63 protein-coding genes, 1 pseudogene and 1 riboswitch (2 of these 65 running past the window's edge) are annotated in these 57,671 nt (G+C 36.4%); of the genes and pseudogenes, 7 read left to right on the top strand and 57 right to left on the bottom strand.

Annotated elements, in window-relative coordinates; all coding sequences use genetic code 11:
* The 3 genes in view from LZP85_RS07305 to LZP85_RS07295 are tightly spaced (at most 53 nt apart) and all read right to left on the bottom strand, a layout consistent with a single transcriptional unit that may run on beyond the window.
* Positions 1 to 301, bottom strand: the 5' end (the start) of a protein-coding gene (locus LZP85_RS07305) for a Gfo/Idh/MocA family protein (protein ID WP_025910544.1). 725 nt of this gene lie to the left of the window's left edge; the window shows 301 of its 1,026 coding nt (coding positions 1-301); the start codon lies at positions 299 to 301; the stop codon falls past the left edge of the window.
* A gap of 22 nt (positions 302 to 323) precedes the next feature.
* Entirely contained in the window at positions 324 to 1,049 is a 726-nt protein-coding gene (locus LZP85_RS07300; RefSeq protein WP_025910546.1) for a ThuA domain-containing protein, read from the bottom strand.
* A 53-nt stretch (positions 1,050 to 1,102) separates the two neighbouring features.
* The gene (locus LZP85_RS07295) at positions 1,103 to 2,137 is read right to left on the bottom strand and encodes a LacI family DNA-binding transcriptional regulator (RefSeq protein WP_206833446.1); all 1,035 of its coding nucleotides are present in this window, start codon (positions 2,135 to 2,137) and stop codon (positions 1,103 to 1,105) included.
* Between the two features lie 324 nt (positions 2,138 to 2,461).
* Between LZP85_RS07295 and LZP85_RS07290 the strand changes: the two genes are divergently transcribed.
* Complete coding sequence (locus LZP85_RS07290; RefSeq protein WP_119543329.1) at positions 2,462 to 3,037, top strand: cell wall hydrolase; 576 nt, start codon at positions 2,462 to 2,464, stop codon at positions 3,035 to 3,037.
* A gap of 38 nt (positions 3,038 to 3,075) precedes the next feature.
* Here LZP85_RS07290 and LZP85_RS07285 read toward each other — a convergent pair whose 3' ends face one another.
* The 4 genes from LZP85_RS07285 to LZP85_RS07270 all read right to left on the bottom strand — a co-directional run bounded on the left by LZP85_RS07285 (position 3,076) and on the right by LZP85_RS07270 (position 7,284).
* Positions 3,076 to 4,410 carry a sodium-dependent transporter gene (locus tag LZP85_RS07285; RefSeq protein ID WP_226639849.1) on the bottom strand — a complete coding sequence of 445 codons (1,335 nt, stop codon included), beginning with the start codon at positions 4,408 to 4,410 and terminating at the stop codon, positions 3,076 to 3,078.
* 137 nt (positions 4,411 to 4,547) lie between these two features.
* Positions 4,548 to 4,727 (bottom strand): hypothetical protein, encoded by a 180-nt coding sequence (locus tag LZP85_RS07280; protein ID WP_025908856.1) that lies wholly within the window; start codon positions 4,725 to 4,727, stop codon positions 4,548 to 4,550.
* Positions 4,728 to 4,988: 261 nt separating this feature from the next.
* Positions 4,989 to 5,732 (bottom strand): TspO/MBR family protein, encoded by a 744-nt coding sequence (locus LZP85_RS07275; RefSeq protein WP_119543330.1) that lies wholly within the window; start codon positions 5,730 to 5,732, stop codon positions 4,989 to 4,991.
* A 175-nt stretch (positions 5,733 to 5,907) separates the two neighbouring features.
* Positions 5,908 to 7,284, bottom strand: a complete 1,377-nt coding sequence (locus LZP85_RS07270) for a sodium/glutamate symporter (protein ID WP_025910620.1) — start codon at positions 7,282 to 7,284, stop codon at positions 5,908 to 5,910.
* Positions 7,285 to 7,679: 395 nt separating this feature from the next.
* Positions 7,680 to 7,778, top strand: a riboswitch (TPP riboswitch).
* A 111-nt stretch (positions 7,779 to 7,889) separates the two neighbouring features.
* On the opposite strand from LZP85_RS07270, the gene tenA reads away from it, so the two are divergent.
* Positions 7,890 to 8,579 carry a thiaminase II gene (tenA, locus tag LZP85_RS07265; protein WP_119543331.1) on the top strand — a complete coding sequence of 230 codons (690 nt, stop codon included), beginning with the start codon at positions 7,890 to 7,892 and terminating at the stop codon, positions 8,577 to 8,579.
* 39 nt (positions 8,580 to 8,618) lie between these two features.
* Here the strand turns inward: tenA and LZP85_RS07260 are convergent, their stop codons facing one another.
* From LZP85_RS07260 to LZP85_RS07250, 3 genes are read right to left on the bottom strand one after another with little or no spacing between them, the layout of a single operon-like run.
* A complete protein-coding gene (locus LZP85_RS07260; protein WP_119543336.1) occupies positions 8,619 to 10,019 on the bottom strand; it encodes an aldehyde dehydrogenase in 1,401 nt (466 codons plus the stop codon).
* A 16-nt stretch (positions 10,020 to 10,035) separates the two neighbouring features.
* A complete protein-coding gene (locus tag LZP85_RS07255; RefSeq protein ID WP_100347654.1) occupies positions 10,036 to 10,338 on the bottom strand; it encodes an ArsR/SmtB family transcription factor in 303 nt (100 codons plus the stop codon).
* A gap of 15 nt (positions 10,339 to 10,353) precedes the next feature.
* Entirely contained in the window at positions 10,354 to 11,133 is a 780-nt protein-coding gene (locus LZP85_RS07250; RefSeq protein ID WP_206782430.1) for an SDR family NAD(P)-dependent oxidoreductase, read from the bottom strand.
* A 267-nt stretch (positions 11,134 to 11,400) separates the two neighbouring features.
* On the opposite strand from LZP85_RS07250, the gene LZP85_RS07245 reads away from it, so the two are divergent.
* The gene (locus LZP85_RS07245) at positions 11,401 to 12,603 is read left to right on the top strand and encodes a MerR family transcriptional regulator (protein WP_119543333.1); all 1,203 of its coding nucleotides are present in this window, start codon (positions 11,401 to 11,403) and stop codon (positions 12,601 to 12,603) included.
* Between the two features lie 33 nt (positions 12,604 to 12,636).
* On the opposite strand, the gene LZP85_RS07240 is transcribed toward LZP85_RS07245, so the two are convergent.
* From LZP85_RS07240 to LZP85_RS07195, 10 genes are all read right to left on the bottom strand, one after another.
* Positions 12,637 to 13,605 (bottom strand): nucleoside hydrolase, encoded by a 969-nt coding sequence (locus tag LZP85_RS07240; protein WP_119543334.1) that lies wholly within the window; start codon positions 13,603 to 13,605, stop codon positions 12,637 to 12,639.
* A gap of 15 nt (positions 13,606 to 13,620) precedes the next feature.
* Positions 13,621 to 14,532 carry an FAD-dependent oxidoreductase gene (locus tag LZP85_RS07235; protein WP_226639847.1) on the bottom strand — a complete coding sequence of 304 codons (912 nt, stop codon included), beginning with the start codon at positions 14,530 to 14,532 and terminating at the stop codon, positions 13,621 to 13,623.
* Complete coding sequence (locus tag LZP85_RS07230) at positions 14,465 to 15,046, bottom strand: superoxide dismutase family protein (RefSeq protein ID WP_206782433.1); 582 nt, start codon at positions 15,044 to 15,046, stop codon at positions 14,465 to 14,467. Before LZP85_RS07230 ends, LZP85_RS07235 begins: the two co-directional genes overlap by 68 nt.
* A gap of 286 nt (positions 15,047 to 15,332) precedes the next feature.
* Positions 15,333 to 15,809 (bottom strand): YusW family protein, encoded by a 477-nt coding sequence (locus LZP85_RS07225; protein WP_226639845.1) that lies wholly within the window; start codon positions 15,807 to 15,809, stop codon positions 15,333 to 15,335.
* A 74-nt stretch (positions 15,810 to 15,883) separates the two neighbouring features.
* Entirely contained in the window at positions 15,884 to 17,266 is a 1,383-nt protein-coding gene (locus LZP85_RS07220; protein WP_078989848.1) for an aspartate kinase, read from the bottom strand.
* A 184-nt stretch (positions 17,267 to 17,450) separates the two neighbouring features.
* Positions 17,451 to 19,322: a PTS fructose transporter subunit IIABC gene (locus LZP85_RS07215; RefSeq protein WP_144594011.1), complete on the bottom strand. Its 1,872-nt coding sequence runs from the start codon at positions 19,320 to 19,322 to the stop codon at positions 17,451 to 17,453.
* A 12-nt stretch (positions 19,323 to 19,334) separates the two neighbouring features.
* The gene (gene pfkB / locus LZP85_RS07210; protein ID WP_206833440.1) at positions 19,335 to 20,249 is read right to left on the bottom strand and encodes a 1-phosphofructokinase; all 915 of its coding nucleotides are present in this window, start codon (positions 20,247 to 20,249) and stop codon (positions 19,335 to 19,337) included.
* Entirely contained in the window at positions 20,246 to 20,998 is a 753-nt protein-coding gene (locus LZP85_RS07205) for a DeoR/GlpR family DNA-binding transcription regulator (protein ID WP_025910762.1), read from the bottom strand. The genes pfkB and LZP85_RS07205 overlap by 4 nt, the downstream gene beginning before the upstream one ends.
* 341 nt (positions 20,999 to 21,339) lie before the next feature.
* Positions 21,340 to 21,480: a hypothetical protein gene (locus LZP85_RS07200; RefSeq protein WP_165932490.1), complete on the bottom strand. Its 141-nt coding sequence runs from the start codon at positions 21,478 to 21,480 to the stop codon at positions 21,340 to 21,342.
* 152 nt (positions 21,481 to 21,632) lie between these two features.
* Entirely contained in the window at positions 21,633 to 21,965 is a 333-nt protein-coding gene (locus LZP85_RS07195) for a YolD-like family protein (protein ID WP_157803591.1), read from the bottom strand.
* A 259-nt stretch (positions 21,966 to 22,224) separates the two neighbouring features.
* On the opposite strand from LZP85_RS07195, the gene LZP85_RS07190 reads away from it, so the two are divergent.
* Positions 22,225 to 23,064 carry a YitT family protein gene (locus LZP85_RS07190; RefSeq protein WP_061785509.1) on the top strand — a complete coding sequence of 280 codons (840 nt, stop codon included), beginning with the start codon at positions 22,225 to 22,227 and terminating at the stop codon, positions 23,062 to 23,064.
* A 36-nt stretch (positions 23,065 to 23,100) separates the two neighbouring features.
* On the opposite strand, the gene LZP85_RS07185 is transcribed toward LZP85_RS07190, so the two are convergent.
* Both LZP85_RS07185 and LZP85_RS07180 read right to left on the bottom strand, forming a co-directional pair.
* The gene (locus LZP85_RS07185; protein ID WP_206833439.1) at positions 23,101 to 23,841 is read right to left on the bottom strand and encodes an ABC transporter permease; all 741 of its coding nucleotides are present in this window, start codon (positions 23,839 to 23,841) and stop codon (positions 23,101 to 23,103) included.
* Positions 23,842 to 24,297: an ABC-2 family transporter permease gene (locus tag LZP85_RS07180; protein WP_226639844.1), complete on the bottom strand. Its 456-nt coding sequence runs from the start codon at positions 24,295 to 24,297 to the stop codon at positions 23,842 to 23,844. It lies immediately after the preceding gene.
* 58 nt (positions 24,298 to 24,355) lie between these two features.
* Between LZP85_RS07180 and LZP85_RS07175 the strand changes: the two genes are divergently transcribed.
* Positions 24,356 to 25,192, top strand: coding sequence for a hypothetical protein (locus tag LZP85_RS07175; RefSeq protein WP_206782440.1), 837 nt, complete (start codon positions 24,356 to 24,358; stop codon positions 25,190 to 25,192).
* Positions 25,193 to 25,364: 172 nt separating this feature from the next.
* Here the strand turns inward: LZP85_RS07175 and LZP85_RS07170 are convergent, their stop codons facing one another.
* From LZP85_RS07170 to LZP85_RS07060, 23 genes and pseudogenes are all read right to left on the bottom strand, one after another.
* Positions 25,365 to 25,694: a transposase gene (locus tag LZP85_RS07170; RefSeq protein ID WP_206782441.1), complete on the bottom strand. Its 330-nt coding sequence runs from the start codon at positions 25,692 to 25,694 to the stop codon at positions 25,365 to 25,367.
* Positions 25,695 to 25,794: 100 nt separating this feature from the next.
* Positions 25,795 to 26,607 carry a dioxygenase family protein gene (locus LZP85_RS07165; protein WP_206782442.1) on the bottom strand — a complete coding sequence of 271 codons (813 nt, stop codon included), beginning with the start codon at positions 26,605 to 26,607 and terminating at the stop codon, positions 25,795 to 25,797.
* Between the two features lie 34 nt (positions 26,608 to 26,641).
* Positions 26,642 to 27,835 carry a thiolase family protein gene (locus LZP85_RS07160; RefSeq protein WP_138117094.1) on the bottom strand — a complete coding sequence of 398 codons (1,194 nt, stop codon included), beginning with the start codon at positions 27,833 to 27,835 and terminating at the stop codon, positions 26,642 to 26,644.
* Positions 27,836 to 27,857: 22 nt separating this feature from the next.
* The gene (locus LZP85_RS07155) at positions 27,858 to 28,187 is read right to left on the bottom strand and encodes a DUF3870 domain-containing protein (protein ID WP_138117095.1); all 330 of its coding nucleotides are present in this window, start codon (positions 28,185 to 28,187) and stop codon (positions 27,858 to 27,860) included.
* 68 nt (positions 28,188 to 28,255) lie between these two features.
* The gene (locus LZP85_RS07150) at positions 28,256 to 29,389 is read right to left on the bottom strand and encodes a muconate cycloisomerase family protein (protein ID WP_138117096.1); all 1,134 of its coding nucleotides are present in this window, start codon (positions 29,387 to 29,389) and stop codon (positions 28,256 to 28,258) included.
* The gene (locus tag LZP85_RS07145) at positions 29,386 to 30,042 is read right to left on the bottom strand and encodes a 3-oxoacid CoA-transferase subunit B (RefSeq protein WP_129542559.1); all 657 of its coding nucleotides are present in this window, start codon (positions 30,040 to 30,042) and stop codon (positions 29,386 to 29,388) included. The genes LZP85_RS07150 and LZP85_RS07145 overlap by 4 nt, the downstream gene beginning before the upstream one ends.
* On the bottom strand, positions 30,032 to 30,721 hold the full coding sequence (locus LZP85_RS07140) for a CoA transferase subunit A (RefSeq protein ID WP_206782443.1): 690 nt from the start codon (positions 30,719 to 30,721) through the stop codon (positions 30,032 to 30,034). Before LZP85_RS07140 ends, LZP85_RS07145 begins: the two co-directional genes overlap by 11 nt.
* A gap of 27 nt (positions 30,722 to 30,748) precedes the next feature.
* Positions 30,749 to 31,465: a carboxymuconolactone decarboxylase family protein gene (locus LZP85_RS07135; protein ID WP_206782444.1), complete on the bottom strand. Its 717-nt coding sequence runs from the start codon at positions 31,463 to 31,465 to the stop codon at positions 30,749 to 30,751.
* 15 nt (positions 31,466 to 31,480) lie between these two features.
* Positions 31,481 to 32,173 carry a cyclase family protein gene (locus LZP85_RS07130; RefSeq protein ID WP_206782445.1) on the bottom strand — a complete coding sequence of 231 codons (693 nt, stop codon included), beginning with the start codon at positions 32,171 to 32,173 and terminating at the stop codon, positions 31,481 to 31,483.
* Between the two features lie 234 nt (positions 32,174 to 32,407).
* Entirely contained in the window at positions 32,408 to 33,244 is an 837-nt protein-coding gene (locus tag LZP85_RS07125; RefSeq protein ID WP_226639886.1) for an alpha/beta fold hydrolase, read from the bottom strand.
* Between the two features lie 552 nt (positions 33,245 to 33,796).
* Entirely contained in the window at positions 33,797 to 34,612 is an 816-nt protein-coding gene (locus LZP85_RS07120; RefSeq protein WP_234562123.1) for a dioxygenase family protein, read from the bottom strand.
* 217 nt (positions 34,613 to 34,829) lie between these two features.
* Positions 34,830 to 35,378: an FAD synthetase gene (locus tag LZP85_RS07115; protein WP_016765994.1), complete on the bottom strand. Its 549-nt coding sequence runs from the start codon at positions 35,376 to 35,378 to the stop codon at positions 34,830 to 34,832.
* Between the two features lie 110 nt (positions 35,379 to 35,488).
* On the bottom strand, positions 35,489 to 37,036 hold the full coding sequence (locus LZP85_RS07110; protein ID WP_206782448.1) for a 4-hydroxyphenylacetate 3-hydroxylase family protein: 1,548 nt from the start codon (positions 37,034 to 37,036) through the stop codon (positions 35,489 to 35,491).
* A gap of 247 nt (positions 37,037 to 37,283) precedes the next feature.
* Positions 37,284 to 37,739: a GNAT family N-acetyltransferase gene (locus tag LZP85_RS07105; RefSeq protein WP_206782449.1), complete on the bottom strand. Its 456-nt coding sequence runs from the start codon at positions 37,737 to 37,739 to the stop codon at positions 37,284 to 37,286.
* A gap of 47 nt (positions 37,740 to 37,786) precedes the next feature.
* The gene (locus LZP85_RS07100) at positions 37,787 to 39,601 is read right to left on the bottom strand and encodes a XylR N-terminal domain-containing protein (RefSeq protein ID WP_206782450.1); all 1,815 of its coding nucleotides are present in this window, start codon (positions 39,599 to 39,601) and stop codon (positions 37,787 to 37,789) included.
* A gap of 36 nt (positions 39,602 to 39,637) precedes the next feature.
* Complete coding sequence (locus tag LZP85_RS07095) at positions 39,638 to 40,099, bottom strand: flavin reductase family protein (protein WP_016765998.1); 462 nt, start codon at positions 40,097 to 40,099, stop codon at positions 39,638 to 39,640.
* A gap of 226 nt (positions 40,100 to 40,325) precedes the next feature.
* Positions 40,326 to 40,760: a hypothetical protein gene (locus tag LZP85_RS07090; protein ID WP_226639824.1), complete on the bottom strand. Its 435-nt coding sequence runs from the start codon at positions 40,758 to 40,760 to the stop codon at positions 40,326 to 40,328.
* A gap of 73 nt (positions 40,761 to 40,833) precedes the next feature.
* Complete coding sequence (locus tag LZP85_RS07085; protein ID WP_206782452.1) at positions 40,834 to 41,214, bottom strand: DUF6262 family protein; 381 nt, start codon at positions 41,212 to 41,214, stop codon at positions 40,834 to 40,836.
* Positions 41,207 to 41,824 (bottom strand): annotated as a pseudogene (locus LZP85_RS07080) (tyrosine-type recombinase/integrase); the annotation flags it as partial. The pseudogene LZP85_RS07080 and the gene LZP85_RS07085, both read right to left, overlap by 8 nt.
* 262 nt (positions 41,825 to 42,086) lie before the next feature.
* Entirely contained in the window at positions 42,087 to 42,770 is a 684-nt protein-coding gene (locus LZP85_RS07075; protein WP_119542841.1) for a DUF421 domain-containing protein, read from the bottom strand.
* Between the two features lie 262 nt (positions 42,771 to 43,032).
* Positions 43,033 to 44,028: a ketoacyl-ACP synthase III gene (locus LZP85_RS07070; RefSeq protein WP_206782453.1), complete on the bottom strand. Its 996-nt coding sequence runs from the start codon at positions 44,026 to 44,028 to the stop codon at positions 43,033 to 43,035.
* 153 nt (positions 44,029 to 44,181) lie between these two features.
* The gene (locus tag LZP85_RS07065; protein ID WP_206782454.1) at positions 44,182 to 44,340 is read right to left on the bottom strand and encodes a Fur-regulated basic protein FbpA; all 159 of its coding nucleotides are present in this window, start codon (positions 44,338 to 44,340) and stop codon (positions 44,182 to 44,184) included.
* 28 nt (positions 44,341 to 44,368) lie between these two features.
* On the bottom strand, positions 44,369 to 44,530 hold the full coding sequence (locus tag LZP85_RS07060; protein ID WP_206782455.1) for a YezD family protein: 162 nt from the start codon (positions 44,528 to 44,530) through the stop codon (positions 44,369 to 44,371).
* A 346-nt stretch (positions 44,531 to 44,876) separates the two neighbouring features.
* Between LZP85_RS07060 and LZP85_RS07055 the strand changes: the two genes are divergently transcribed.
* Entirely contained in the window at positions 44,877 to 45,281 is a 405-nt protein-coding gene (locus LZP85_RS07055) for a GNAT family N-acetyltransferase (RefSeq protein ID WP_224840190.1), read from the top strand.
* Between the two features lie 26 nt (positions 45,282 to 45,307).
* On the opposite strand, the gene LZP85_RS07050 is transcribed toward LZP85_RS07055, so the two are convergent.
* The 8 genes from LZP85_RS07050 to LZP85_RS07015 form a co-directional block, all read right to left on the bottom strand.
* Positions 45,308 to 46,672 (bottom strand): sensor histidine kinase, encoded by a 1,365-nt coding sequence (locus LZP85_RS07050; protein WP_226639825.1) that lies wholly within the window; start codon positions 46,670 to 46,672, stop codon positions 45,308 to 45,310.
* Between the two features lies 1 nt (position 46,673).
* The gene (locus LZP85_RS07045) at positions 46,674 to 47,351 is read right to left on the bottom strand and encodes a response regulator transcription factor (RefSeq protein ID WP_078989856.1); all 678 of its coding nucleotides are present in this window, start codon (positions 47,349 to 47,351) and stop codon (positions 46,674 to 46,676) included.
* Between the two features lie 84 nt (positions 47,352 to 47,435).
* A complete protein-coding gene (galU, locus tag LZP85_RS07040; RefSeq protein WP_061786397.1) occupies positions 47,436 to 48,320 on the bottom strand; it encodes a UTP--glucose-1-phosphate uridylyltransferase GalU in 885 nt (294 codons plus the stop codon).
* Positions 48,310 to 48,723, bottom strand: coding sequence for a GtrA family protein (locus LZP85_RS07035; RefSeq protein WP_025908873.1), 414 nt, complete (start codon positions 48,721 to 48,723; stop codon positions 48,310 to 48,312). Before LZP85_RS07035 ends, galU begins: the two co-directional genes overlap by 11 nt.
* Positions 48,716 to 49,678 (bottom strand): glycosyltransferase family 2 protein, encoded by a 963-nt coding sequence (locus LZP85_RS07030; protein ID WP_061786398.1) that lies wholly within the window; start codon positions 49,676 to 49,678, stop codon positions 48,716 to 48,718. Before LZP85_RS07030 ends, LZP85_RS07035 begins: the two co-directional genes overlap by 8 nt.
* On the bottom strand, positions 49,679 to 51,883 hold the full coding sequence (locus LZP85_RS07025; RefSeq protein WP_226639826.1) for an ArnT family glycosyltransferase: 2,205 nt from the start codon (positions 51,881 to 51,883) through the stop codon (positions 49,679 to 49,681).
* Positions 51,884 to 52,007: 124 nt separating this feature from the next.
* On the bottom strand, positions 52,008 to 52,904 hold the full coding sequence (locus LZP85_RS07020) for a manganese catalase family protein (RefSeq protein ID WP_119543062.1): 897 nt from the start codon (positions 52,902 to 52,904) through the stop codon (positions 52,008 to 52,010).
* A gap of 152 nt (positions 52,905 to 53,056) precedes the next feature.
* Positions 53,057 to 53,293, bottom strand: a complete 237-nt coding sequence (locus LZP85_RS07015; RefSeq protein WP_182840828.1) for a YuzF family protein — start codon at positions 53,291 to 53,293, stop codon at positions 53,057 to 53,059.
* Between the two features lie 148 nt (positions 53,294 to 53,441).
* On the opposite strand from LZP85_RS07015, the gene LZP85_RS07010 reads away from it, so the two are divergent.
* Positions 53,442 to 53,708, top strand: coding sequence for a hypothetical protein (locus LZP85_RS07010; protein ID WP_061786400.1), 267 nt, complete (start codon positions 53,442 to 53,444; stop codon positions 53,706 to 53,708).
* A 2-nt stretch (positions 53,709 to 53,710) separates the two neighbouring features.
* On the opposite strand, the gene LZP85_RS07005 is transcribed toward LZP85_RS07010, so the two are convergent.
* From LZP85_RS07005 to aldA, 4 genes are all read right to left on the bottom strand, one after another.
* Positions 53,711 to 54,322, bottom strand: a complete 612-nt coding sequence (locus LZP85_RS07005; protein ID WP_224840368.1) for a DUF3298 and DUF4163 domain-containing protein — start codon at positions 54,320 to 54,322, stop codon at positions 53,711 to 53,713.
* Between the two features lie 108 nt (positions 54,323 to 54,430).
* A complete protein-coding gene (gene folD, locus LZP85_RS07000) occupies positions 54,431 to 55,285 on the bottom strand; it encodes a bifunctional methylenetetrahydrofolate dehydrogenase/methenyltetrahydrofolate cyclohydrolase FolD (RefSeq protein ID WP_025908880.1) in 855 nt (284 codons plus the stop codon).
* Positions 55,286 to 55,462: 177 nt separating this feature from the next.
* Positions 55,463 to 56,539, bottom strand: a complete 1,077-nt coding sequence (locus tag LZP85_RS06995; protein ID WP_226639829.1) for an AI-2E family transporter — start codon at positions 56,537 to 56,539, stop codon at positions 55,463 to 55,465.
* 374 nt (positions 56,540 to 56,913) lie between these two features.
* Positions 56,914 to 57,671, bottom strand: partial view of an aldehyde dehydrogenase gene (gene aldA, locus LZP85_RS06990; protein WP_061786582.1) — the 3' portion only. The gene runs 694 nt beyond the window's last position; only the last 758 of its 1,452 coding nucleotides appear in the window; the start codon falls outside the window, past its right edge — the gene reads right to left on this strand; the stop codon is at positions 56,914 to 56,916.

Below are 57,671 nucleotides of genomic sequence, written 5' to 3'. Positions count from 1 at the left end.
ACGTTGCCATTGGCTTTTCGCACAAAACATGTACTCCGCTGTTTAATGCTACAACCGAGATAGGAGCATGCAGGTAGTTCGGTGTACAAACGCTAACTGCATCTACCGTTCCACTTGCTAACAGCTCTTCATAACTTGTATAAGCCTTTACGCCGTATTCACTTGCTACTTTATTGACACGCTCTTCGTTAATATCGCAAACTGCTACTAGCTCTACATCTTTGTTCATTTTATATTCTGGTAGATGGCGATACTGAGCAATACTTCCACAACCGATAACCGCTACTTTTAATTTCTCCATTATTCTTCTCCCCTTTAATTCTTTAGTTTTTCACCGTAATTTTTTCAAGTGGCTGAGCGTTTCCGTATACTGGACGCTTGCGATCAACAGGCTTCGCCCAATTTACAGCGTTTACAATTACACGTTGGATATCTTTATGGTGGTAAGTTGGGTATGTTTCATGTCCTGGTCGGAAGTAAAATACCTTCCCATTTCCACGCTTATACGTGCATCCACTGCGGAAGACTTCTCCGCCTTCAAACCAACTTGTGAAAACAAGTTCATCTGGAGCTGGGATATCAAAGTGCTCTCCATACATTTCTTCACGCTCAAGTTCAATAAATTCTGAAATACCTTCTGCAATTGGGTGAGAAGGATCTATAACCCATAAACGCTCTTTTTCATCTGCTTCACGCCATTTTAAATCACAGCTTGTTCCCATTAATGTTTTAAAGATTTTTGAAAAATGCCCCGAATGTAAGACGATTAGTCCCATACCATCCAACACGCGTTGCTGTACTTTTTGGACAATCTCATCAGATACTTCTTCATGAGCTAAATGTCCCCACCATACAAGCACATCAGTATTTTCAAGAACTTCATCAGTTAATCCATGCTCAGGCTCATCCAGCGTAGCTGTTGCAGTTGCATAGCCAGCTTCTTGTAAAAATGAAGCGATGGCGCCGTGAATTCCTTCCGGATAAACTTCTCTTACAACTGGATTTTTTTGTTCGTGACGATTCTCATTCCATACCGTTACTTTTGTCATTTTTATATCCCCTTTGTCATCATTAACTTTTAGTGAACCGATTAACCTACCACTTACCCTTTCTTTTTAGCCGTGGACTCTCGATGAATAAGCTCCGTCGACAGTCGAATATGCTGAAGTGCGGTAGTGTCATTTTCAATTGCTTGAATGATTGCTGTGGCAGCCACCGATCCTTTATTAAATACATCTTGACGTACCGTAGTTAAGCTAGGTGTAGCATAACTACTAAACGTTAAATCATCAAATCCCACAATTGAATAGTCTTCTGGTATGCGCTTACCTTCTTCTTGTAGCGCTTTCATTATTCCTAATGCTAGCGTATCAGATGAAGCAAAGAATGCAGACATAGAATGTGGACGTGATAATAACTCTTTTCCCATCCTGTATCCATTTTCAAATGAACTATCTAACGCTTCGAATACATGTGATTTGCACGGCTTGATTCCCGCTGCTTTGAGCGCTTTTTCGTAGCCAATAAACCGCTTATAGTCGATGGGGCTATTTGTCATTCGGTGCGCAATGAAACCAATCGCACTGTGCCCTAGATCAATTAAATGTTTCGTAGCCTGGTAGCCACCTTCCTCGTCGTTCATCGTAATATGATTGAAATAACGCTCGTACTTATCGTATGTATCCACTAACACGATAGGCTTGGATAACGCTTTCATCTCTTCGTATAAACGATTTGGAAATACCCCTAAAAATAAGAGGCCATCTACGTTTCGCTTCCGAATCCATTTCATACATTCACTTGGGCTTTGCACACCTGAAATGAGTAAATCATATCCATTTTTACGAAGTACGTATTCGATTCCACTAATCATTTCACTTTGATAGTGATTATCTTTAAAAATCGTAACAAGGGAATCGTTCACTAACGGAAACATAACCGCAATGACATTTGATTTCCGCTTTGATAAGCTTACTGCGGTTAGATTTGGTTCATATTCAAGCTCTTTAACCGCTTTCAAAATTCGCTGCTTTGTTTCATCTGATACTTTGTTAATACCATTTAACACATAAGATACAGCTGCGGGAGAAACTCCTGCGTGCTTTGCAACATCTCGAATCGTTATTTTCCCATTCATATACCCACTCCAGTTAAACGGTTAACTAGTTACACGCTCATTATAAGTCACCTTAAATTTCAAGTCAATCCTCTTTTTAAAAAATAAGAATGGTTCTTTACACTTAGCAGACCTTTACGTACAGTTACTCTTCTTCTTTATCTCACTCTATTAAAGTGAAAAGCTGACTGTTCGTTAAGGATGTGTACATTTATTACGATTATTGTTAAATTTATTTAATATCTTCCTAGACTGGTATGTTTTCATTAATGACAAGACACCTCATATGCTGTTACTCTTTAGAACGTGCACGCTAAGACACTACACATCGGAGGTTATAAAACTATGTGGAAAAAGTTAGCTATTATTGGTGCTTTAACAGTACCTATGCTCGGATTAGGGCATTCAGCAAGCGCAGCGGAAACAACGCATCGCGTAGACAGCGGCGAGTCCCTTTATAAAATTGGGATGGAATATGGTGTCTCTATTAAAGATTTAAAAGCTGAAAACAACAAAGAAACTGACGCACTTGCAATCAATGAAACACTAAAAATCCCAAGCTCAATTAGCAGTACAGACAAAGATCTATTAGCTCGCATTATACATGCAGAAGCAAAAGGAGAGCCTTACGCTGGAAAGGTTGCCGTTGCGACTGTTATCTTAAACCGTGTCGATGATGATGCGTTCCCAAATTCTATTCGTGAAGTCATTTACCAAAAAGGCCAGTTTGAACCTGTAAGCAATGGTGAAATTAACAAGCCAGCTGATGCTGAAGCGAAAAAAGCAGTAAACGAAGCGTTAGCATTACATGGGGGAGGTAGCGGTTCTCTCTTCTTCTTTAACCCTTCAAAAACAGATAATCAATGGTTACGTCAAAAAGAAGTCACTACTACAATCGGTGATCATGTTTTTGCAAAATAACAAATGAAAAAAGCACTCCTTTTGGAGTGCTTTTTTACCTAGTAGGCACTAGCTAAATTAAATAAAACCACAATAATAATGAATGGCAAAATATATTTAACTAGGATAAACCACGTTGAAAATAACCTTTCAAATTTTGGGCTTCCCGTTTTAAATTCTTCAAACACGTGCTCTTTTTTCATTTTCCATGTAATAAAAATAGCGATTAAAAGACTTCCAATGGGAAGCATTAAGTTACTTACAAAGAAATCTGCTGTATCAAAGATGTTTCTACCAAACACCGTGATGTGCTTTAAGACACCAAATGACAGCGCTGAAGGCAACCCAACAAGAAAGACAATAGCTCCTGCTAACACTGCAGATTTTGGACGCTTCTCCTGCTTTTCTTTTGTAAGAGCCGCCACAATAATTTCTAAAAGTGAAAAAGATGAAGTTAACGTTGCAAATAAAAATAACAGCAAAAATAGTGCTAAAAATACAGGGCCGAATGGTACTTGCTCAAACACTTGTGGCAATACAACAAAAAGCAATCCTGGCCCTTCTGTTGGTTCCATGCCTAATGCAAATACGGCAGGAAAAATAGCTAACCCAGCGAGAAGTGATACAACCAGATTTAAAACAGAGATGGAACCGGCAGATTTTGTTAAGCTTATATCTTTTCCTAAATAAGAACTATAAGTAACCATGCAAGATAAACCTACGCATAGAGAAAAGAAAGACTGCCCTAATGCGTACAAAACAGATGTACCTGTAATGGCACTAAAATCAGGCTTCAAAAAGAACTCTATACCTTCCATTGCCCCATCTAGCGTTAACGAGCGAACAACGATAATTAAAAAACAAATAAATAACAAAGGCATCATATATTTGTTTGTACGCTCAATCCCTTTTTGAACTCCTCTTGATACAACATATACATTAATAATCAAAAATAAAGCCTGAGCTCCAATTACTAGATAAGGCTCTGCAATAACCGTATTAAAAAGTGCACCATACTCTTTTCCAGTAAGTAGTCCACTAAGACTCATAATGGTATAAAGAATAATCCATCCGCCTACAACGCTGTAAAAAGACAACAAGACCAGACAGCTGATAACGCCTACTCGTCCAATCCAAACCCAAGCTGTGTTGGGGGCAATTGCTTTATATGCACTAATCGCTTCTTTTCCAGTATGCCTACCAATAATAAATTCCGCTAACAACAACGGTAACCCGATAAAGAGCGTAAACAGTACAAACAATAAAAAGAATGCTCCTCCACCGCTTGTCCCAGTCACATAGGGAAATTTCCAAATGGCACCAAGACCGATCGCAGCACCTGCAGATGCTAATACGAATCCTAAACGTGAAGACCACTGATTTGCTTTACTCATATAACCAAATTCTCTCCTCTTCTATACTCATCTGAATAGTACTTTATCATATATTGAAGAGAAAATCATTCTCTATTGCATTTTTTCAAGAAAAACACTGCTTGTTTCATTTTTTTACAATAACTTTTTTGTTCTAGCTATTCGCGAAAAGAAGACTCGTCACCGTCATATGCTTCTTGATTCGAAATAATTTCAATATGCAAATGTCCTGCTTTTTCTAATCGAAGGACCTCTCTTTCCGCTTCTGCATAATCTTTACATGTAATTTGACTGTACTCCATGTTTTCTTTATCTGTATAAGCTACTAAATACGTCATTTTTAAGCTCCTCTTTTACTTTATTACTTATGATATAGCCTTGAATGAATCCCTTTAAACATCCAAGACTATTTTTTTCTTCTTCACATATTTATATATAAAATCCGTTTGGTGTAAAGGAGGGTACAGAATGGCCTTTATTTTATCTTTTATTCCCATTGTTGTCCCTTTTGGCATATTGATTTGCTTAATCGGTTTCACATCTTCTTTATTAGAGGATCGTAACGAAAAAAAGAAACCCTAGCAATCGCTAGGATTTCTTCACTTTCGATAATTATGAATGAGCTGAACAATGATATTAAGTGCCAATATTACGACTACAACCCAAACTGTTGTTACAATCCCTGAGTATGCGCTTTGCTTAACAGAAATTGCAATAAAAGCCCATATGAATACGAGTGAGTATGCGATATCTCTGTTTTTTCTTGTAAACAAAACGCCTAATATTCCGCCCACTACAAGCATAATGATTGCCCACGTCTGTTCACCTAAACCAAACAGCGTTTCGATTCCATTAGCTTGGAATACAACAAAGACATTAACAATTGTTGCTACGGATACCCAGCCAATATAAATAGAAATCGGCAGCCTCATAAACCATGTTGTCATTCTGGAATTTTGAATGATGGAGTAAATAATCATTAGCGTTACTAAGAATAGAACGATGACGAGTAAAGCAAGAGTAAAGTAACGATATTGAAAGATAAAAATCCATGCACTATTTAGTAAACAACTAATGAAGAACCAAATACCAATTTTCGCATAGATTTCTTTTTGATCTTCTCTCGCAATAAATTGACGAATAATCCAGATAATTAGAAGCGTATAAATTAGGCCCCATATCGCAAACGCATAGCCTGCTGGCGTAAACAGTGTTGGTACGCTATCAGATACTTCACCTGTAGTTTGACCACCTATTGGTAAAGCGTTCGCTAAATAGTTTACGATTAACACAAGAACTAAACCAATCGCATTTAAGATACTATAAAAACGAAAATTTGCCATACTATTTCTCCTTTCCTGTAGATGTAAATATAGTTGTTCTAGCTAAAAAGATAAAATAGTAGCTTCTCTTCATTAATACCTCGTCTGACCTAAATTTATGCACTCGTTAACAATTTTTCTTAGAATAGGCCTTTTGACTCCTAAAAAAATAACAACTCAGCCTTAGGCTGAGTTGTTATTTTGAGTTTGCTTCTATACTTCTTGATTGACTGGATGATTTCTTTTCGTTTTTAACCCATCCTCTTAACATGGCAAATAAATAAATAGCTATGCTTGCTCCAATTGTAATAAGCACAAACAACCAATGCTGGCTCGTTGCAATCATTAATGGAGCAAATGTAATAAGGAGAATCTCTACCGGCGCAATCGGTATATATGCCAACGCGTAATCATCGAGTGTTTTACTTTTGCTTTCAGGATCCGCGATACGCAATAGTGCGATTCCCATTGCCGTTGTTCCTGTAATCCATCCCCAAGTGAAAATTCCTCGTTCAAACCAAATTGGACCAAAGAACTTGCCAGAAAGAACTCGGAATACAAACCATGCAAACAACAGACCGAATAATAATAACAGTGCAAAAGGTACAATATAGCTTGCTACCGCTGATAAACTAATAGAAGCAATACCAAACGCAACTAAGAAGTCTGTTGCACTTCCACTAATTCTGTTCATTACATCTGCATTAATATACTGATCGCTATTCGTTTTCTTCATAATACCTTTAATAGCTAAACCTACAAGAAAAGCTAGTGAAAAAGCCGGTATTGTTACTGAAGGCAACAACGTTTGACCTAGCTCACTTAAATAGTAGCCACCTAATGCGATAATTGTCACTAAAGCCACATGTAAGACAAGTGGATCAACAGCAATCGATGATACCGTATCCATTTTTGTAGAAGTGCGCTTTTCAGGGGGGATTAATCCTGTTCTTAATTCTCGTGGTAAGTCTTCAAATCTTGCAAGATAATTTGTTTCACCTTTTTTCGAATAATATTTAATGAACGCCAACCCTACTACGATTGAGCAAATAACACCAATTGTTGCTGATGTCATCGCTAGCGATAACCCTTCTTCCCATCCTTGCTTTGCAAACGCGTCTCCGACAGCAGCCGCTGTTCCATGTCCACCGATAAATCCTGCTGCTAATAACAAGCCAAATCCTAAGTTTAAATCTCCCCAAACGTTATTTAATAGCAGCAATGAAAATAGTAAACCGACGCCCCACATTGCTAGCATAATCATTTGAGAATACGACCACATACTACCTACGCGACCCGCTATTTCTTTAAACTTTACACTTTGAGTTGCAATTGGAATTGCACCAAAAATAACCGCGATTAGAATACCTGGATAAGTTCCAATTTGATCAGTGAATGGAATGAGGCCAATACCGTTTGGCCCTAATGCTAAACCCAATATTCCGGCAATAATACTCGCAGGTAAAAATAAGTTTTGTACCCACCTGACCTTTGCTCGAATAATGGTACCAGCCACTAATAACAGTGAGATGAAACCAAGATCCACAAATAAATCCCATGCTGATAGATTCATTAAACAACCTCCTTAAAAAATATAATTCCTACTAAATTGACAGGACTAATTTATATTAAACTAGGCAAACTGAAAAGGCCATTTAGCTTCAGCTAAATACCTCTTCAATTTGTAGCTTAATTCTTTAATTGAGCTTGTTTAAACGTAACGAGCTTACAATTATTATAGCATGATAGCACAGCCTTTGCACATTCCGACAAGATTCGTGACAATTTTCTCATTTTTTCATTAACTACTTCAATCGTTTAGTTACTAGTTTCATAGGTAATTTATCTCGTTTATTTTTTAAAAAATATCACTATTCAAACTACTACTTTCCGTTACTTTTGAACCATTCTTTCTAAACTTTTGTATAATTCTTTTTTTTATGTTAAATTGAATAAGAATAAAATGAAAGAATCCACTAGGGGTGCCGTTTGGCTGAGACAAGGAATCTTGATCCCTTTGAACCTGATCTGGCTTATACCAGCGTAGGAAAGTGGTACGGCGTTGTCGTGTAATACACCAACAACTGTCTTTACCACTCCATATAATGGGGTGTTTTTTTGTTATTGCCTACGTTTATAAGTGCGTTCCTTGTGGATTCAATTAGGGAGGAATATCAATTGTCATTTTCAGCTCAATTACGCAAAGAAGCAGCTTACATTTACGATGCCATCTTGCAACATCCATTTGTTGCAGGTATTAAGGAAGGAAAAGTTCCAAAAGAAGCTTTAATTCATTATGTGTCACAGGATTATGAATATTTAACTGCTTTTGTTCGCATATACGGTGCGGCGTTAACAAAATGTAGTACCCGTGATGAAATGGAAGTGTTTAATAACGGTATTTCAATTGTTTTACATAGTGAAGTCCATCCTCATAATAATTTTTGTAAAGTAGCTGGCATTCGTTATGAAGATATGAAGCATCAGCCCTTAGCACCAACAGCAAATCATTATATTAGTCACATGATGACGGTCGCACATACAGGGACACTAGGTGAAATTATTGCTGTGCTACTGCCATGTCCATGGACATACGTTGAAATTGGCGAGCGCATTGCAAGCGAAGTGAACTTAACACCGGATCACCCTTTTTACGAATGGATTTCCTTTTATACCAATGGAGAAATGAAAGAAACGACAAAATGGTTTTGTGACAAATTAGATGAGTTAGCAGAAAAAGCTTCAGCTGAGGAACGTAGACGTATGAAAGAGCATTTTATCAAAAGTTGCGAACTTGAGTATCTATTTTGGGACATGGCCTACAAACAAGAGCAATGGCCTCTATCTCAAACCATCGTGCACTCATAACAAACAGGGCTTCTTATAAAGAAGCCCTTTCGTTTGACGTTATTTCAAAAACTTTTTAATCGTTTTTAGACTTTGGTTATCAGACGGATACTTAAAGGCAAAATCAAACTTTGTTGTTTGCTTCAGCACGCTTTTAAAGTGTGAAAACGTTTTAAAGCTTGCCTCACCGTGATATTGACCGATTCCACTCTCTCCAACTCCTCCAAATGGCAGGTGCGGCGTTGCCAGGTGCATAATCGTATCGTTAATGCACCCTCCCCCAAATGAAACCGTGTTAATAATTTGCTGCTGAACCTCTTCACTTTCTGAAAACAAATATAGAGCTAGCGGCTTTGCTTTTTGATGAACTGCACTTACGACCTCATCTACACTTTCATATTCAATAAGAGGTAAAATTGGACCGAAAATTTCGTCTTGCATAACGCTTGAATCCCATTTTACTTCGTCTAAGACGGTTGGAGCAATCTGGAGCGTTTCTTCATTATAATTACCGCCAATTACAGCTTTTCCATCTTGTAAAAACTCAATTAAACGATCGAAGTGTCTCTCACTGACAATTCTGCCATAACGCCCGCTTGTGAGTGCATCTTCGCCATAAAACTGCGTTACGGCTTTCTGTAGCTGTGCAATAAGCTGAACCTTTACGTCTTTATGAACTAACAAGTAGTCTGGAGCAACGCATGTTTGACCAGCATTCATACTTTTACCAAACATGATGCGCTTAGCCGCAAGTTCAACATTTGCATCTCTATGCACAATACAAGGGCTCTTACCTCCTAGCTCTAACGTGACTGGAATGAGCTGCTTTCCTGCTTCTTGCATAATGACTTTTCCAACATTGACGCTTCCTGTAAAGAAAATATAATCCAGCGGTTGCTTCAATAAGATTTGAGTCGTTTCCACAGCTCCTTCTATAACTGTAACAAACGAAGGGTCAAACGTTTTGGCAAGCAATTCTTCCATTACCCTTGAAACATTAGGCGTCAGTTCCGACGGCTTAATAATTGCTGTATTGCCCGCTGCAATAGCGCCAATTAATGGTGAAATAGCTAGTTGAAACGGGTAGTTCCACGGTGCAATAATGAGCGTCACTCCGTAAGGTTCCGGGATGATATATCCTTTTGAACCAATATGAGTCATGACTGTCTTTGCTTTTTTAGACTTCATCCAGCCGTCTAAATGCTTTAGCGTAAAGCGAATTTCTTCTAACAAAATGCCAATCTCAGAAGCATAGGCTTCTATTTCTGATTTGTTTAAATCTTTTTTCAACGCCTCCATAATTACTTCTTCATTGGATTTAATCATGGATTGCAAATCCTTTAGTGCCTGCACTCGCACGGCTTTGGACTTTGTCTTTTGTTCATAGAAGTACCGCTTTTGCTTTTCAACAATATTGCTGATAATGTTCTCATCTGTAACGTAATACTCACTATGCTTCATTTCTTCACCTCTTTGATCATAAACATTCTTTTTCAACTGTTGAAATTAATTCCTTTAATAGCCCTACCGCATCTTCTAATGCGAGTGAATAATAACGTTGCGTTCCTTTTTGCTCAATACTTACAAGCTTTTGATCACGTAATATTTTTAAATGATGAGAAACTGCTGGTCGAGAGAGGGTTGATTCTTTTGCGATTTCATTGACCGTTAGTGGTTCCTTTTCTGCTAATAATAAAATAATGTCCTGTCTCGCTGAATCGCTTAGTGCTTGAAAAACAGGAATACTTGATCGAAATAATTCCACTGCGCGTGTACTCATGCTACCTATCCTCTCTTACTTAACTTCTTGGATACTTCTTACAACTTTTGTAATAAGCTTACGTGGGAAAAACCTCGGCAGCATAGTTGCTACTTTAAACTTTGCTCCAGGTATAATAATCGTTTTCCCTCTCATGAATTGTTCATAACCTACTTTCGCTACATCTTCCACATGGAGAGCCCCTGATTCAAATAATTTTGAGCTACTTAAATTAGCTCGGTCACTAAAGCCCGTCTTAGTAGGCCCCGGGCAAAGCGCACTAATGGTTATATTAGTATCTTTCAACTCATTCTCCAACGCTTCAGTAAACGATAAAACATAGGCCTTTGTTGCATAGTAAACAGCCATCAATGGTCCAGGTAAAAAAGAAGCTACTGATGCAATGTTAAGAATTCGCCCTTCGTTACGCTCCACCATTTCTGGTAAGAATAGCTTCGTTAAATACGTGAGCGTTTTTATATTTAAGTCAATCATATCTGCTTCTTCAGCCCAAGATGTCTCGATAAATGTACCATATAAACCGAAGCCAGCATTGTTGACTAGAAACTGAACCGTAATACGTTGTTGCTTTATTTCATCGTAAAGCTTTAACGCCTCTTCTTGTTTAGAAAGATCTTTTATACTAATTAAAACAGAAATTGAATAGTTATTTTCAAGCTCTTTCTTTAACTCTTCCAGATTTTCTTTACTACGTGCTACTAATACGAGTGAATAGCCATCTTCCGCAAAATGATATGCCAATTGTCTTCCAATTCCACCTGACGCACCTGTAATCAAAGCATATCCTTTTTCCATTTAAAACACCCCTTGCGTTTATATGTTTAAAAACTTAAACATTTGAACATATCTTATCGAACTTAGTTTATACTGTCAACTTTTTATACATACGAGCATTTTACAAATTTCTCTTTTTGTTTACATAAAAGGCTAATGTCGTCTAGTTTTGACAACCTTTGTCACCTAGCAGGAAAAATTAGTTAGATATGGTGAATACAACATACAACGAAAATCAAGCTAGTACATACTTTTTATTATTAGGAAAGAATTAGAGGAGGAAAAAAAATGACTGAAATTTATACAATTAAAGCTGTATGTGACCGCCTAGATATAGATCGTCGCACATTAAAAGGGTGGGAAAGTTCCTTACAGGGTTATTTATATATTGAGCGAAGAGATGGAGCACGTGTATATACTGAGGACAAAATTGAGTTGCTCAGTGATATTAACCAGCTATTTGCTGAAAACTGCACCTTAGATGAAGTGAAAGAATACATACAGCTAGTGAGCCAAGAAACGCAGACGGTCTATGAAGAAGCTGCTCCTACAGTTGACGAAGTGTCGTCTGCAGAGACGAACGAAGATGTAGAGTCAGAATCCCTTGAGAAACCTGAAGACAGAATTGAGGAAATAGATGAAAAGGAAGCTCACCCGCCTATTGAAGAACCAATTACCGAAGAGAAAGCGAACGTGTCTAATGAAGAGCTACTAAACAAACAAAGTCATCTTCATGCTAATGAATCAGAACCCGTCTCTTCTAATGACGTTATCGTACAAGAACGAGAAATATTGCAAGGAGAACTTGTAGAAGCGGTTCGACGCTACGAGGATGTTTTTGAAGTATTAAATTCATTTAAAGATGATTTATTAAAAGAAATGCGTGAAGGAATGCGTAACGAAGTACGTGAAGAAATTGTTGGTGAAGTAAAAAAAGAGCTTGAAAAAAGCGCTAATCAAACGTACGAAATGGTTGAAACGGTGGGAGCTGTTATCTCTGAGTCTTCAGAACGTAACGCTAAAGAAGTCGAGAATATGTCTAAGAAAATTATCCGTGCCAATGAAAAAGCATTGGATGAAATCTCGTCCATTATGGATGAACAGTCTCATACCGCAGAGCAAAGCGCTGAAGAAATGAAATTGTATATGAAAGATATTGTAGCGAATGCCGATGAATCATCAAAAGAGATGCAATATTTACTTGATCGCTTTTCTAGCAATTCTACGGTTGCAATGAATCAAGTTAAATTTATGGTCGAAAAGCTCTCTAATTCTTCTAGCCATACGACAGAAGAACTGCGAGATTTAATTGATTCCATGAATGAAGAGCGCGTTTACTATTTGAAAGAAATGGAAAAAGAAAGAAAGCTTCACCGCCAAAATGTGTCTGAGCGAGAAGAAATGTTCAATGATTTTGTTCAAACATTTCGCCAAACAGCTGCTGCTGATATGAAAAGAAAGCGAAAGTGGTGGAAGCTCTTTTTATCATAATAAGTAAAGTCCCCAGTATCATGGGGACTTTACTTATTTTACGGGTCTTACTAAAATTGTCGTAAGCTCTTTTAGGAATGCCTGTTCATTAATACCCCAAGCTATATATGATGGTTCTTTTTGTTCTTCAACTAATGTTTTAGGTCGAAAATCTGCGATACTTTCTCCTTTTGCTTCTCCACTTAACTCTACACTTACTTTACGTTGAACATATTGAATAAGCTCATCGTTAACTAAAGCCATTAACGGAACGATATCATGTATAGGCGTTCCTTGTATACCAGGCCATTGCTTTTTATAGGCTTCAAAATAATAAGTATAAATTGGTAATATTAGAGGTTGAAATGGGTTTTGACTGGTTGATGATATTTTTTGAATCGTTTCCGGCTTTACAATAACCTTATGAGTAACGTTTAATGGATACACTCGCACCTTTTCTGCTCGTTCCATAACTACATTAGCCGCAATAGAATCGCCATGAAAGTTAGCTTCTGCAACAGGCGTAACATTTCCTGGCACCATAAAAGCGCCACCCATTATAAAAAATTCATTTACATATTCATTTAATACATCCCCATGAAGTACAAATAACATAGCTAATTCCGTTAGACGTCCCGTAGCAATCACCGTAATATTCCCTTTATACGTTTCAATTAACTCGAATGATTTACTAAATGGCTCCACCGGTAACGCAAAGGATGGAGGAACATTAATTGGCCCTAAAGTTTCTCCATGTATCTCAGGATAAAAAACAGAGATTTCACCTGTGATTGGTCCTTTAGCCCCTTCTATAATTGGAATATCTTTACGATTTGCTAACGTTAAAACATAAGAAGTATTTAAAATCGCATCTTCTTTTGATACATTTCCATATCCGCTCACAACCCCTACTACGTTAATATTAGGATGTAAAAGAGCATACATAAGCGCCACGGCATCATCAATACCTGGGTCCATAAACAACAAGACGTTAATCTCTTCTCGCAAAGCACCACCTCCCATTTTTTAACACACACCTTATATAGTATATTTATGTTCAGTGATGCTTTGAAATACATGATACCCGCTTACAGATGCTCCGATCGTTCCTGCACCAGGGAAAATCGTATCTCCACAGAGCCATAAGCCCTTAACACCCGAGCGATGGGAAAGACTGTTAAACAGAGCATTCTCTAACGTTTGAGGAAATCCTCCTACGCCCCCTTGAGCTCTGGATGTGAAACGTTCCCACGCCACCGGTCCACCTGAAATTTGATAAATGGCAGATTCAATATGTGGAATGACTGTTTTTATTCCTTCAATCATTTTTGTTTCCATCACTGTTTTTTTAGCATCGTAAGCTTCTTTTGTTTGCCACTTGTTTAGCTCAATATGAGTTGAAGCTGTAATCGTTCGATAGCCTTTTGGTGCACCCATTTCATCATTTGGATGGGAGATGGAAACAAAAATGTGTTCACCTTCTGTCATATCTCCTTGCTCTGATAGAAGAATTTGCTGAAATAAAGAAAGATTATTCGGTAAATCTTCTTCTTTGACAGCCAAATACATCGTATATGTACCCCACTGCGGTAATTTCGCTTTTGCTCTCAGCTTTGGGGTTAGCTTCATATATACGTCTTCATCTAGTATTGTGCCTAAGTTTTGAACCGGCACATTGCACACAACATGAAAAGCATCATAGGAATTATCACGATGGTCATGGATAATCCACCGATTGTCCTTTCTTTCTATTCGTACTGCTTCTCTTCCTTTTATTGCTTTTCCTCCATGATTTTCAATGTACGTCTGAAGTCTTTCTGCAACTTGATACAGTCCTCCCTTTACATAAAACGCTCCTTCGCGACTTTTACTTTTTAACGTTTCATTTCGTAATGACGCCGCAAATAACGCGGTCGCCAGAGTTCCCTGCAGGGTCCGTTTCATAATCATCTGGCCCTGCATGAATAACGAGGGATGAACCGTCAACATCTAGTAATGAATTAGGCTTTCCTTCCGCTAGCGTTACAAGTGAAGCGAAAGTCTCTGCGTTAATTTCCCCGCGCTTATCTGCTTCTAAATTAGGAAGATCACCACCGTGAGGGCCTTTCGGGTTTTTAAATCCATGCTTTCGATCATAGGGATTAAAGTGTCCACCTGCGGTTTTGAAATCTGGAACTTCACATTTACCAATTTCGTGAATATGAAAACCATGTCTACCTGGAATTAACCCTTCTGCTTCGACTTTAATACGAACTCCATTTTTCTCTTCTGTAAGGGTTGCTTTCCCCACTTTTGCCCCTTTTGTATCCATTAATTCTACCGTTAATGGCGCAACTGATTCCTTATCTACTTCTGCAGCTGGTTGGTACTCATCCTGGGAATGTTGTTGACCTTGTCCTAACCCACAGGCAGCTAACAGTAAGAAAACTGCGCTGACACAGCATTTCATTAAGATTGTTTTCATTATTAATTCCTCCTTCAGCTTTCATATCATCATCCTTTCACATTTCATAGGTTTTTAGACGTCAAAAAAAGAGCGCGGGACAGAACGAATTAATTCCTTTTCAAATCAAGGAAGAGCCATTACTTTTTTATAATGGTTGGGTTGTAGGAACAAGTTCGTTCCATTGCGCCCCACTCTTTTTTAAAATTGTTTTCTGAACCAACAAAAAATCCGAACGATTGAGAGTTAACTCTCAATCGTTCGGATAGATCACTAACTGAGATATTTATGTCTCAGCCTCTTTTTTCTATTTGTTAATATTGTATTCTTTTTCAGTTCCATCAGCAAAGCGCACTTCTAATTCAAATGATTCATAATCACCATTTAAATTAAATACTTTTGCTACTTCTTTGACAACATCTTCTTCAGATGTATTCTGGTCAAACGTTAATTTTTCAAACTTAGATGATAGCTCGTCAAAAGCCTCATTGCCTTTTAAATGATTATCATTTGCTTCATCGTCAATTTTTGCTTCCATATCATCTTTTTCATTTTCGTAGTCTACTTCATAGTCATTGTTTAAACCTTTATACTCTACATCCAAATCGAACTTCGAGAAGTTAAACGCCATATTTTGATCATTTTCGTTGTTTGTTGATTGTTGCTCTACGTTGTCTTCAACCGGAGCTTCTGGTGGTGGAGATTCCACTTCATCATTATTACATGCAGCTAAACCTAATAGAGCAGCGAACGATACAGAAAGAACAGATACTTTTTTCAACATAAAAAACGCCTCCTTAAATATACGACTACTCTTCGTATACCCAACGAGACGTTTATTATACGCATACTAGTAAATTACTTTACGCTTGAATATGAAATGCTGTACATTTTATTAAAATAAGTGTTGTACAATGCCTGTACTGCTTTTTCAAGTGCATCAGCCTTTACTCCAAACATCATGCTTACTTCTGAAGAACCTTGGTTAATCATTTCTAAATTCACGCCTGCTTTGGCAAATGCTTCTGTAGCCTTAGCCGCAATTCCAACAGAACTGTTCATTCCTTCTCCTACTACCATTACTAGCGCTAAATTTCGTTCAATTGAAATGTTATCTACTTCCAACTCTGTTTGAATACGATCAAGTACCCGCTCTTCTACTTCCGGCGTTAGCTGATGTTCACGCATAACGACTGAAATGTTATCGATTCCGGACGGCGTATGCTCGTATGAAATCCCTTCATCTTCTAAAATTTGCAGAAGCCGTCTGCCAAATCCGATTTCACGATTTAACAAATATTTATCGACATGAATATTGCAGAAGCCTTTATCACCTGCAATGCCTACGACAGGTTGGTCACCAACTTTTCGCTTAGAGACAATAAATGTTCCCTTTGCCTTGGGATTGTTTGTATTCTTGACGCATACCGGAATCCCGGATTTAAAGACAGGTTCAAGCGCTTCATCATGGAAAACAGAAAAGCCTGCATAAGACAATTCGCGCATTTCTCGGTACGTCACTTCTTTCATTTCACAAGGTTTTTCAACAAGTCTTGGATCTACGCTATAAATTGCATCTACATCTGTGAAGTTTTCATATAAGTCTGCTTTAACACCAGCAGCAACAATAGAACCTGTAATATCAGAACCACCTCTTGAAAACGTCACAATATTGCCTTGTTCAGAGTAACCAAAGAAGCCCGGGATAACTAAAATGCCTTCACGCTCTTTCAACTTTGGTAACTCTTCATAAGAAAGCTCTAAAATTCTTGCTCGACCTGGCTCATCTGATACAAAAATACCCGCTTCTTTAGGATTTACATACGAAGCTTCTTCTCCTAAATGCTGTAGATATGCAGCCATTAATCTTGCATTATTATCTTCACCACTTGCTTTCAAACAATCTAATAAGCGGAATGGGTCATTTTTATGTAAAGAAATTAATGAGTCAATGTTATCAATGATTTCCGTGATAATCTCTTCAGACATTTCTAACTCAGTCACAATTTCTCGATAACGATCAATGACTTTGCCAAACTCTTCTACGTAATCTTCACCTAGCTGAATTTTCCCAGCCAGCGCAATTAATAAGTCTGTCATTTTTGTGTCATCAGCATATCGCTTTCCTGGTGCAGATACAACAATCATTTTTCTCTCTTTGTCTGCTTGAATGATTTGTGCAACTTGTTTAAATTTCGCTGCGCTTGCAACTGAACTCCCGCCGAATTTCGAAACCTTCATGTTTGAGACACTTCCTTACCTGTTTTTAATATTCAACTATTGTAACATAATCTGTCTGACAAAAAAGCCTTCTGTCTAATTTTTCTAACAATTCTTCGAATATTAAATCTATTGTACTTCCAAAAAGAACAAATGTCTATAATAGAAATACAAACCTCCTGCTTTTTACAGGAGGTTTTAGCTTTTAAACTACTTTTTTCTTTTTCAATACTCCAACAAGTAGAGCTGTTACAACTGCACCGATAATGATAGCTAGTGCGTATAAGAATGGGTTACCCTCTACTACACCAATTACGAAAATACCACCGTGAGGAGCTGGTAAACCAATACCAAATACCATTGTTAAGGCACCTGCTACTGCTGCACCAATAACCGCTGCTGGAATTACGCGACCTGGATCTGCTGCTGCGAATGGAATAGCTCCTTCTGTGATAAATGAAGCTCCCAGCGCGTAACATGTTTTTCCTGCTTCACGTTCTTGCTGTGTAAATCTATTTTTGAAGATTGTTGTTGCTAACGCTAAGCCTAATGGAGGTACCATACCACCAGCCATAATTGCAGCGTGTGGACCAAAGTTTCCTGCATCAATCATTGCAATACCAAACGTAAATGCTGCTTTGTTGATTGGGCCACCCATATCAATGGCCATCATACCAGCTAAAATAATTCCTAATAATACTAAGTTACCTGTTTCAAACCCACTCAACCACTGTGTTAATCCATCATTGATTGCTTTAACTGGATCGATAATGACATAAAGCATAATCATTCCGGTAATGAATATCCCGAATAATGGGTATAAAAGAACTGGCTTAATACCATCTAATGCCTGTGGTAAACGACTGAACAATTTCTTCAATCCAAGTATGATATAACCTGCTAAGAAACCTGCGATTAGCCCACCTAAGAAACCGGCTTGACCAGTAGAAGCCATTAAACCTCCGACCATACCTGGTGCTAAACCTGGACGATCGGCAATACTCATCGCGATGAAACCAGCTAATACTGGAATCATTAAACCAAATGCGTTACCGCCACCAATTGTATTTAATGCTGCTGCAAACGCATTATAGGTTGGATCATCGGGTTTGACTGCATCAATACCAAACATGAATGAGATGGCAATTAAAATCCCGCCTCCTACTACGAATGGAAGCATTGCAGATACACCGCTCATTAAGTGTTTATAAAACCCTTTACGTTCTGAACTTCCAGAAGAACCGCTCTCAGATTTACCACCGTCACCGCTATAAACAGGTGCATCTCCTTTAAGCGCTCGATTAATTAACTCTTCTGGTTTACGAATCCCTTGTGCTACTGGTACTTGTATGACCTTTTTACCAGCAAAGCGAGCCATTTCAACCTGTTTGTCAGCCGCTACGATAATTGCTGTTGCTTTTTCGATTTCTTCAGCTGTTAATGCGTTCTTAATACCACTTGAACCGTTTGTTTCAACTTTAATCGTAACGTTCATTTCTTTTGCTTTTGCTTTTAAACTATCTGCTGCCATATAAGTATGAGCGATACCTGTTGGGCACGCCGTAACTGCTAAAACTAGCTCATCATCCGACTTTGTATCAACTTCTTCTGGCTGTTCATTCTCTGTTTCTTTATCATCAATTAACTGGATAACTTCATCAATTGACGCAGCATTTAATAATGACTGACGGAAATCTATATCCATTAATAACGTTGATAAGCGTGATAGCGTTTCTAAGTGAGCATTATTTGCTCCTTCACTTGCCGCAATCATAAAGAATAAGTGTGCCGGCTGACCATCAAGTGATTCATAGTCAAGCCCTTCTTTTGAACGCCCAAATGCAATTGCTGGCATCTTTACCGAGCTTGTCTTTGCATGTGGAATGGCAATCCCTTCACCAATTCCCGTTGTGCTTTGTGATTCACGGTTTAAAATTGCTTGCTTATATCCTTCACGATCGTTTAGACGACCTGCTTCATCCAATTTGCCAACTAGCTCATCAATAACATCTGATTTTGATGAACTTTGTAGATCAAGAATGATTGTGTCTTTTTTCAATAGCTCTGTAATTCTCATTCTCGGTTCCCCCTACTTTATCTTTGTAATTGAAACTTGTTCTAATAATTCTTCTACATAGCTTTTTTCACATAGTTCAAGCGAGAAAGCTGTAGCACTACCCGATGCCACTCCTGTACGGAATGCCTCAAGTAAGTCATTTGCTTTTGTGTAAGCAGCTAGAAAACCCGCTACTAGTGAATCGCCTGCTCCAACTGAGTTTTTAACATTTCCTTTTGGTGCAGTTGCTCGGTACACTGCATCTTTTGTAATCAACAGTGCCCCGTCCCCAGCCATGGAAACTCCTACGTTTTTTGCTCCCATTTCGACTAGTTTTTGACCGTATTGAATTGCATCTTCTACACCGCTTACCTCAACATTAAATAATTCGCCAAGCTCGTGATGATTTGGCTTAATAAAAAATGGATTATGCTTCACTACATCTAGAAGTGTTTTCCCACTTGCATCTACGACAACTTTCACACCTTTAGCAGTAGCTTGTTGCGTAATCGTTTCATAAATATCTTTTGGAAGCGTTTTCGGAATACTGCCTGCTAACACAAGCACATCATGCTCTTCCATCTGAGCGATTTGCTGTAAAAGCTGCTGAAGAGCTTCTTCCGAAATAGTAGGCCCTTGTCCATTTACTTCTGTTTCAGCTTTTGTTTTTAGTTTTACATTAATGCGAGTATCTTCATTAACTCTTGTAAAAGCGGTTTTGATTTCTTCCGTTTTCAAGTAATCTTCAATATATGTTCCAGTAAACCCACCGATAAAACCAAGCGCTTTGTTTTCGACGCCCAATCGTTTCAACACGCGAGATACGTTAATTCCTTTTCCACCCGGAAACTTTACTTCGCTTGTTGTTCTGTTTAATTCGCCTTCTTTAAAGTCTGTTACATGTACAATGTAATCAACTGAAGGGTTTAACGTACATGTATAGATCATAATTTCACAACCTTTATGTCTGTTTTGTTTGCATATTGTATAAGCACCTCTTGCGGTAGCTCATTTGTAATAACAGTTGCTGCATGTAGGTCTGCTATTTTTGCAAAGCTGGTTTCAAAAAATTTTGTTGAGTCTGCCAGGATATAAGACTCATGAGATAGCTTCATCGCTGTTTGTTTAATAAGGGCTTCCTCAGGATCAGGTGTGGTGTATCCGTATTGATGATGAATTCCGTTTGCTCCCATGAAGCATTTATCAAAGCGATACTGCTCTAAACTTAAGAGCGCACCATTTCCAATTAAAGCACCTGTCTTATGCTTAAGAGCACCACCTGTTAAATAAAGGGTAATACCTTCTTTAAGCATTAAATTTAAATGCATAAGCCCATTTGTCACAACAACTACATCTTTTTGTTTTAAAAATGGAATCATTTCATACGTTGTCGTTCCTGCATCTAAAAAGATGCAATCGCCTTCATGGATAAGAGAAGCTGCGTATTCAGCAATTCTTTGTTTGTCTTCTACATTTTTATCAGCTTTTTCTATAACGCTTAGTTCAATTCGCTTTTTCTGAATTAGTGAAGCACCACCGTGAACACGTTTAAGTAGCTGTTCTTCTTCCAACTGACTTAAGTCACGACGTATTGTGGACTCAGAGGCACCCGTCACTTCAATAAACTCTTGCACTTTAACAAGCTCTTTTTCTTTTAAAAGCTTTAACATTAGCTGATGCCTTTCAGGTGTTAGCATAACGTGACTCCTTTTCCAAAAAAGCGTTTTCATTTATCTTTCATGATTTTACTTTAACACGCAAATCTTTCAAAATCAATCATAAAAAATCAGTTTCATTCACTTTTTTTGTTTTTTTTAATAAAAACTTACGGTTAACGGAAGCGCTCTAATATGTAGGTTTCAACACATTTACACTAAAATCAAACGTTATAACCAAATGTTATAATGCGGTCATATTAATTGTTCAACCTGTCATCATTGAACGTTTATGATTGTTTTATAACAAATAAAGCTTGTTCAATTAAATTTGCCCACACCAAAAAGTTGTCCATTTTTTTGGACAACCATTGGGAAGTTCGTTATTTAAATAGAAACAACAGCATGTATAAAATGGATGCTAGCGCCGATGAAATAGCTAAACTAGATGCAAAGCGAACGAGCCTTCTTTTGATGAACTGCGTTAACTCAATTTCTCTCACTTGACTTTTTTCATTTTGCATAGCTTTCCCCTTCTTTTTTATATCGCTACGGCACACTTTACACTCAATACTACCTCGTGCTGCCGCGAGCTTTTTTATCAGTATATGCAGACTCCACAAAAAAGATACAAAGCCAATGAATACAATAAAAGCTACTTCAAAATTGAAGCAGCTTAATCCATGCACAGCATTGCGTTAACAACAAAGCTTTCCCGAATAGAATATGTATAATAAGGACCCGTTGCTAAAAGGCGGTTTGATTGCTGATCAATACAATCAATCGTGACTCGATCATACTTTCGAACGCTACCTCCTTCATAAACATGTAGATTAACTAGTCGATGTTGTTCGCACGCTGTATGAAGGATTTGACTAATCTTTTCTCTACCTTGCATTCGTACTGGTGGTGTCTCTAATTTTAGATGAGAACGATAAATTTCTTTCATCTGCTCCACATGTTCGGGCATCAAAAGCTTGGCATATTCTTTTAGTTCTTCTTGATACAACTCCCTCTCCCCTTTCATTATCCATATTAACGAACATACGTTCTTTTTGTAAAGCAGAAATTATTTTTATTTATCATAAAATGCTTTATTCATTGCATAACTTTTTCATTTTTCCATATGAAGTTCAGCGTGTCAAAAAATTTACCTCTCGTTTTTAAAAACTAGTCTTTCATTCCAGTAGTCTCCTTGATATAATACATTTTCATGGAGATAGTTTCGCCAGAATGAAAATTAACACACTAGAAAGAAGATGTATATGATGGTAAAACGAATAAAAGAAATTATACTAATTTTACTTGGTAGCTTAATTTTTGCGCTTGGTATCAACTATTTTGCTATTCCAAACGAGCTTGCAGAAGGTGGCGTAACTGGGGTTACTATGATTACATACTACCTGTTCCAGTGGTCTCCAAGTATAACAAACTTTATTATTAACGGCCTGCTCGTTTTGGTTGGATATAAGTTTTTACATAGACGCGTCATTGTCTATACGGTCCTTTCTATTGTGGCTACTTCGGTTTTTTTACATCTAACTGAAGAAGCAGGAGCACCGCTAGACGATACTCTTTTAGGCGCCATCTTCGCTGGCCTATTCGTTGGAATCGGTCTTGGCCTCGTGTTTAGAGGCGGGGGTACCTCAGGTGGATCTGCGGTTATTGCTCGAATGACTAATGAATACTTTGATTGGAATATTAGCAGAACCATGCTTGCGATTGATTTAGTCGTTGTAGGAAGTGCCTATTTTGTAATTGGAGGCGAAAAAACGATGTACACCGTTATCGCACTCTACATTGGTACAAAGGTACTTGATTATATTATTGAAGGATTAAACCCTCGCAAAGCCGTAACGATTATTTCAACTCGTTCAAACGAAGTGGCTGAACAAGTTAATAATAAGATGGAGCGTGGCGTAACGGTTTTTACAGCGCACGGCAGCTATACAAAAGAAGCCAAACAAGTACTCTATATTGTAATTAACAAGCAAGAGCTTTTAGAGCTAAAGCGAATTATTCATAAAGTGGACGATCAAGCGTTTGTTGTAGTGCATGATGTGCGAGATGTATTTGGTCTCGGTTTTACTTTACCGAAAGCAGGCTAACCCTTCTATTATATAATAGAAGGGTTTTTTCACCATTTAGATAGCTTTATGTTTAAAATAAGTTAAGCCACTGACGAAAAAGAAAGCAAAGCTCCCTAAAACAGTAATGAGTAATGTTCCTGGTGTAAAGAATAAAAATTGAAAAATACCAGCATCTTGGGGCATCATACCAAGAAAAGGCTGTACCCATGGATACCATGGATTAAACCGCTCTGAGTTGACAACCATCAAATTAGGAACTGTACAAATCACATTGATTACTAACACTGCTCCAAAACTTGTGAATTTCGTTGCTACAAAAAGCATAAAGGCAGCTATAGGCCACGTAGCAATCCAACCACTCACAACTATCCCCGTCATTTTCAAAAGAGGCATTGGATTCGTATAACCAGCAACTTTACCTACTAGAACCCAACCAATAAAGAAAAGAAATTGAATACATGCTGTACATAGAATAATGGTAATAAATTTACTCAAATACACTTGGCTTCTCTTAACTGGAAGGGTTAAAAACCTGCGCCATCCCCCATGATCATGTTCATGCTTGCAGCTTAAAGATGCTAACACTCCTGTTAATAACGGAAGTAAAAATAAGCTATGCATAAAGCACATCAAAATGAGCGGTGTTAACCATTGATGATTTGGTATAAGTTCTTTATCACTGCCCTGAAACGCAATAACCGCAGCTGCAAGCGGACTTATAATAATGAGCTGAATTGTCATTTTTGATTTATACATTTTATAGATTTCCACTCTTACTAAATTCCATATCGTCATTTATTTCACATCCTTTCTTTGAAAATGCAGAGCTCCTAAAAAGCAAAATATTGTTCCTACTACAACTCCCATCATCATATACAATTGAGGAAAATCGATAAAAATTAAGCTTGGCCACTGCCAAATAAACCAAAACGGCATGTCACCAGCGTATAAGATAAACACTCCCATCATAATTCCTAAGGATAGTGCCTTGCTTTGATTTTGATACAAAATGGCAACCCAAAGCTGAGTAGCCACTACAGGTATCACAGCAAAAAATGGATAAAAGCTGTTTAAAAATAATTCACTTATGGAATTAGGTTGACCAAACCCAAAACCTAAACCAATTAGATAGGTACCTATGAATAATAAACAAGAAGATATAAATAGCATACATAAAACAATTAGAAACTTTGCTACATCGTCGATAGAGGTGGCTTTTTGAACATTATCATTATGGAATTTATCTCTCATATATTAACATTCATTTCCAAAAAGCTATATATACTGGGGTATTGCATATGTATAAAACATGCGCTTTTTATACATTTTTTCTCGTTCGTCTCCTACTAGTTTAACAGTAAGTGGTGCTTTAGGAGTAAGTTTATTATTTGGTATTGGTTCATCGGCATCTGCTGAGGAACAAAATGATGGTAAGATAAGTGTAGAAAATAGGGAAGAAAACTTAGTTAATTATTTAAAAGATGTTCCAGAGAAAACAGATATTAATAGTGCTATAGATAATTATCTTGAAGAGCATTCTGTTGAATTGAAAGTAACTAATACTGAAGAAGCTGATAATACTTCTTTAGATAATGTTGAAGATGTTACTGAGTATATTGATGAACAAATTGATGAAGGAAATTTTAGAGCTTACGACGTTAATGATGATACTCAATTAATCTTCACAGATAGCGATACTTTCTTTGTTTCAGAAACTGAGGAAGGCACTGAAGAACCGGCTAGTGATTCAGAACTTACTTCTTCTAATACCTTAATGATGGCTGCAGCAGCTACTTCTTCTAAGAAAAAGCATGTTTATAATTCTTATACAGCTAAAAACTGGACAGGCTTAACTTTATGGAAAGCATATGTTTCTGGCTGGTTTACTTACAACGGTACTAAAGTAACTGCTAAAGAAGTTTATAGTTACCTTAAAAGAGGAAACGTAAGTGTTTGGAATATAAGCATGCTTAAAAGTGGCGGCAAGAGTATATCAACTAAAACGGCAGAGCTGTATGTTCAAGGAAATGCATCATGGGGATACTATATCGCTGGACAAGGTATTACAATGCAAGAGAAATTTGTAAAAGTATATTTAAGAGGTGACAGTAAAGGGAATGTTTATAAGTATAGAACTATAAAATAAATTGGAGGTGATTTAATTTAAAAAAACAATTCTATGGTTTTTAATACCAATTGTTATCGTTTTATTATTTTCATCCACTCAGTTTATGACACCAGTTACAATTAAGGAAATTAGTTTAATGATTACTGGATCAATTGCTTTAGGAAGTTTCATAGGAGCAGTTTTATATGGCTTAAACAAATTTTTTCAAAAGTTGACAACAAACTAAATAAAAGCCCTTTGAAGTAATAGTAATAAGAAAAACTTCAAAGGGCTTTTTTAGAATATCTAATTCTTGTTTTAATCGAAGGTTTTCCTTCTGAATCTCAGCTAATTCTTTCGGAGTTAGAGAACCTTCTTCTGAACTGATAGGCGTAAATGCCTTCACCCATTTATAGATTGTTACTTCTGATACGCCATATTCGCTGCTTAAATCTTTAACCGAGTTTCCCGCATGATATAAATCCACAATGGTTTTCTTAAACTTATCATTGTATTTTTTGCCTGCACGTTTACGTTCCATTTCGGACACATCCTCTCAAAAATAATTGTAAGGACTTAATTAAATGGTGTCCATGAAACTATACTAAATCCAGGTATATAAATTGTCATCAATTAAACTATTAGTTATTTAAAACTGCTTTATTGAAAACTGGCTTATCTTGCAATCTAAGTTCAAAATCTAAATGTGCAGTGTAATAGTCGTTTTTCAATCCTTTTTCTGCCTTCTCATGTTTATCTAGCTTGGTAATTAGGCTTCCGCGAACTCCTTGTGCCACATCATCTTCTAAATATTGATCGCCCTCAAAATAAATTTGTGTGACTAGCTTATCGCCGTTTTCTGGTTGGAATAAGAGATGCAAATGAGCTGGACGATAGGCATGGTGATCCACCCATTTTAAGAACTGACCTGACGGTCCATCAGTTGGCACTGAATAATTACCTGGAACAACTGTCTTCACTTCGAACTCTCCATTGGCATCAGTGTAAAATACACCTCGGAGATTATTAGCTGGAATCCCTTCCGCAAAGTATGAATACTCGCCATTCGCATCTGCTTGCCACATATCAATCTTCGTATTAGCAAGGGGATTTCCATCGATATCTTTTACTGTGCCTGAAAAGTAGAGGACATCGCCCGGCTCATTTTCACGTTGAGGCAATACTCCTGGATTTTGAATATCAGGTGTATTCTCAATGTAGTAAGGACCTAGAATAGTAGGTTCAGTCCCTTTTACATTCTTATACATTTCTTGGAGGGCATGTGTTTCAAAGAATACGTCCATGAACAAAGGAATCTCTCCTGCTTTTCCAAGCTGATCCATCCAATTGACAAGATCTTGATAATCATTATGGTCAATTTCGTATTCGCTAATTAATTCTTTAAATTTAACAACTAATCCATTATACACGTCAATTACTTTTTGATTTTTCATTTCTTCTTCCTCCCATTTTTATATAAATTTTTATCTATAATTGAGTATTTTCGATAATAGTTGTAATCCCTAATCCCCCTGCAATACATAAAGTGATAAGACCATATCTTTTTCCCGTTCTTTCTAGCTCATGTATGGCCTTAGTGGCTAAAATTGCACCTGTGGCACCAATTGGATGTCCCATAGCGATTGCACCACCATTAGGGTTTACCTTACTTATATCAAGCTTTAATTCCTTTATTACAGCTAAAGCTTGAGAAGAAAATGCTTCATTTAGTTCAATCAAATCAATATCATTCAATCTCAACTTTGAAATTTGAAGCGCTTTCAAAGTTGAGTGGACAGGTCCAATTCCCATCAGATTTGGTGACACACCAGCGGCTGCTTGTGCTACGATCCTTGCCTTTGGTTTTTTCCCGATTCGTTTTGCTTCTTCTTCTGACATAAGTAAAAGAGCAGATGCGCCATCATTTCTGCCACTACTATTTCCTGCTGTAACCGTGCCATTTTCCTTAAATACTGGTTTTAATTGGGCTAATTTTTCTAGACTAGTTTCTCTCGGGTGCTCGTCCGTTTTAAATTCAGTTACTCCCTTTCTCGTTTTTAGTTGATATGGGACTATTTCTTTTGTAAATTTCTCATTAGAGATTGCTCTTTTCGCATTTTCCTGACTTCTTAATGCAAACTCATCTTGTTCTGTTCTTGAAATAGAGTACTTTTCTGCCAAGTTTTCTGCTGTCATTCCCATTGTTAACATGCCATACTCCTCAATAGGCTGTGAACCGGGTTGACTTGCAGTATTAGGATCTAACAATTGTCCATTTCCTGATTTTAATCCAAAACGAATATTCCTCATATAATATGGAGCCGTACTCATCGACTCTGCTCCGCCTGCAATAATAACTTTGGCTAAGCCGCATTGAATTTGCTGACTAGCTGAATTTATTGCTTGCACTCCAGACCCACACTGTCGGTGGACAGTATAAGCTGGTACTTCTACGGGAAAATCTGCGCGGAGTAGAGCTAATCTAGCCAAGTTTGATGCATCAGCACTTTGTTTTGCCTGGCCCATTATTACTTCATCGATTATATTTTTTGGAATATCCGCCCGTTTGACCACTTCTTCAAGAACCGTAGCTGCTAGAAAATCAGCAGGAACATTTTCTAATGCTCCTCCTAATTTCCCAATAGCTGTTCGAACAGAATCAATAATAACGACATTTGTCAATTTCTAAACCTCCGTATGATGATTATTTTTTGTTTATTTCTCTTAAACTATCTTCATATCGTTGATGAGCTATTTTCAAAGCAACGATAACTGCCTGTTGAGAAGGCGCTAAAAAGACAGTTGTAATTTCTTCTATTAACGGATTAATATCTTTACTAAAATCATATCCAACAATCATTCTCTTAAAAAAATCCTGTGCTAATTTTGTTAAAAAAGTAAATTCTGCATTAATAATAATGTGGCTTTCTTTATGAATTTCGAGTACTATACCTGCATATTTATTATTTTCGTACATACTTGTATTTTGTGGTGCTTTTGCATAAGCAGTAATTAATAATGTAGACATTCCCATAAAATTACATCCTTTCAAGATAACCTGTAAATATTTATTAACTAGACAGGGTACTATTATTCTCCCTACTAGTTTATATTACTACTTACAAATTCTCTTGAATAATGTTTTATTTTCTCTTTATCTATTACCATACCGAACCCTGGCCCACTTGGAATTTTGATTTTAAAATCCTCATATTCAATTTGATTTATTGTTACATTATCTTTAAACAGTAAAGGACCAAATAGTTCTGTTCCGAAAGTGATTTCTGGTATCGTTGAATAAAGTTGGGCGCAAATAGCAGTTCCTAATGATGATTCAATCATTGTTCCACCATACATGGGTATTCCAGATGCTTCTGCAATTGCAGCGACTTTCTTAGTTGCAGTCAATCCACCTGCTTTTGGAACTTTTAGAGCAAATATATCTGCTGCTCTATGCTTTGCAATTTGATAGGCTTCTTGAATGGTACCAATTGATTCATCCGCCATTATCGGTACTTTAAATCGAGAAGATAACCTTGACATACCTTCATTGTTCCAACGAGCTAATGGCTGTTCAATTAGGTCTACACCGCTACTTTCTAATGCTTCAATACAGTATAGAGATGTTACTTCATCCCAAGCTTGATTAATATCAACTCGAACACTGGCTTCATCTCCAACTGCTTCTTTAATTTTGATTACGTGAGCTACATTCTTTTTAGGATCCCCTTTTCCAATTTTTAATTTAAAGATATTATGCTTTCTCGTGTTTAAACAATGTCGAGCCTCTTCAATATCTCTTGTCGTGTCTCCACTAGCTAATGTCCAAGCAACAGGTAATGAAGTATGACATTGTCCACCGAATAATTCATAACTTGGAATATTATTTGTTTTAGCTACTAAGTCAACCATTGCTGATTCAACCAGTGATTTTGCAAAATAATTTCCTTTCACATGTATGCCAATCATATGGGAAAGGGAATCAAAATTAACCGGATTTTTTCCGATTATTAACGGCTTAATGTATTTATCAATATTCCCTTTTATCGCTTCTGGGCTTTCTTCTGAATATGAAGCACCACCAATTGTGGCTACTTCGCCCCATCCTTCAATTCCATCTTCACTTTTCATACGAGCAAGAACAATTGTTTGTGTCACAATTGTATGCATGGCCAAATGATGGGGGCGAACTGTAGGTAGATCCACGATGTAAACATCTAGCGAATGTATTTTCACCTAACTTCCTCCTTTATTTTGACAATAAAATCTGCTGCTGTCTTTTCTTTCACTTCTTCAAGTGTGACACCTGGCATTAATTCGATTAATCTTAGCTTGTTATCAGCAACCTCGAAGACTGCTAGTTCAGTAATAATTAAGTCTACGCTTCTTGTGGAGGTAATCGGGTAGTTGCATTTCTTTAACAACTTACTTTTCCCATCTTTTGATGTATGTGTTGTGGTAACAATAACTTTCTTTGCTCCAACAAGTAAGTCCATTGCCCCACCTACGCCCATAATGTTCTTACCTGGGACTGCCCAGTTTGCAATTTGCCCTGCCTGATCCACCTGTAAAACACCAAGGATTGCAACATCAACATGGCCACCGCGAATCATTCCAAAAGATTCGGCGCTATTAAAGAATGATGCTCCAATAGTTTCACCAACTGGTAACTTCCCTGCATTCACTAGATTAGGATCTATTTGATCTCCCTCAACATCTGTAACACCTAATAATCCATTCTCTGTGTGAAAATAAATATTTTCATCTTCAATAAACTTTGCCACTAAAGTTGGAATTCCTATTCCTAGGTTTACTACACAAGGTCCTTTTAATTCTTTTGCCGCACGTTTTGCTATTGATACTTGTATTTGCTTTTTTTCACTTAACATCAACAACACCTTCTTTCGTCAAGGTTTTTCGAGCCTTAATAAGGATATCGACGAACAAATGTGATGTCACAACTTCTTCTGGAGATAGTTGGCCAGGTTCAACAATTTCATCTACTTCTGCTATTACTACATCTGCTGCTGTTGCCATCAATGGATTAAAATTTCGAGCTGTTTTATAATAAACTAGATTTCCAAGTGTATCTGCTTTCCAAGCCCTAATTAAAGCTACATCTGCTCGTATAGCCGGCTCGAATATATATTTAATTCCGTTAATTTCTTTTTCTTCCTTGTTCTTTGCTAATTCTGTCCCTACCCCTGTTTTTGTATAATATCCGCCAATACCTGCACCGCCAGCACGCATTGATTCGGATAATGTTCCTTGGGGTAATAACTCTAATTCAATTTCTCCTCTTTGATAAGAATCCCCCACCTCCCGGTTACTTGTAAAATAAGATCCAATGGCTTTTTTTATTTTTTTCTGGCTCAATAAAGTCCCCAAACCTTTACCTTTCTCGCCTAAGTTATTACTAATAATCGTTAATCCTTCTATATCTTTTTTTGTTAAACCATCAATTAGTGTTAGAGGAGCACCAACTAATCCAAATCCGCCTACCATTAACGTATGTCCATTTTTCACACAAGATAATGCAGACTCTATATCTCTGTGTATTTTCCCCATAATTTTCTCTCCTTTAATTAGAACTCTTTACTTTTCTATTAATGAGTCACTTGCTTCAAACCAAGCAGGAATACCTGCCGTTAATAAACAAATAAATCCCAAATCCGCTAACTGAGCTTCCGACGCTCCGTTTAGCCTTGCTGCTTCCATCCATTTCCCTGCTTTTTCCCCCTGTAACTCTGTTATAAATACTCCAGCCATAAGAACATACTTCATCTTTTTAGAAACAATTGAATTACTTAATATATAGTCTTTAAGTAATTCTTCGTCCTCTGATTTAACAAGCTTTAACACATTTTCTACAAAGGAATGGTCCTCATTCCCTAAAAGCTTAATCATGTAAAGAAGAAGTTCTTCAGTTGTATTGTATTCCTGATTAGCTTGTTCAACATCGATTCCTTTTAGTGAAAGTGCATATTCTAATGATTTTATTGCCGTTTGTAATGATTTCACCCCGTTATATAAGTATGGAACAATCAGATATTCAACAAGTTCTGGTAAAGTTGCTCCACCGTCTATTGCCCCTTTTGTGTGATAAATCATACTTCTCTCATATAATCTTGCTGCATTCATCCCTACTAGTAAAATATCTTTTTCCTTTCTTTTTAAAGCGCTTTCTTGCATAATGTCACTACGTAAGTTTGTATAGTGGTCAAGCGCATTCGGACTATAATCGTGCATTTTTTGAACCCACCCAGGGACTACATCATAGACTTCTTTGAAATACGATAATCCTCTACTCATTTTATCAACGCCTTTTTAAATTAATTGTGAATTCAAAATGGAAAGTGCTCTTATAGGTGATGCAGTTGCATTTTTTAATTTCAAGGGTATCCCGAAAAACAAAAAGCGAGAATGTTTAGGCAATTGATCTAAGTTAATCAAATTCTCTACAATATAGATTTCATTGCTAAGCAATAGCTGATGAACGTTGCTTTCTATATTACTTTTCATATGAGCATTCGGTAAATCTAGTCCCACAGCATGTATTTGTTTTTCAATAAACCATTTTGCAGCACTTTCATCCATGGCTTGAGCTTCAAAAAAACCCACTTCGCCCCAGCCTTTTTCCCATGTTCTAATAAGAACGATGTCGTCTTTTTCTACATAAACTCCTTGTCTTCTTTCCGCCTCTTCCAATAAATCTTTTGTGACTGGTTCATGCGGCTCCTTTAATATACTTACATCTAAGATTAATGAATCACCAAACATTTTTTCTACATTGATTTTTTCCACAGAATCTCCAGTTTCAATATAATGGGATGGTGCATCTACATGTGTTCCACTGTGATCTGGTAAAGAAATGAATCTAGGCTCCCTCTCTTTACAGAGGGAATTATTATACATTCCCTTTTTTTGTTTAGAAGAATGTTTTTTAATACGAACTTCTACCTGGTCATTATCTGTTATGAGACCATCGTAGAGTTCTAAAGTTAAATCAATTATTTTCATCTTAATAAAACCCCCAAAATATTAAACGCTTAAATTATTGCAATAAAAATGGCTATCTTAAACATTACTATCCAAAAATGATAGTAGTTGTTCAAGATAGCCAGTTAGTTCATCAATTTTATTAAAAAGGGTTGTTTTTTAATAATTAATGAATAGGCAATAATTCATTTGTTAATTTTATTTTACACTATATTTTTATAAATTCAACAGTTATTCAAAAAAATTCTTAATATTTTAAAGTTTCACACTATTTTTTAAAAATACGTTTATCGCTTGATTAATCTCTTCTCTATTCTCAAACACCATTGTGTAATGATTACAATCTGAAGTAACTGTTTCTATATTAGCTATGTAGTCCTTCGTATCGTCATAAGCTTCTTTATAAAACAGAGGTGGAAATTTTCCAATATCACCACTTGCATGTACTAATAAGGTAGGACAAGAAATCTGTGAGCATATTTCCTTCGGTATGAATGAATAAAAACTATTAAAATCTGCGAGAATACTACTTTCTGATGATTTATTTTCCCAATGTCCTTCCACTTCATGAACTTCATACTCTACTACACTTTGCAAATGTTCAGTCCATTTAACTCCTAACCTGTTATAGATTTCTTTAATTTCTTCAACATAACCTTCTTTGGAATCATATTTTTTGCTAAGCCTTCCTAATGATGGTTGAACAATATCTCTCTGTTGTTGAGTTGATGTAGCCGCGCCATCAAGCAAGATCAATCCTTTTACTTGTTTTAATCGACTTGCTACAACTGCTGAGATAAATGCCCCCATTGAATATCCTAATAAGATTGGATTTGCGATATCTAATTTATGAATTAACGCAATAATATCTTCTGCATGCTTAAAAAGAGAAGTGTCTTCATCTGTTTCTGAACTATTTCCTCTTCCTCTCAAGTCGACCGCAATTATTCGATATCTTTCCTTTAACATTTCTGCATAATAGTGCATTTGTTTATGATTACCTGTTAAACCATGAATTGCAATAATTGTTCCTTTTTTTCCGGGATAATCGGTAATATGAATTCTTTCCTCACCTATTTTTTCCACACTCATTCGCATAGGAATACTCCTCTTCTTAATTTTATTTATAAAATTGTAATTATTAACTTTAATACTCTGTAATTATTTGCGTAGTTTTTCTAAGATCAAATTTTAGAAACTTAATGTAGGGATGGCAAGCCTCATAATTACCCTAGCATACAGCTCACGTCTTTCTTTTAAACGTTTACATTGTTGCTAAAAAAGGCTACCTTAGCTTTCCAATTAACCCATAGGAAAGTTAAGGTAGCCAGTTATTTCACTAATTTTCATTAAAAAAGGTTATTTTTTAATGGTTAATGAACAGGCAATAATCAAATAAATGTAATAATTCTATTTTACAATAAGTTTTATAATTTTCAATAAAATCATTGATTAAATAATTTTAAAAATAGGATTATGAAGGTTAGAATAAATTATATTTTATAATTTCCCTTAGTAAGATGGATTGTACAATGGAAAGCTTCCATAAAATGCTTTTGATTGATCATCCTGACAGGTGCTTTAGAGAAGCTGAATTATAAGGTTTTCTTTATGGACCTTAGTCCATTTCTCCTTATTATTGATTTAATTTTGATTGACAACAGACTTATTGAAAACTGGCTTATCTTGCAATCTAAGTTCAAAATCCAAATGTGCAGTGTAATAGTCGTTCTTCAATCCTTTTTCTGTCCCCTCATGTTTATCGAGCTTAGTAATTAAGCTTCCACGAACTCCTTGTGCTACGTCATCTTCTAAATATTGATCGCCTTCAAAATAAATTTGAGTAACTAACTTATCGCCGTTTTCTGGTTGGAATAAGAGATGCAAATGAGCTGGACGATAGGCATGGTGATCCACCCATTTTAAGAACTGACCTGACGGTCCATCAGTTGGCACTGAATAATTACCTGGAACAACTGTCTTCACTTCGAACCCTCCATTGGCATCAGTGTAAAATACACCTCGGAGATTATTAGCTGGAATCCCTTCCGCAAAGTATGAATACTCGCCATTCGCATCTGCTTGCCACATATCAATCTTCGTATTAGCAAGGGGATTTCCATCGATATCTTTTACTGTGCCTGAAAAGTAGAGGACATCGCCCGGCTCATTTTCACGTTGAGGCAATACTCCTGGATTTTGAATATCAGGTGTATTCTCAATGTAGTAAGGACCTAGAATAGTAGGTTCAGTCCCTTTTACATTCTTATACATTTCTTGGAGGGCATGTGTTTCAAAGAATACGTCCATGAACAAAGGAATCTCTCCTGCTTTTCCAAGCTGATCCATCCAATTGACAAGATTTTGATAATCATTATGGTCAATTTCGTATTCGCTAATTAATTCTTTAAATTTAACAACTAATCCATTATACACATCAATTACTTTTTGATTTTTCATTTTTATCTCTCCTTAGGTCCTTGGAAATTCTCTGTTTTCAATAATGGCTATAATCACTAACACACCTGCAAGGTATAAAGTAATGATTATATATCTTCCTTTCTACTCATGTATCTCTACTTATACCTCTGCTGAACGAATTTGGTATTTCATCCGAAGGGTATCCATTATTCATTTAATTTTTATAATATTTATCATTCTTTCTTTTATAAATGACTTATACATGAATATTCTCAAATAATTCCCTTCCCAGAAGCTCATTTGCTAGTTCATTTTCTTGATTATAAATCAGGTTTCTAATTCTAGTAGAAGATACCGTTTCTCCTCTTGAACATTTAATTAAGGGATGAATAAATGTGTTAAAATGTTTAGCTAAATATTCTGTTGTCCCTTGCTTTCCTTTACCAAATTGAAAACTAGGTCCTACCCATATTTCTTTTGGAGATAAATGGTTCAATTCTTCTAGAAAATCTTTAGCACTTTTGGAGATATAGTGCTTATCAAAATTCGCTACAATCACATAATCTACATTAAGTTTCTTTATAAAAGTTACTTTTTCTTTAACATTTGTCAATATCATCTGTTTTTGAAAATAAGCCCTAGGAGGAGGATCAAAGGTGTATACTACTGAAGGAACATTTAACTTTTGTGCACGGCTCACGGCTTCAGATATCAATGATTGATGCCCAATATGAATTCCATCAAAAGCTCCAATCGTTACAACAGATTGGTTTAGTTCTAATTCTCCTTCTCTGAATACATTCATAACTATTCCCTCCATTTTTTAATGGTTTATAATTATAAAGAGGGAATCAGCTGATCCCCTTCCTATATACTTTCAGGCTTATTGGATTTGTTTCCTAAAAACCATTTTCTTTATTTGGAAAAATAGCTAACATCATCAGGATTAATCCATGTATCATTTGTCCAACCATTTAAGTCATAATCACTCATACATTCGTCTACAAATTTTTCAAACCTTTCAGCATCTCCATTTTCATTTGCAACAATTACATTTTCCAAACGGATATTTTCGTGATTACCAGAATAGTTTCTTTCATATAATTCATGTCTACCACCATATTCTGTACCGACGACGTCCCAAAGCAATTTAATTAGTTTGATTTTATCAACAGCTTCGACTCCATCCGATCCTCTATATAATTTATCAAGGTACGGGCGTAAGTCTGGATTGTTCCAATCACGTACGCTTGAAGGCTGAACAATCAAGCTACCAGCGACTACGTTTTCGATGATCTCTTTGATTTTTGGCCACCCTTCTGACATAAAGACACGATAAGCCATCCCGTAATTTAAATTAGGAAGCACAGAGCCATTGCGTCCTTGGTCTGGATTAAGTGCCATTGCATCACTCATTGCCCAGAACATGTTTTTCCAAGCTAATACTTCTCCTACATTCGTCTGTACCCCACGGAACGAATCAGTGCCATTTATTTTAACTGCTTTCAAAAGTAGTCCTGCAATAAAATCAAGTTTTACAGCCAAGCGAGTGAGTCCGTGAAATGTAAAACGATTAAGAAATCCGCTATCTTTAAAAAAGCTATTGATTTTATTTACATCTTTGTAAATAAAGATATTCTCCCAAGGAATTAGAGCTTCATCGAAAATAAGAACGGCATCATTTTCATCAAAACGACTGCTTAAAGGATAATCATACGGACTTCCCATTACTGCAGCGTTCATTTCGTACGAAGCTCTGCATACAAGTTTCACCCCTGGAGTATCCATCGAAGCAACAAAACATAGTGCCATTTCCTCTTTAGTGATAGGAGCCGCACCGTAGTTAGCGACAAAATTATAATTTGTTAAAGCGGATCCAGTGGCGACCATCTTAGCTCCACTAACGATAACCCCGTCCTTTGTCTCACCTACAGCTTTAATAAAAATATCTTGTACAGCTTCTAAGGGTTTGTTACGATCAACTGGTGGATTAATGATAGCGTGATTAAAAAACCAGTTTTTTTCTTGCGCTTCCTTATACCATTTTCTTGCATTATCCGCATATTCACCATAGTAATCTGGGTCTGCACCAAGTGTAGTTAAAAAACCCGCTTTATAATCCGGTGATCTACCCATTTGTCCATATGACAACTTTGCCCATTCTGCAATCGCATCTCTAGATTTTAAAAGGTCTTGAGCACTTTTATCAACTTGAAAAAACTTTTGAGTGTATCCACCATTTCCTGTGTCCGTTTTTACTGTAAGTATGTCTTTTGTTTTCTCATCATGTAAAGCATCATAAAGTCTTGCAATTGATCGAGCAGAATTTCGAAAAGCAGGATGTGACGTTACATCTTTTACTATTTCTCCATGAATCCAAACTTCACGTCCATCCTTTAGACTTTCCAAGTATTCTGGACCTGTTAAAGGTGTTTTTACCAGTTCTTTTTGTTGAATGCTCATTCTGTTTCCTCCTTTTTTTAAAGCGCTTACATCTATAAAGCTATTATGAATTAATATAACAATTATTTGAACTGCAAAAAAATACAGATAATTTCGCTTATTCTCACAATATTTGTGGTTAAATAATTCAAAATCCGTCGTTACTTCGGTTGTATAATAAACAAAAAAAGACCAATTGTAAGGTTAATCATTACAATTGGTCTTCTTAGTTTACTTAAGTTGATTAATAACGGAAATAATTTTTTTCTTAATGTCTTTTTCTCATAAATAAAAACACAGTATCTTCAATTTGTGATTTTTCATACTTAAAACCTTTGTAACCTATTTTTTCATAAAATGAAATATTTTTGTAGCTCTTACTTCCTGTAAACAATTCAAAATCCGTATTCGGAAATAAGCTTTCAATTTCTTGCATTAACTTCTTGCCTATCCCCTTATTTTGATGGTTAGGGTGTACCATTAGTTTACCTATATAACAAATTCCATTTTTTTTAGTAGCTTTTACTGACCCAATTATATTTTCATTTTCGACACTCTTTAAAAAAATATTACTTTCAAATGCCTTTTCAATGTCCTCGAGGTTCTGTTTAAGGGGTTCTATATCATGATTCTCATAGATCTCTGCTTCACTTATATAGGCTATTTTTTGCAACGAAAGAATTTCTGCAGCATCACGAACAGTTGCTCTTTCAATTTTATTCATTAAACTATACTCCTATCACAGCAGACTTCAATATAATATCTTCTAATTTATAATGCTTTCCAACTTTCAAATGAAAAATTTTCGTTAATTATTTGTAATGCAAAGTAAACTCCTATTGCTAATTGATACTTAAAGCGCCCTGCTCCTGTTTTTAAATCAACCTGGCAAAATGATTCAATTTTTTCTAAACGATAACGTAAGCCAGCAATGGATAGATGCAGATCATCAGCAGTTTGTTGTAAATTACCATTGAAATCCAAATAGGACTTCAATGTGATAACCAAATTCCCTTGATTAAATCTATCATATTCTACTAGTTTTCCAATGGTATTTTGACAAAAATCAACCATTTCTTCTTGATTTCCACCTTTTAGAAGCATAATGACAGGCTCTAATTCTTCAAAATAGGTAACTCTACTGCCTGTAGGATAAGTGAGCTGTATAAAGTCACATATATGACAAGCATCCTGATAACTTTTTGCTAAGTCTTTCAGATTTTTAGCTACGCGTCCTAAACTTATATATATTTTGGCATGTTTAAATTTATTTTGAATATCAGAATATATGTTCTTTGAAAATTCTTCTATACCAAGAATTTTTTCCTCAGAAAAGATCATAATAATATAGTTATCTTTTAAAAAAATATCAATATTCGGATAGGCACTAATAAGATATTGAAGAACTTCTTCTTTTTTAGACTCAGGATATACTTTTAATGTAAGAATACGATTTGGGACATTGGGATTAAAATCAAAGACATTCATATATCGTTGAAGAGCATTTTGATTATATTTATTATTCAAGATTTCCTCAAAAAAATATTCTTTTTTTTCCCCAATTGATTTAAGTAGCTTTCTTTGATGAAAAATTTGTACCGTACATACCATAAGCGACCTTTGGATAATCATTCTTTCTTTCTTATCTAGCTTTTTATTTCCTATGACAATCATTTGTCCTAGGGGCATATCATGAGCTCTTATGGGGAATATTTCAATATTATCTTCAAATTCTTTTGACATCTCTTTACTTCTATTCCATTTATTGTATAATAATTGATCGCAATTTTTTATAAAAAAACCTTCCACTTTGTCGTGAAAATAATCTATAATTATACTTTTTTGAAGAGTTTCAGCCATTACCTTAACAGTATCAAAAATATCCTTGTCCTCTAGTAACATATCAGTTAATTGCTTCTGTACACTCTCTGATTCAATAATATTTTCATTTAATTCTTGAACTTCCTTATAAGCTCTATCTAATTCAGATAATAATGTTTCCGATTCATAATATCTAAGATTTTTTTGTTGATGCTCATCATTGGAATCCACTGTTTTAGCAACAAATCGGCAGTGAGGATCTCCCTTACCCTCACACGCTTCTTCGTATACTACTACCTTTTCACCAAATGTCTTGGTTAAATAACCACTGGCATATCCAACAAGGATCCAACAAATTGGATCCTTACTTTTCCCAAAATAATTAATATGTTCTATTACCTCGAAGGAATTTCCCCACTGTCCTGTAAAATGAAGGCTTTTTTCATCAAATTCAATGATATCAGGTTCAACTGTAGCTGTACCTTCTAATGTATGAAGGTAAGGACCTGCCAACAAAAGTTCTTGTTTTGAATCCCATTGATACATCTCTTCTATAGTTTCTCCATCCTTAAAACCACATGCCCATCCATATCTCATTAAAAAACCTTTTGCTCGCGCTGAGCCCAAAGTATTGACTAAATCTCTTCGAAGTATCCCTAATGCTTCTACTGAGACTAGCGTCATTCTTTTACCATTAAACTTAATCATTCCAGTACGGGGATTAATGTCTATTAATTTATCAAAAAGTAACTGATATGCCTTCATATTTCTCCACCCTTTTACTACTAGTAGCAGGTAGCACTATTTTGTAATAACATTTGAAAATTTTCCACAATAGTAAGCTAGTGGATTTCCATCATTATATTTGAATTCATTGACTTTACCTACGTAAAGCACATGGTCTCCACCATCATATTCGGCCCAAGGTTCACATTCAACATACGCTAATGAATTACTTAGCCGGTTACATAGATTACCTTTTTCCCATTTAAACGGAAGATCTTCCAAAGGACGTCCAGCAAAATGCATCGCTATGTCTTGCTGATCTTCCTTTAAAATATTCACAGTAAAATTATTATTTTTCATAAATTCATGCGCTTTGGTCTTTCGATCTACAGACACAAGAACAAGTGGTGGATCTAAAGATACTGAAGTAAAAGAATTAGCTGTTAATCCATGTGTACCTTCGTCAATATCACAAGTCACCACTGTTACCCCAGTAGCAAAATGTCCCATACAGTTTCTTAACTCTCTTCCATCCATTATAAACCCTCTCCCCTCAAATGTTAACGCTTACAAATATTTAATTTAATATTATCAATATTTTAGTTATTAATAAACCGCAAAAAATGACAGTCTAATATCAAGTTTCTATATTATTTTTATGGATTATACAATTAATTTATAGAAATACTTTGTTGTTATCTTATTATGATATTAGCGTAAAAGTACCAACTCATGAATCTATTACAATGATGATAAGCATAAATTAACCATTTAGTAGCGTTTTTAAGTTTTTCTGGGATAAATCGTATAATGTCCCTGACCCTTTAAAGTACCCACCGAAGTAATACCATAATGGAACGTAGTAAGCATAAAAATCATCTTCAAACTTAGTGCCATCGTAATCTATGACTAATTGTGATCGATACTCTTTTTCGAAACACTGTTCACTAGTTAAATTCTCGTCTTCATCTCCATCGATATCTCTGCAGACCCATATTCTTAAGTTTAGTTTTCCTTGTAATTTAAACTTACTGACATACTTCTTTTGTAGATCCGTACCGCATTTTTCTCCAATTCGTTCTAATTTTAATATTATTTCTTTTAAATCTTCATTCATTTCTTTCTCTGTAACGAACACATACTCATCGATTTCTTCCTGGTTACCTTTCTTAAATAATCTTTTAACTTTATCAAACATTGTTATTCCCTCCAATTAAATAATAAAGTTTATATAACTCACTTTATTATCAAACACGCCTGTTTCATCAGTGTTACAGCTTTTTATAAACATCTCCGTAGGCTATTTTCAGCTGTTCCTTTAATTGTTTATTTTCTTCTTCTAACTTTTGGTTTTTTCTTTTTAGAGAGGCAATAAGGGCAGCCTTATTATTTTGAGTCATTTCTAGCTTTATTTGTTTGGAAGTGGAGACTTGTGATTGTTGTTGTCGTAATAATTCTATTCTGTCACGTAAATCTCTATTGTTATAAAGTGTTGCCTTAGCCACTACTGCTTCATTAGATACACTATTAAAGTTAATCTTTTCATTGATGCGTATGAGTCTTTTTATGGCTTCGTCTACTTTCTTATAGGTATTGGCTTTACGCTTGGCATGAATAGCTTTTAAATGGGCAGAACGATCATATTCAGTCATTTTTAACACCTAACTTTCTCTTCATACGATCTTGTCTACCAAAGATAACGTTTCCTTCTTGAAGGGTATCTAAAATATTTCGATAACGTTGTAAATTCTTTTCGTTTTTTTCAGCTATATCCTTACGATTACGTTGTTTTGCTATTTGAATAGCTTTTGTAGTTGTTTTTATGTGAAGTTCATATTTTTGTTTATCTAACTCTGAAAAACCTACTGCTAAGTCTTTACAAGGGGTTTGATTATCTCCACAAGTTAGACAAGGAGGTGCTTCCACATGAGGACAGTTTCCATTTAACCGGGCGTGACAGGTTCCATAAGGGTTGTCCATCGCATTTAGCTTATGATCTTGCCATAATGCATCTAATAGGTCAGTTGGAATATCTTCCCCTGCTTGAATCTCTTGTACTTCCCCGTTTAAGTCAAAGCTAAAAACACCTTGCTTTATGACTGACTCAAAGGCTTTTCTTTTGGTATCATCTAATAGTTTTGCATATCTTAGTGTCATTTCTGGAGAAGCATGAGCCAATAACTCTTGTACTGTTAAAATATCTGCACCACCGTTTAACATTTTGACAGCATATGTATGGCGAAATTGATGGCTTTTAAAATAAATGCAATCTTTGCACTAGAACCTTTTGATTGGTGACAAAAACCAGCTAATATCCGGTCAAGATATTAGCTGGTTTTTTGTAATGAACACTTAGAGCGAAAAGAGCGCAATCCTTACTCCAGAAAAGCGCCCGATTGTGGAAAACCAAAGAGTAACAAACACCCTATCAGATAAATTCATAAAACGGATTCTCTGGTTCATCTTTTTTTAAATCCACATTATATTCACCAAGAAAATTGATGTACTCCTATTCTAACAAATTTTATTTAGGACTTACATGTATGCCTTCACTCTCTCGCCAATCTGCGTAAAGTATACGCTTTACATTATCATATCCATTGGTAGTTAATTGGTTATCTAACCACTGTTGATCAAATCCGAGTTCATGTAAATTATCCCATAAAATTTCCCCATCTATAATTAACGATGTTGGGAGGTCTACTGGACTTTCTGGAAGATTGAGATCTTGCTTGTCTGGTTTTTGATACTTAGATTTTAATAATAAACTTATTTGCCCATTAGCTTCCAATATACCGTATTTGACTTCGCGAACTGAAAAGACATTATTTTGACGGAGTATACTCAATACTTGATTTACATCCAATTTGTTCTTTGTAAGTAACTTTCTGTCCATAACACCATCTCGAATAATGATGTTAGGATTGCCTAATAAGAGAGAACGTGTCGATTTATTTTTTAGAGTCATAAACTCTATTCCCAACATAAGAAATGTCCACAATCCGATGGCATATAAAAAATGAAAAATCCCTACCTTATCTTCATAAATGGTATTTCCTAAAAAATCTCCAAGTACTAACACAAAAACTAAGTGAAACGGGGTTAACTGATAGATGGATGTTCTGCCTGTTATGATAATGATAAAAAATAAAGTGGCAAAACCAACGATGACTTTGATCGTCAGGAAACCAATATTAACTTCTTCCAAAGTTTTTTCCTCCAATTTAAATTTTACTTAGTTGTAAGATCTTGAGGTTTAGATAAAAATGATACAGCTTATCTTCTAATAAACGTATTTCCTTAAGATTTTCAAATATATTATCTATTGATATCACCCCTATATTTAAATTAAAAGCTAACAGATATTTTTGAATTCAAACTCTTTGAGCTGCCTTTTTAGTATTTCTATTTTTTGGTAATAAAATTCCATCGTAAATAAGAAAAAAACCCATATTGAAACCTTTTTACCTCTAGCTTTTTTCAACACAGTTCCAAGTAAGCAATACACCGCAGTGTGTAAGGCCACCACCAAAACCATATAGTGCAACAACATCTCCACGCTTCACCTTTTTTTCTCTTATCCCTAAATCAAGAGCAAGTGGAATGGATGCTGAAGATGTATTTCCACAATACTGTACGCTAGTTAATGTTTGATTCATCGAAAACCCTAGCTTTGCACTTATCGTTTCAATCATGCGTAAGTTCGCGCTGTGAGGTACAAACCAGTTAACATCCGATGGTTGATAACCTGCTTTTTCAAGCAGCTTTTTCACTCCTTTTGGTACTGTACGAGCTGCAAATTTATACACTTCACGACCATTTTGAACTAAATACCCTGACCTATCAATCTCTTTTTCTCCTATATGTGCAGATAGATTCGAACGATATAAGTGCTGTCCACCTGTTCCATCCGTACCATAATGGGTAGCTAAAAAGTGTGCATCTTGCTCGTTATATTCAAGTATCATCGCACCGGCGCCATCTCCAAAAAGGACGCACGTTGTTCGATCTGTATAATCCGTGATCTTTGACATAACTTCGGAACCTACCACGATTACTTTTTTATGTATCCCAGATGTAATTAATCCATTTGCAACATGAAGTCCGTACGTAAATCCAGCACACGCAGCACTTAAATCAAAAGACGCCGTTTGACTGATTTGAAAATATGCCTGAATTTGACTTGCAACGCTTGGTAAGGAATAATCAGGTGTTGTAGTTGCTACAATGATGCAGTCTACATCTTCAACGTTTACATCATATCTATCCAGTAAATTTTCAATTGCTTTTATCGCTAACGTGGATGTATATTCATCGCTTCTCGCAATTCGACGCTCTTTCATGCCAGTTCGTTGAATAATCCACTCATTATCTGTTTCCACTAATGCTTCCAAGTCTTCGTTAGTCAATCGGTTCTCAGGTACATACGTACCAATACCCATAATTTTCACTGCTGATTTTTTCATTGATTCACCTCAATAAATCGTTTTATACGTCATTATAACATGAGTTATTATAAGCTGGTACTAATTTTGTGACTATTTGTAGAACAATTGAAATATCTTTTACTAACATAAAAAAGAGCCTCTTTCAGTCAGAGAGGCTCCCTTTTAAATCACTTATTCATTATGATGATAACTGCGATATACGTGTTCTAACTCCGTCAATGTTAATTCAAATAAATGTTGGTCTCCTTTTTTATAAATTCCACTTTTAATCAGGCGATGAATCAGTTCATTTTTCCGCTTGGTTACAGCGCTGCGCAATATGTTTTCCATGTCCATCTCCTTCCTGGTATCCACTACTTTACTTAGAAGCAGGTGCTTTTGCTTTTATAAAGCGATTCTTTTCCGTATGATCCACCTGCGTAATTTGACCATCATGTAATGTAATGAGTACCGAACCATAGTTAATATCACTTAGTAACTTCACAATATAATCGATTTTCTCTTGCGTAATAGCTGCCATTTCATCCTACTCCTTTTATCTTTTTTTATTGATTTATCTATACAGTAAGTAAGAAACAAAGAAACAACACCTATAAGTACTTGTAATATGAGCAGAAGATAGTCTCATCATATGCCTCCTCACCTAACCATCTCCATTTGGAGATGAGATAAAAAAACTCATACTTTGTGGACAAAGTATGAGCCTTCGGTTGACCGATCAGCAAATTAACTATCTCATTTTTCCAAATAATCTATAGTATTATATTATTTACACTTTACCTATATGTCAAGTAGGAATTAAAAATTTGAATATTCTTTTTAGTTAAAATATGGTATTGTTTTATGTAACAAAAGGAGGTTCTATTGTGACAACTACCATTACCTATAAACGAAATCGTCCTATTAATGCGCAACAACTAATCAGCGTCTTTGCATCTTCTGGTATCAAGCGTCCTATCCAAGACGTGGCTCGAATCCAGAAAATGATTGACCATGCGAATTTGCTGATTACGGCTTGGGATGATGAAAAGCTAATTGGCATCGCTCGCTGCGTAACTGATTTTAGCTATTGCTGCTACGTATCAGATCTTGCCGTGTGTAAAGAATACCAGCAAAAAGGAATTGGAAAAACACTTCTCAATAAAATAAAAGAAGAAGCAACTGATCAATCAGCCATTATTTTATTATCTGCACCAAGCGCAGTTGAATACTATCCTCATATTGGTTTTGAACAAGTGGACGTCGCTTTTCGTATTCCTCGTTCCAATTAAAAAAGTCTCAAAGCACTTGTATAAACTCAGGTGCTTTGAGACTTTTTATCGGGAAGAAATACCGTGAACGTACTTCCTTTATTTATGCGACTTTCAACAAAAATCGAGCCTTCATGTAAGTTAACAATTTTTTTAGAAATCGCAAGCCCCAGCCCATTACTTTTTAGCGACCTTGATTTATCTACTGTGTAAAAGCTTTCGAAAATGTACTTTTGATCTTCTTCATCTATACCAATTCCCGTATCTTTCACTGAAACGGTTACACCTTCTTTCATAGAAGACATTGAAACTTCAATCGTGCCGCTTTGATGCGTATATTTAATACTGTTTGAAAGCAAGTTAAGCCATACTTGCTCCAGTAGCTCTTCATCTCCTTCAATCCTAACTCTTTCTAAATCGAGCTCAATCTCAAGTTCCTTCTCTGTCCACTGTGGCTCTAACGCCAGAATGACATGACGGATTTGTTCATCCAAATCGTACGTTTTATGATGAAACGGATGATGCTCAGCATCTAATGAAGCTAGCTTTAAAAGATTCGAGCTTAATTGTGAAAGCCTTGTACTTTCTTTTTCAATAATCGTTAAATATTGCTGCTTTTTATCTTCACTCACAATATTATCTTTTAAGGCTTTTGAAAAACCTTTAATAGAAGTTAACGGTGATTGAATTTCATGGGAGACGCTCGCAATAAACTCTTGTCTCATCGTTTCAATTTTGTTGAGTTCTTTTGCCATTTGGTTGAAATTTTTGGTTAATAAACCAATCTCATCGCTAGATGCATGCTCAACTTGAACCGAGTAATCCCCCTTACCTACTTTTTTCATCGCTCCACTTAATCGCTGAATTGGTTTGATAAGAATCGTAGAAACGTATGCAAATAAAATAATTCCAATAAACAACACGCTTATGAGCTGAATAAGCTGTACGTCTTGAATAACAGAAATTTGCCTTTGAGGATGCGACTGAACAAATAAAGCATATTTCTGATTATTTTCAATAAAGGGTATTCCCACAATGTTTGGTTTTGGCTTATTGGATGGTTCACTTTCAACCGTTGAAAACCGATCTCCCTGCAAAACATTATCTACAACGCTTTTGTCAATGGGCAAGGTCGGTCCTCGATCGCCTAATACTCTCCTATTATACTCGGAATCAACAATAATAAATGAAAAGTGAATAAATGATGTATTCGATAAAAACCGAGCGGCTTCATCGGAACCATTTGCACCGTATAATTGAATGAACTCCTCACCCATCCGAAACATATCCGGCTCTAGCTTATCACCTAGCCTGTCTTTACTTAAAAGTGTTGTAATAGTAATTGTAATAATAACGCTTAACACAATCGTTATAATAAACGAAAGCACCAGTTTCAAATAAATTGACTTCACATTAACACCCTTCTAGTTTATACCCTAGCCCTCGAACAGTTTTAATTTCAATATTTGCCTTAAGACCACTTTGATTTAAGCGCTCACGAATCCTTTTGATGTGGACATCAATAGTTCGTTCATCTCCTTCGTAATCGAAACCCCAAATACTTTGGATAAGCTGGTCTCTTGTGAAGATTTTCCCAGGTGAACTCGCCAATTTAAACAAAAGATCAAATTCTTTTAGAGGAAGGCTTTCAACATGGTCACCAACATGCACTTCAAGTTTCGTACGATCTAATCGTATATTTTCAATATGAACAATATTACTTGCTTCAATTCGATACCTTCTCAAAAGTGCCTTCACTCTAGCAACTAATTCTTCAGGGTTAAATGGCTTGACAACATAGTCATCCGTTCCAATATCAAAGCCTTTTAGCTTATCGTGAGCTTCACCTCTAGCCGTTACCATTAGTACGGGTATATCAAAATACTCTTTAATCTCTCTTGTTAATTCCCATCCATCTTTATAAGGCATCATAATATCTACCACGGCCAAGTCTACTCTAAATTCTTCTAACTTTTGCCACGCTTCTTCTCCATCTCCTGCTTCAATCACTTTAAATCCTTGTGTTTCTAGATAAACTGAAATCAGCTCTCGAATATGCTGATCATCGTCTGCTACTAAAATTTGAATCACGCTGTATTTCCCCCGTCCATTATCATCCTTTATCATGTGACTTTATTATATAAATTAAATATGAATTGAATATGAACAATGCTCTTACTTTGTTTTCAATCGCTCTTGTTGAACAATTTGCTGCAAGTAAGATAAAAATATATTCCGTAAATCTTCTCTTTTTAAAGCCATTTCAACCATTGCCTGTAAGTAACCAACCTTATCACCAATGTCGAAACGACTTCCTTTTAGCCGCACACTAAAAATCTGTTCATACTGAGATAAATCTTTTATCGCATCTGTTAATTGTAATTCATTTCCTACTCCTTTTTCAATTTTTTTTAGCGACTGAAAAATAGAAGGCGTTAAGATATATCTTCCCATAATGGCTACATTCGATGGCGCTTGCTCAGGTTTTGGCTTTTCCACCACGTCTTCAACTGAATATACATCCCCAACCACAGACCCAGCTTTAATAATTCCATACTTTGATACATCTTCTTTCTTTACTTCTTTAACACCAATAACCGATTGATTCAGTTCTTCATACACCTTTATAAGCTGCTTCAAAGCCGGCGTTTCACCTACCATTACATCGTCACCAAGCAAGACTGCAAAAGGTTCATCTCCAATAAACTTCTCTGCACACAAGATTGCATGCCCGAGCCCTTGAGGCTCCTGCTGCCTGATATAGTGTACGCTTGCCATCTTCGAAATACGCTGTACATTTTCTAATAGTTCATACTTTCCTTTTTCTACTAGCAGATGTTCTAATTCAACTGACTTATCAAAATGATCTTCGATTGCTTTTTTATGCTTACCTGTAATAAAAATAATGCTTTCAATGCCCGCTTCTACTGCTTCCTCCACAATATACTGCACGGCAGGCTTATCAACGATTGGGAGCATTTCTTTTGGAAGAGCTTTTGTGGCTGGTAGAAACCTAGTACCTAACCCTCCAACCGGAATGACTGCTTTTCTAACGTTCATAGTGTTCCCTTCCTTCCATTGTTTTTGTAAACACATAGCGATTTGTTAGCACAAAATTAATTCCTAAACTACCTATACTTGCAGCCCCTTTACTTACAAAAAGGTTGAAAGAGGCATATTCATGACATAACAGCAAAATAAGCGAACTACAAATGAATGTAACCAAATTGACAACTAAAAATTTAGTAACTTCCTTAACCGTTGAGGGCTCTTTTCGTTGAAACGTCCATTTTCTGTTTAGCGTATAGCTATTTGCAACTCCAGCTCCATAAGATATCCACTGAGCAATTAAATAATACATGCCAAATGACACGAGCACCATGTAGACGCTTAAATCAATTACCGTGTTTAAGACACCAACTGATGAAAACTTTGAAAATGCAAGTAAGCCTTTTTTATTCACGATGAGCAAACTTTCTTATCGGCTGTTGCTTGTATGTTTTTCTCACAATATAAAGCGGACGATTTTTGGCTTCGTCATAAATCCGACCAATATATTCACCAATCATTCCTAAAATCACCAAAGTAAAGCCACTAAACAACAGTTGAATAACAATAAGAGATGACCACCCTGCAATTGTGTTATCCGTAAATAGCTTTAAATATAAAACGATAATAAGATAGACAAAGCCGATAAAAGATAATGCTACGCCAGTATAGGTTGCTAGTTTTAAAGGCTTATATGAAAAGGAAGTAAGGCCATCAAGCGATAATTTCAGCATCTTTTTCAGCGGATATTTTGATTCCCCAGCTGCTCGTTCATCTCGTTCATACTCCAAGGCAATTTGCTTAAACCCAACCCAACTGACAAGACCTCTGACAAATCGATTCTTTTCTTGCAATAGCTTCATTTGATCGCATACTTTACGATCTAGCAAGCGAAAATCTCCCGTGTCTAGAGGGATTTCAATATCAGTCATTGAGCGCAGTAATCGGTAAAACATGGCGGCGGTATGCTTTTTAAAATACGATTCTCCTTTTCTCTTTGTACGCTTCGCATAGACTACGTCGTAACCTTGCTTCCATTTATCAATCATTTGGAGAATCAATTCAGGTGGATCTTGTAAATCTGCATCAATGACTACCACCGCATCTCCCTTGGCATAATCCATGCCAGCAGTAATTGCAATTTGATGACCAAAGTTACGTGCAAAATCTAACAGCATAACTGACGAGTCTTGTTGACTATATTGAATTAAAATATCTGCTGTTTTATCGTGGCTACCGTCGTTCACGAAGAGAAGCTCATACGCTTCTCCTGTGGACTTCATCACTTCTGTTAAGCGATGGTAAGTTGTATGAATAACCTCTTCTTCGTTATAAACAGGAATGACAATGGAATATTTAATTGCACTCATTTATTCTTCTCCTTTCACATCAACATAATAGAGTTGTGAAGCCCCTCCACCAGGTCCATCTTGTTGGCTATTCTCATTTTCTTTCCATTCTTCGGAAGGAATCTCTGTGCCGTTCTCCTGAATCCAGCTAATAATGTCAGAGTTTCCACCCATTCCTCGATTTCCAATTAAGAAGTAGTGAACATCTCCACTTGCAACAAGCTTTTCAAGTTCTGTAACTGTTAAAATGGAATCAGCCCCTGAAAAACCTCCCATCGTCATTACGGCTTCGCCCGTTTCAATGATATACGGTGCTGCCGCTGTGGAATCGAGCGTAGCAAATAGGTACTTTGTTCCGTTGCGATTCTTTTCAAGGAACGTAAGAAGAGATTGGTTAATCTGTCCATTCATTCCACGACCGTCATTCCTCTTCTCTCTATTGGTAGAACTCTTTTCATCATTAGGTGCTTCATTCGTATCTACTTGATTGTTATTGTTTATTGAGACGTCTTGTTCATCACCTGGAAATGCCATATCATCCATTTGAGGTAGCTGTTCATCTTGTGAAGACGTTGGACCCGCTTCTGGAAGCATGCTGTTTCCACCATAAAGAATTGGTGTCATTGCCCAGTAAAGTGGACCAATCACAAGCACAATAAGTGCTGCTGTCATCATATACGTATTGATTGCTGATCGCTGTTTCATACTCCCAAGTGCTAAAGCCAATGTAATTCCGATAATCCCCACAGCCAAGATAGATGCAAGACCGATTGTTTCACGATCCGGTAGCATAATGCTAACCTGCAACCCAGCTGTTAATGCAATACCTACCGGCAACAGCCATGACTTCCACCCTTCGAGGCCACGATATGCCTTCCATAAAACTGGAAGTCCTGCTCCTATTACTGCTGCTAACGGCGGTGCTAGCATGATGAGGTAATACTGATGGAAAAATCCTGCAATGCTAAAGAACACAGCTACTGGTACTAACCACGCTAACCAAAATACAGTATGAAGAACTTTCGTGCTTAGGGTTTCTTTTAATCTTGCCCCCCCCAACAAACTGATAATGCTCACAATCGCTAATGGTAAAAACCAGCTAATCTGATCTGCAAGTCCATCTTGAATTAATCGAAACATGCCAGGCGTTCCTGTATTAAATCTTCCAGTGTTTCCTCCACCAGGGTCATTGTTATCTCCGTCCATCTGTGGAGGGGATTGTCCGCCTGGTGCATTTCTAAAATTTGAGTCTTGTCCACTATCTAAGTTTGAGTTTTGCTGATTTTCATTGTCACTTGAATCAGTTGTATTTCCTCCACCTTGCATCCCTTCATTTTCTAATGCTAATTCATCTTGCATATCACCGCTTGGAGGTATCAGATGCTCACCTTGTTCTTCATTTTGTCCACGGCTTCCTTGGGGGCTACCCCCACCAGACATCTCTCCTGTCAAACGCGAAATACCGTTGTAACCGAGCGCTAGCTCTAATACTGAGTTTGTTTCACTACTTCCAATATAAGGCCTTTTATCTTCTGGAATTAAGTCAACAATTGTTGCCCATGAAAGCGATACAACAATTAGTAGTACTGTCGCTCCGGATAATAAGCCGATTTTTTTCTTCCAGTCAATCTTTGCTGATAGCCAGTAAAATAAATAAAATGCTGGTAAAACCATATAAGCTTGCATCATTTTCATATTAAATCCAACACCAATGAGCACAAACGCTAGAAACAGCCAGCGATGTTTTTTTATGGTTATCGCTTTAAACAGCATCCACGTTGCTAATAATAAGGTAAAAACAAGTAAACTATCGATGTTGTTGGTTCGACTAACGGCTGGAACAATTGGCGTTATAGCCATGGTTAGCGCAGCTATTCGCCCCGCAGCTACACCAAATACTTTTTTTATCACGACGTACAGCAGAATAACTGACCCTACTCCTGCTAACGCTTGAGGCAAAATCACACTCCAACCGTAAAATCCAAAAATCTTAGCACTAATCGTTTGAATCCAAAACGCAACGGGCGGCTTATCCACCGTTACGAACCCCGCTGGGTCAAACGATGCAAAAAAGAAGTTATGCAAATTTTGCATCATGCTTTTGACAGCTGAGGTGTAATACTGGTTGACATATTCATCTTCCCATATATTCGTAAAGTTTAAGGCTACAGCTAGTGTTAAAATCCACACTAACCATTTATCAATTTTTTTCTTTTTTCTATTCATTCTTTCACTCCCTTATTGATTGTAAGGCTAGTGTAATAAACGAATATGAACTGATTATGAACATTCTTCTTAGATTAACTATTTAGGTACAAAAAAAGCAGGTGTAATCTACACCTGCTTACCACTATAACCCTGCGTTACGCTGCAATCGTTTGGCAATCTCTGCGAACTCATCTGGACCGATTCCAGGAGCAAACTCTTCAGTTACCTCTTCTAAGTCTGGAATTTTCCCACCTTTAGGCGTTCCTTCAATGACTTCTAGCTTCCCACCATCTTCTGGGTGCGTACCTTTCCAAATCTTCGCAATTCCCATATAATCAGCATCACTAAATGTATAGAGACGGCGATGAACACCTTGGTCTTCATATTTTCTAGCAGCATCGAACGATTTGTTACTCAAATTTGGAATTGGCACTAGTTTTGTAACATCCACACCGGTTGCGATTTCTAACGCTTTAGCATATGCCACAACGTGAACCCCACCACGAACTAATAAATATCCAATCATTTCACGAGCAACTGGGTTATCTGTCATTTGGTATACCCTCATTTTATGGGTTCTTGCCCCACACTCCAAAAAGAAATTGTGCAATAAATCCAGAATTAAATTTCCACTATTAAAGACATTTTCTCCTGTCCAAGCTTTTCCCATAGAGTCGAATGGATAAGCTGTTTGCGCAGTGGCAATAAAATGCTGGGTATTGCGCACATCCTTTGCATCCTGCATTGGCGTAATGTCTGGATCACCAGGAAACGTAGATCCTTCTAACATAAGATTAATTGTATTGGATACGAGCTCTACATGCCCAAACTCTTCTGCTGTAATGCTCGCAACTAAATCATAAAATGGGCGCAGCTTTTTCTTTGTACGAAAATTAAATGACTGATACATATAGTTGTTTAGCGTAGACATCTCTCCAAACTTACCACCTAATAGCTCTTGTACAGCAGCAGCTGCGTTCGGATCTGGATTTTTCGGCTCTGGTAAATCAATTAATAATTTATCAATCCGCTTAAACATAGCGCATTCCTCCACTCTCTCTCTGAAAAATTCCATCCATTAAGATGTATGAAGTGATAAGGTTGTCTCATTCGCCAAATGAACTTTTACACAAAAACAGTGCACCTCAACCGTTAAACCATCTAACAATTGAGGCGCATTTTTTCTGCTTATTATTCAGGCATAATCCACACAATTTGTTGAATACGTACAAAGAAGCTAGAATCTTTTGATTGAATGACAACGTGATCAATTTTAACATCCTTAACTTTTCCACGTATGTTTCCACGTACGGTTTCAATAACTACTTCTTTCCCCTTGACTGATTCAAGAGTCGCAAATACATAAGGATCGACTTGGGTTACCATATAAGGCGCTTCATAATTACGCTCGTCTTGTTCATAAGCCATCCGTTTATCGTCTCCTTTTTTCTATTGTCGTTTTAATGTATGCATCATTCTTTCAAACATGAACATTTATTAACGTACACACTTATGCTTTACATGGCTTAGTTCTAGTGAATATAATAAAACAAAAATGAAAAAAGGCAGGCTATTTATGAGCGAAGATTATGCATTTCGATTTCATATTAAAGACTCTTATCCAATAGACAAACCTGAGACAAAAGAAGCTGTTGTTTTCACAAAGATTAAAACAAAAGCGGGGGACATACTTTTTGAAGGAGACGTACGCGTGCACGTTACTTCCATTGGGGTATTTCCTGTAGTAAAAGATATTGCAAGTGCCGTATCAAATAAATCGCTTCGTCAGCAGTTAACTGCAGAAGTAAAGCGCTATGTTCGTCCTCACCGAAATTTTTTATAACTTTATCCAAACATTTGACCAAGAGGCCCTTCGTCTGCGATTATATCTTGAATATCATAAATAGAAATAGGAAAGTAAGGAATCCCATATGCATACGGTGCTAAATCATAGAGCTGATAAAATAACACAAGCGACTTATCGGCAATATAAAAGTCTTGATTTGGGTTAATTCCCGTATATTCTCCGAGAACCATAATGTCTCGTTCTTTAATCTGATTCTCCACGAGCTCAGATAAGCGTTTAACATAATTGCTGTCAGGCTTAAATAAATCCTTTAGTTTATATACCTTTCCATTCTTTGTATTAAAGGTGATAGGTACGACAACGGTTAATCCATGTGCACCACCTGAAAAAGCATAGTTTATGAGCGTTAAGCTCAGCACATCACGCTGATTGTTTTTCAATTCATAGTATCCTGTTTCGGTCGTATCAGGGTTTTCTCCGTACCCTTGTTGAACAATTAATTCGTTTGTTCGCTTTAAGAGCTTAGCGTTCATTTTATACTGAACTGCTTGATTAGCCATTCCATGAATGACCGGGTAAACCACGTCTAATTTTGGTTTCACGATGCGCTGAGAATATACAAGAAGCGGCAGCGTAATCAATTTTCTCATCTCCCTTTACACTTGGTTTCATCTTAATGTATTCTCCTCACCATCATTATACGACAACAAGAAAACAGCCACTTTTTATCAAGTGGCTGTTTTCTTGTGTCTAAGGTTTCACTTTAAATTGTTAATTGTTTTCGCTGCATCAACTGTATTTTTCAATAGCATCGTAATCGTCATTGGACCAACACCGCCTGGTACTGGTGTAATATACCCTGCTACTTCTTTTGCTGGTTCATAATCAATATCACCAACAAGCTTTCCATTTTCCATCGTGTTCCCAACGTCAATAACGATAGCACCTGGCTTTAAGTCTTCTGCTTTCACTAAGCGTGGTCGACCAACAGCAGACACTAAAATATCAGCTTGCTTGATCATTGCTGATAGATCTTTTGTGCGTGAATGAGCAATCGTTACCGTTGCATTTTCTTGAAGAAGAAGCATAGCAACCGGCTTTCCAACAATGTTGCTGCGACCAATTACAACTGCATGTTTACCTGAAATCTCTTCACCTGAACGCTTGATTAGCTCAATGATTCCGTGTGGTGTACATGGGAGATAGCACTCGTCTCCAATCACCATATTTCCAACACTTACAGGGTGAAAACCGTCTACATCTTTTTTAGGAGAAATCGCGTTTAACACAGCTTTTTCATCAATATGATTTGGTAATGGCAGCTGTACTAAAATTCCATGTACAGCTTCACTTTCATTCAGCTGTTGAATTTCTTGTAATAATTCTTCTTGTGTAATGTTAACATCACGCTTAATTACTTCTGATGCCACGCCAATTTCTTCACATGCTTTTGCCTTAGCTTTCACATAAGAGTGTGAAGCTGGATTATCACCTACTAAGATAACTGTAAGTCCTGGTACAACACCTTGCTCTTTTAATTGTGCGACTTCTTCTTTTAAATCGGCACGTAATTCTGCTGCTACTTCCTTACCTTTAATAATCGTTGCTGTCATGTAAAACGGCTCCTTCCAAATCTTTATCTACGAATTATATTAAATAATTTAACACAAAAGTTCGTATTTTTTCAACATTTTTATAAAAAACTATTATTTTTTTATATATAATTCAAAAATAAACGGATAATATCTACAAAAAAACGTGTATGATATAAATCACACACGTCGCTTGCTCTATTCGTCATCTTCCATTAATCTTCCATAGATATGACTAACAATTACTTTTAACATTGTATAAGTTGGCAGTGCTAATAACAATCCTAAAAATCCAGCTACGCTACCCGCTATTAATAAAAGCAAAATCACGGTTACAGGATGAACGTCAAGCTTTCTTCCCATTACTTGAGGAGAAATTAAGTTACTTTCAATTTGTTGAATAATTAGTACGCCTAAAATAACGTAAAGCGCCATATACGGATCTTGAATTAATCCCATAATGACACCAGGAAGAGTCCCAATAAACGGTCCAATAAACGGAATAAGATTCGTAAATAATGCAATTAACGCTAACACAAGTGCATTATCTAACCCAATTAATAAATACCAAATATAAACGCAAACTCCAACGAACATACTGACAATAATTTGCCCTTGGATAAATGCACTCAATCCTGTGTTTATCTTACTTAAAATTCCGTCGATATCATGACGATAGCGCTTTGGTGTCAAACGAACGATGCGCTTAGGTAAGTTTTCTCCATCTTTTAACATATAGAATAGTACAAACGGAACGGTAATAATGACAATAATTGTGCTTGTCAAAACGTCAAAAATCTTTAACGTACTTGTACCAATCGTCGTTGCCATATCCCCCACGTTCCCAAGTATATCAGTCAAGCGCTGCTCTAAATCAAACTTTGTTGCTTCTTCCGCAAAGCGAGCGGTGAACGGTGAATGTTGGAGATCTTTAATTAAATTCATCACGTCTTTCGCGAGCGTTGGTAGATAATTTGCTAAGGACAACAGCTGTTCTTGAATAATAGGATATAAAAATACAATTCCACCGGTTAGAAAACCAATGAATGAAAGAAAAACAAATAGAATCGCTAATGTTTTGGGGACCTTTGCTCTCATAATCAGTCGAACAATAGGGCTAAGTAAGTAATACAAAACCCCTGCGATTAAAATCGGAGCTAATATAGTTGTAATCATAACGCCAATCGGCTGTAAGATATACTGCACTTTTGACAGCATAAATAGAATTAATAATAATAATAAAATTCCTAATCCACTTTTAAAGAAACGCGGCATTTTCACACAATCTACTCCCTAATTTTATCTTAATTTATTTGTTAGCTTTACTAGTTTAAAGATTCACTCCTCCTTACACATGTATAAATATATGTATTTCGTATATACGTAAATACGAACTATATTTCATCTAGTTTCATATTTTTTTAAAATTTTCACATTGTACTTTATCATACCAAATTAACAGGAAAATTCAAGAAATCCGGTCTCATCATACACAAAAAAAAGAGCTGGGACATAACCAAATGGTCCTTTTAACTTGTTTCCGGAATGAACAAAAAGATATCCGATCTATCAAAAGTCGTTAACTTCTAATAGTTCGGATATCTCGTTAGCTAAAATATTTATACCCCAGCATAAAATTTGTATAGAGGTTATGAAAAATCTTTATTATATTCCATATAAACCACTTGCGTAACCAGAAAATCTTCTACGCCGTGCTTACCATCCGCTCCTCCTAATCCAGATTGTCTCATACCAGCATGGTAACCTTGCATGGCTTCAAAATTTTCTCTATTTACAAATGTCTCACCAAACTTTAATTCGTTTGCTGCTTTCATTGCCTCATGAATATTATCTGTATAGATTGATGAAGAAAGACCATATTTAGAGTCGTTTCCAAGCTCTATGGCTTTATCTAGGTCGTTATAAGTCATAATTGGCAGAACTGGCCCAAACACTTCTTCCTGCATGATTTCCATATCCTGCGTCACGTTCAATAAAACGGTAGGTTCGTAAAAATAACCTTTTTCTTTCTCTAAACGTTTGCCACCTGCTTGAATTTCCGCACCTTGCTTTACTGCATTTTCCACCATCTTTTCTACTGTTTCAAGGCGCTCTTTACTAACAAGCGGTCCCATTTCAACATTTTCATCTGTTAAAGGATTTCCAATTTTCACATTGGACATTTCCTGCGTCATCTTTTTAATAAATTCCTCAGCAACGTCTTCATGAACATAGACACGTTCAGCATTTGTACAAGCTTGACCTGCGTTTGTAAGACGAGATGTTTTAATGCTTTTAACCGCAACGTCTAGATTTGCATGCTTTGTTACGATGGCTGGCGCTTTCCCACCGAGCTCTAGGTTGACTTTGGTAATGTTTTTCGCTGCTGCTTCCATCACTTTTGTAC

The organism is Priestia flexa (genome assembly GCF_021441905.1).
Classification (GTDB): domain Bacteria; phylum Bacillota; class Bacilli; order Bacillales; family Bacillaceae_H; genus Priestia; species Priestia flexa.
Note: the sequence above shows the minus strand (reverse complement) of the source record. Positions and strands in the feature narration are given on the sequence as shown.

Bases quoted from the DNA above. Each gene is read 5' to 3' on its own strand.
- LZP85_RS07300 (WP_025910546.1), bottom strand. From the start codon at position 1,049: ATGACAAAAGTAACGGTATGGAATGAGAATCGTCACGAACAAAAAAAT.
- LZP85_RS07295 (WP_206833446.1), bottom strand. From the start codon at position 2,137: ATGAATGGGAAAATAACGATTCGAGATGTTGCAAAGCACGCAGGAGTT.
- LZP85_RS07290 (WP_119543329.1), top strand. From the start codon at position 2,462: ATGTGGAAAAAGTTAGCTATTATTGGTGCTTTAACAGTACCTATGCTC.
- LZP85_RS07285 (WP_226639849.1), bottom strand. From the start codon at position 4,410: ATGAGTAAAGCAAATCAGTGGTCTTCACGTTTAGGATTCGTATTAGCA.
- LZP85_RS07280 (WP_025908856.1), bottom strand. From the start codon at position 4,727: ATGACGTATTTAGTAGCTTATACAGATAAAGAAAACATGGAGTACAGT.
- LZP85_RS07275 (WP_119543330.1), bottom strand. From the start codon at position 5,732: ATGGCAAATTTTCGTTTTTATAGTATCTTAAATGCGATTGGTTTAGTT.
- LZP85_RS07270 (WP_025910620.1), bottom strand. From the start codon at position 7,284: ATGAATCTATCAGCATGGGATTTATTTGTGGATCTTGGTTTCATCTCA.
- LZP85_RS07260 (WP_119543336.1), bottom strand. From the start codon at position 10,019: ATGAAGCATAGTGAGTATTACGTTACAGATGAGAACATTATCAGCAAT.
- LZP85_RS07255 (WP_100347654.1), bottom strand. From the start codon at position 10,338: ATGAGTACACGCGCAGTGGAATTATTTCGATCAAGTATTCCTGTTTTT.
- LZP85_RS07250 (WP_206782430.1), bottom strand. From the start codon at position 11,133: ATGGAAAAAGGATATGCTTTGATTACAGGTGCGTCAGGTGGAATTGGA.
- LZP85_RS07245 (WP_119543333.1), top strand. From the start codon at position 11,401: ATGACTGAAATTTATACAATTAAAGCTGTATGTGACCGCCTAGATATA.
- LZP85_RS07240 (WP_119543334.1), bottom strand. From the start codon at position 13,605: ATGGGAGGTGGTGCTTTGCGAGAAGAGATTAACGTCTTGTTGTTTATG.
- LZP85_RS07235 (WP_226639847.1), bottom strand. From the start codon at position 14,532: ATGATTATGAAACGGACCCTGCAGGGAACTCTGGCGACCGCGTTATTT.
- LZP85_RS07230 (WP_206782433.1), bottom strand. From the start codon at position 15,046: ATGAAAACAATCTTAATGAAATGCTGTGTCAGCGCAGTTTTCTTACTG.
- LZP85_RS07225 (WP_226639845.1), bottom strand. From the start codon at position 15,809: ATGTTGAAAAAAGTATCTGTTCTTTCTGTATCGTTCGCTGCTCTATTA.
- LZP85_RS07220 (WP_078989848.1), bottom strand. From the start codon at position 17,266: ATGAAGGTTTCGAAATTCGGCGGGAGTTCAGTTGCAAGCGCAGCGAAA.
- LZP85_RS07215 (WP_144594011.1), bottom strand. From the start codon at position 19,322: ATGAGAATTACAGAGCTATTGAAAAAAGACACAATCATTCTTGATCTA.
- pfkB (WP_206833440.1), bottom strand. From the start codon at position 20,249: ATGATCTATACATGTACGTTAAACCCTTCAGTTGATTACATTGTACAT.
- LZP85_RS07205 (WP_025910762.1), bottom strand. From the start codon at position 20,998: ATGCTAACACCTGAAAGGCATCAGCTAATGTTAAAGCTTTTAAAAGAA.
- LZP85_RS07200 (WP_165932490.1), bottom strand. From the start codon at position 21,480: ATGCAAAATGAAAAAAGTCAAGTGAGAGAAATTGAGTTAACGCAGTTC.
- LZP85_RS07190 (WP_061785509.1), top strand. From the start codon at position 22,225: ATGGTAAAACGAATAAAAGAAATTATACTAATTTTACTTGGTAGCTTA.
- LZP85_RS07185 (WP_206833439.1), bottom strand. From the start codon at position 23,841: ATGACGATATGGAATTTAGTAAGAGTGGAAATCTATAAAATGTATAAA.
- LZP85_RS07180 (WP_226639844.1), bottom strand. From the start codon at position 24,297: ATGAGAGATAAATTCCATAATGATAATGTTCAAAAAGCCACCTCTATC.
- LZP85_RS07175 (WP_206782440.1), top strand. From the start codon at position 24,356: ATGCGCTTTTTATACATTTTTTCTCGTTCGTCTCCTACTAGTTTAACA.
- LZP85_RS07170 (WP_206782441.1), bottom strand. From the start codon at position 25,694: ATGGAACGTAAACGTGCAGGCAAAAAATACAATGATAAGTTTAAGAAA.
- LZP85_RS07165 (WP_206782442.1), bottom strand. From the start codon at position 26,607: ATGAAAAATCAAAAAGTAATTGACGTGTATAATGGATTAGTTGTTAAA.
- LZP85_RS07155 (WP_138117095.1), bottom strand. From the start codon at position 28,187: ATGGGAATGTCTACATTATTAATTACTGCTTATGCAAAAGCACCACAA.
- LZP85_RS07145 (WP_129542559.1), bottom strand. From the start codon at position 30,042: ATGTTAAGTGAAAAAAAGCAAATACAAGTATCAATAGCAAAACGTGCG.
- LZP85_RS07140 (WP_206782443.1), bottom strand. From the start codon at position 30,721: ATGGGGAAAATACACAGAGATATAGAGTCTGCATTATCTTGTGTGAAA.
- LZP85_RS07135 (WP_206782444.1), bottom strand. From the start codon at position 31,465: ATGAGTAGAGGATTATCGTATTTCAAAGAAGTCTATGATGTAGTCCCT.
- LZP85_RS07130 (WP_206782445.1), bottom strand. From the start codon at position 32,173: ATGAAAATAATTGATTTAACTTTAGAACTCTACGATGGTCTCATAACA.
- LZP85_RS07125 (WP_226639886.1), bottom strand. From the start codon at position 33,244: ATGAGTGTGGAAAAAATAGGTGAGGAAAGAATTCATATTACCGATTAT.
- LZP85_RS07120 (WP_234562123.1), bottom strand. From the start codon at position 34,612: ATGAAAAATCAAAAAGTAATTGATGTGTATAATGGATTAGTTGTTAAA.
- LZP85_RS07115 (WP_016765994.1), bottom strand. From the start codon at position 35,378: ATGAATGTATTCAGAGAAGGAGAATTAGAACTAAACCAATCTGTTGTA.
- LZP85_RS07110 (WP_206782448.1), bottom strand. From the start codon at position 37,036: ATGAGCATTCAACAAAAAGAACTGGTAAAAACACCTTTAACAGGTCCA.
- LZP85_RS07105 (WP_206782449.1), bottom strand. From the start codon at position 37,739: ATGAATAAAATTGAAAGAGCAACTGTTCGTGATGCTGCAGAAATTCTT.
- LZP85_RS07100 (WP_206782450.1), bottom strand. From the start codon at position 39,601: ATGAAGGCATATCAGTTACTTTTTGATAAATTAATAGACATTAATCCC.
- LZP85_RS07095 (WP_016765998.1), bottom strand. From the start codon at position 40,099: ATGGATGGAAGAGAGTTAAGAAACTGTATGGGACATTTTGCTACTGGG.
- LZP85_RS07090 (WP_226639824.1), bottom strand. From the start codon at position 40,760: ATGTTTGATAAAGTTAAAAGATTATTTAAGAAAGGTAACCAGGAAGAA.
- LZP85_RS07085 (WP_206782452.1), bottom strand. From the start codon at position 41,214: ATGACTGAATATGATCGTTCTGCCCATTTAAAAGCTATTCATGCCAAG.
- LZP85_RS07070 (WP_206782453.1), bottom strand. From the start codon at position 44,028: ATGAAAAAATCAGCAGTGAAAATTATGGGTATTGGTACGTATGTACCT.
- LZP85_RS07065 (WP_206782454.1), bottom strand. From the start codon at position 44,340: ATGGAAAACATATTGCGCAGCGCTGTAACCAAGCGGAAAAATGAACTG.
- LZP85_RS07060 (WP_206782455.1), bottom strand. From the start codon at position 44,530: ATGGCAGCTATTACGCAAGAGAAAATCGATTATATTGTGAAGTTACTA.
- galU (WP_061786397.1), bottom strand. From the start codon at position 48,320: ATGAACGTTAGAAAAGCAGTCATTCCGGTTGGAGGGTTAGGTACTAGG.
- LZP85_RS07030 (WP_061786398.1), bottom strand. From the start codon at position 49,678: ATGAGTGCAATTAAATATTCCATTGTCATTCCTGTTTATAACGAAGAA.
- LZP85_RS07025 (WP_226639826.1), bottom strand. From the start codon at position 51,883: ATGAATAGAAAAAAGAAAAAAATTGATAAATGGTTAGTGTGGATTTTA.
- LZP85_RS07020 (WP_119543062.1), bottom strand. From the start codon at position 52,904: ATGTTTAAGCGGATTGATAAATTATTAATTGATTTACCAGAGCCGAAA.
- LZP85_RS07015 (WP_182840828.1), bottom strand. From the start codon at position 53,293: ATGGCTTATGAACAAGACGAGCGTAATTATGAAGCGCCTTATATGGTA.
- LZP85_RS07010 (WP_061786400.1), top strand. From the start codon at position 53,442: ATGAGCGAAGATTATGCATTTCGATTTCATATTAAAGACTCTTATCCA.
- LZP85_RS07005 (WP_224840368.1), bottom strand. From the start codon at position 54,322: ATGAGAAAATTGATTACGCTGCCGCTTCTTGTATATTCTCAGCGCATC.
- folD (WP_025908880.1), bottom strand. From the start codon at position 55,285: ATGACAGCAACGATTATTAAAGGTAAGGAAGTAGCAGCAGAATTACGT.
- LZP85_RS06995 (WP_226639829.1), bottom strand. From the start codon at position 56,539: ATGCCGCGTTTCTTTAAAAGTGGATTAGGAATTTTATTATTATTATTA.